Genomic DNA, 54,920 nt, shown 5'->3' with positions numbered 1-54,920 from the left:
GTCCTGGACGGTCGGGGCGAGCCGCGCGCTCTGATCCGGACCACGCAGGTCGAGATCGTGGCGTTCGCGGAGGTCACGGCCGAGCACACCTACCTCGAGGGCGAGGGCGACCGCACCCTGGAGGCGTGGCGCACGGAGCACAAGCGTGCCTGGTGCGGCCCGCTGGGGTCCCTCGAGCGCGAGCTCGACCCGTCGATGCTGGTGGTGTGCGAGCGGTTCACGGTGCTCTGCTCCGCATGACGACGACCGGCCGTCGGAGGCGCGGGGCTCGACCACGGCTCCCCCTGTGGCGGCATCTCGCTCAGTCGAGCAAGCCGGCCATGCGGCGGGCGACGTCCACCAGCTCGACCCGGTCGAGTGCGTCGACATCGGCCAGCGCGTGCCAGGCGACGTCGTCGGTACTCCCGTCGGCCTCGACCGCGAGCGAGCCGCCGACGACATGCGCGCGGTAGACGATCCGGATGCCGTGCATCGGCTCCGTGTGGGGCGTGCCGCCGACGACGAACCGCCGCTCGGTGGGCACGACGATGCTGTCGACGCCGAGGAGCCCGTCGAGCGCCACGTCGTAACCGGTCTCCTCGCGCAGCTCGCGGACGGCGGCGTCCTCCGGGTGCTCGCCCGGGTCGATGCCGCCGCCGGGGAGGGTCCACCCCGACCCCCCGCCCTGGTTCCAGTGGGGGAGGAGGATCCTGTCGTCGTCGAGGACGACGGCGTACGCGGCGACGCGGGTGAACATGCGGACATGGTGCCAGAAGGGCAGCAGGGCGACGTTGCGCCGGCGCGCTGCCTGCGGGCCCGTGGCCTGGCAGGATGGCGTGCATGACCGACGACGTGACCTCGGGCGACGCCCCCGAGAACCCGCAGCCGCCGCACCTCGACGACGCCGCCCAGGCGGAGCGCATCACGCGCTTCTGGGACACGGCACGGCCGAGCGCCGGGCGTACCAGCCACGGCGGCGCGATCGGGGAGCGGTCGGAGAACGTCGTCCCGCCGCCGGCCTGGGCGTTCGGCGACAACCCGCAGCTCGCCGACGACCTGCTCGCCCTCGTGCTGGACGGGACCAAGACGGCCACGGCGTCGCTCCTGGTCGAGTACGAGGACGCCGACGAGCCGGTGCCGACCAAGGGCGACCTGTCGATCCTGCTGGACGGCGCGGGGGAGCCGCGAGCCCTGATCCGGACCACGCAGGTCGAGACCGTCCCCTTCGCGGAGGTCACGGCCGAGCACGCCTTCCTCGAGGGCGAGGACGAGCGCACGCTGGAGTCGTGGCGCGCGGACCACGAGCGCTACTGGCGCCGGACCCTGGGCGCCGTCGAGCGGGATTTCGACCCCTCGATGCAGGTCGTGTGCGAGCGCTTCACGATCCTCCACCGCGCCTGAGGGCCGTCACGCGGGCGTGACGACCAGCCAGGCGAAGCCGACCACCCCGCGGTAGACGCTCAGGTACTCGTCGCGCCGCTGGTCGGCGAAGTCGCGGGCAGCGGGCGCGGCGAGCCGCTCGAGGCCGGAGCGCCACGTCGACTCGAAGTCGTCCCACTCGCCGAGGGTCGACGTCGCGGCGTGCCGGACGCGAAACCCCGCGCCCGTGGCCGCGCGCGCCATGCCGGCGAGGTCGGGCAGGTCGCCGAAGATCTCGCGACAGGCGGCGTCGGGCTCGCGCTCGTAGACCCCGTCGGCGAACAGGAGCGTGCCCTCGGGGCGGACGAGGCGGTGCAGCGCGGCGAGCGCGTCGTCGGCGGTGCCCCAGGCGTGGCTCGCGCCGACGTTCAGCACCACGTCCGCGGGGCGGTCCCACGTCGTGGCGTCTGCGGCGTGGAACGCGACGCGGCCGTCGAGGCCGAGCTCCGCGGCCCGGCGACGAGCCCGCGCGAGGTCGCCCGCATGGAGGTCGACGCCGTCGCCGGCGACGTCGTGCCGCGCGCAGGCGCGCAGCAGCAGCTCGCCGGCACCGCAGCCGAGGTCGAGGACGAGGCCCTCCGGGGTGGAAGGTGCGACCCGGTCGACCAGGTCCGCGGCCCGGGCCTCGCCGAGCGGGGCGTTGAAGGTGAGCGCCGCGGCGGCCGCGTCGAAGAGGGGGCTGAGATCGTCGTCGGACGTCATCCGCCGATCATGCTGGCGCGCGACGCACGGAGGCCACTGCATTCTCGTGTCGCGCGGCCGGGGCCGCTGGTCCGGGGCCGACGCTATTCTCGTGTCGCGCGGCCGAGGGCGCTGCTCCGGGGCCGACGCTTGGTCCAAGATGTGGGACCGCCGTCCCGCATCATGGCGGGGTCGGCGTAGGCTCGGCCCATGACGCGGAGCATCGACCTGGCAGTGGTGGCTGGCGATGGCATCGGCACGGAGGTCGTCGAGCAGGGGCTCGCCGTCCTGGAGGCGGCCGTCGCCGGGTCGGACGTGAAGGTCTCGACCACCGAGTTCGACCTGGGCGCGCGCCGCTGGCACGCCACGGGCGAGACGCTCACGGACGCCGACCTCGACGCCATCAGGCGGCACGACGCGATCCTGCTCGGCGCCATCGGCGACCCGAGCGTGCCGTCGGGCGTGCTGGAGCGCGGCCTGCTCCTCAAGCTCCGCTTCTCCCTCGACCACTACGTCAACCTGCGTCCCGGCAAGCTGTACCCGGGCGTGACCAGCCCGCTGGCGAACCCGGGCGACGTCGACTTCGTCGTCGTCCGCGAGGGCACCGAGGGCCCGTACGTGGGCAACGGCGGCGCGCTGCGCGTGGGCACCCCGCAGGAGATCGCCACCGAGGTGTCGGTCAACACCGCCTTCGGCGTGGAGCGCGTCGTGCGCGACGCCTTCGCCCGCGCCCAGGCCCGCCCGCGCAAGCACCTGACGCTGGTGCACAAGCACAACGTGCTGGTGCACGCCGGCCACCTGTGGCGCCGCACGGTCGAGGCCGTGAACGCCGAGTTCCCGGACGTCACGACCGACTACCTGCACGTCGACGCCGCCACCATCTTCCTGACGACGAACCCGTCGCGCTTCGACGTCATCGTCACGGACAACCTCTTCGGTGACATCCTCACCGACCAGGCCGCCGCGATCACCGGCGGCATCGGCCTCGCGGCCTCCGCGAACATCAACCCGGACCGCACCGCGCCGTCCATGTTCGAGCCGGTGCACGGCTCGGCGCCGGACATCGCCGGCCAGGGCAAGGCCGACCCGACCGCCACCGTCCTGTCGGTCTCCCTCCTGCTCGACCACCTCGGGCTCACCGAGGAGAGCAAGCGCGTGGAGGCGGCCGTCGCCGCCGACCTCGTCGAGCGCGGCGACCGAGTACGCACGACGGCCGAGGTCGGACGCGAGCTCGCCGCCCGCGTCCTCGGCTGAGCCCGAAGCGGAACCGCAGGCTCAGCCGACGAAGGTGCAGCTGACCCGCGTCAGCGCTGCGCCCGCCGCCCCGGCCGTCGTACCACACCAGCCACCCTGCATCAACGATCCAGGGTGACCGCTGCGGTCGGACCGGTGCGCTGCCCACGGGGCGGCCAGTCGTGGAAAACTACAGGGGTCACCCGGTGAAAGGCCCCCGATCATGACCACGACTCCGTCGTCCATCCTCTCGTCCGAGCTCGAGGACCTCGTCGCCCTGTTCGACGTCCGCAGCACGGACTCGCCCACGCCCGACGCCGAGCGCGAGGCCGCGCTCGCCCAGCCGAAGTTCGGCACCGTCTTCACCGACCACATGGCGCGCATCACCTGGCGCCAGGCCGACGGATGGCTCGACCGGCGCATCGAGAAGTACGGCCCGCTGCAGCTCGACCCCGCGACCGCCGTCCTGCACTACGCGCAGGAGATCTTCGAGGGCATGAAGGCGTACCGGCACGCGGACGGCTCGATCCGGACGTTCCGACCGGCCGCCAACGCGGCCCGCTTCGCGCGGTCGGCGCACCGCCTGGCCCTGCCGGCGCTGTCGGTCGACGACTTCGTCGGCTCCATCGCCGCCCTGGTGCGCACGGACGTCGACTGGGTCCCGTCCGGCGAGGACTCGAGCCTGTACCTGCGCCCCTTCATGTTCGCCTCGGAGTCGTTCCTCGGCGTGCGCCCGGCCACGGAGGTCGAGTACCTGGTCATCGCCTCGCCGGTCGGGCCGTACTTCGCAGGCGGCGTCAAGCCGGTGTCGATCTGGGTCTCCGAGGACTACCACCGCGCGGGGCCGGGCGGCACCGGCGACGCGAAGTGCGGCGGCAACTACGCCGCGAGCCTCCTGCCCCAGATGCTGGCCCAGGAGAAGGGGTGCGACCAGGTCTGCTTCCTGGACGCCACGACGAACACCTTCCTCGAGGAGCTCGGCGGCATGAACGTGTTCGTCGTCATGGCCGACGGGTCCGTGCACACGCCCGAGCTCACGGGATCGATCCTCGAGGGCGTCACGCGGTCGTCGATCCTGCAGCTCGTGGCGGACCGCGGGCGCGCGGTCGTCGAGCGGCGGATCCCGCTGACGGAGCTCGTCACCGGCCTCGCGGACGGCTCGGTGCGCGAGGTCTTCGCGTGCGGCACGGCGGCCGTCGTGACGCCGGTGGGCCGGCTCGCGGGCAGCACGTTCGACCACACCGTCGGCGACGGCGAGCCGGGCGAGCTCACGATGGCAGTCCGCGACGAGCTGACCGACATCCAGTACGGGCGCGCCGCCGACCGGCACGGGTGGATGCGCCGCCTCGCCTGAACCGGAGGCGCAGCGGAGCCGCAGGTTCGGGCGACAAACAGCACCGGTGGGCGGGACACTGTCTGGGTGCCGACCACTCTCACGGCTGACGAGCTCACCCGGACGACGCTGTCGCGCCAGGGCCTGCTCGCCCGGTCCGACGACGACGTGGCGACGGTCGTCGGACGGGTAGGCGGTCTGCAGGCCCAGCACGCCGACATGCCGTACGTCGCGCTGTGGTCGCGGCGGGCCGGGCAGACGATCGCGGACCTCGAGGACGCGCTCACGGGGAAGTCCGTGGTCAAGGCCACGGTGATGCGCTCGACGCTGCACGTCGTCGCGGCGGACGAATGGCCGGTGCTCGACGCGGTGTCCGCCGAGCAGCGGCTCGCCGCCTGGCGGGCGAGCGCGCGCCGGGCGGGCGTCGACCTCGTCGGACTCAACGCGGAGGTGCGGGCCTTCTGCGCCCGGCCGCGCAGCCTCGACGAGGTGGAGGAGTTTGCCGCCGCGCAGTATCCGGGCGTCGACGCGGCCGCGGCGATCCCCGGCGGGGTGAGCCGGGCGTGGTGGCGGCTCGCGAGCGCCGGCGGCGGGCTCGTGCACGTGCCGCCGAGCGGGCTGTGGGGGTCGCACGTCGCGCCCCAGTACCTCGACGGCGCGGTCTGGCTCGCCGACCGGCTCGCGCTGCCGCTCCAGGTGCCGGCGCCGGACGAGGCGCGCTCGCGCGCGGTCGCGCGCTACCTCGCCGCGTTCGGGCCGGCGTCCGTCGAGGACGTCGCGCGGGGCCTCGGGGTCCGCGGGGCCCGCGCCATGCAGACGGCCCTCGCCGGCCTGGACCTGCGGGCCTACGTGGGGCCCGACGGGCGTGACCTCGTCGACCTGGCGGGCGCCGAGACCGTGCCGGGCGACACCCCGGCGCCCGTGCGGTTCCTGTCCCGGTGGGACCACCTGCTGATCGCCTTCGCCGTCCGCGACCGCCTGGTCGCCGCCGAGCACGCGCCCGCGGTCTACCGGCGCAACGGCGACGTGCTGCCCACGTTCTGCGTCGACGGCCGCGTGGCGGGCACATGGGCCCTCGACCGCGACGCGCAGCGGGCCAGCATCCGGCTCGCGCCGTTCGACGACGAGCTGGCGCACCGGCACGGGGAGACGATCGAGCGGGAGGCGGAGGCGCTCCTGGACTACGTCGCGGCGGAGCTGGACGAGCGTGTGGTCATCTGGTCGCAGGACGTGCCGGACGCACGAGGGTCCGGCCGAGGACGCCGCTGAGCATCGACGAGGTGGCGACCCCCAGCAGGATCCACACCAGGGCCGTCATGAGGGCGGGGATCGGCTCGGGGTCGCCGGTGAAGGGCGCGACCGCGAGGATCAGGGTGACGACGCCGACGAGCCATCCGAAGAACATCCGGGGACGCGGCGCGACGAGGACGAGCAGCTGCAGCACGGCGGCACTGACCAGGCCGAACAGGGCGCCGGTCAGCGTCCAGGCCGCCGTCGAGCCGCCGAAGGGGCCGAGCAGACCCACGTCGAACGCCTGGTCGAAGATCACGGAGGCGGCGAGCCCGACGAGGCCGCACACGACCACGGTCACGACGGCGCCGGCCCAGTAGCGCCGCACGTCGAAGCGCAGCCGGTCGGCCGACGAGGGCGCGGGCGCGTCCCACGACTCGGCGGGTTCGCCGGTGGGCACGGTGCCCGGCGGCTGTGCCGGGCCGGACGGCGGGATGGAGACGGGCCGGACCGTGGGCTCGGGCGGGCCGTCGCTTCGCTGGGGATCGCTCATCGGACGGGTCTCCTGACGTCGGTGACAGCCATGAACGACCCTATCGCGGCAGGTCACGCGCGGGTACGGGGACGGGCGTCGCCGTCGGGCCGGCGGCACGGTCCGCCGGCGGTGGACGGCGGGTGACTCCGTCGCCGGCTCTGTGGCACGATGTGGCCCATGACACGCCTCGCCCACCCGCGTCCGCTGCTCATTGCGTAGCGCGTCCGGCCCACCGCCGGACGCGCAGACCTTCCGTACCCCGGGGGGTCTTTTTTCATGACCGCAGTCCCTCGACGTCCCGCCCCCGGACGTCCCCGAGATGGGGAGCCCCGCATGACCACCGCCGGTTTCCACGTGTACGACACCACCCTGCGCGACGGCGCGCAGCAGGAGGGGATGAACCTCTCCGTGGCGGACAAGCTCGCGATCGCGCCGCTGCTCGACGAGCTCGGCGTGGGCTTCATCGAGGGTGGCTGGCCTGGCGCGGTGCCCAAGGACACGGAGTTCTTCCGCCGGGCGGCCAAGGAGCTGGAGCTGAAGAACGCGGTGCTCGCGGCGTTCGGCTCCACGCGCAAGGCGGGCACCCGCGCCTGGGACGACCCGCAGGTGCGTGCCCTGCTCGACGCCGAGACGCCGGTCATCACGCTGGTCGCGAAGTCGGACGTGCGGCACGTCGAGCGGGCGCTGCGCACGACGCCGGACGAGGGGCTGGCGATGATCGCCGACACCGTGGCCTTCCTCGTGGGCGAGGGGCGCCGGGTCGTGGTCGACGCGGAGCACTTCTTCGACGGCTACCGGCACGACGCCGCGTTCTCCCGCGCGGCGGCGGAGGCGGCGTTCACCGCGGGCGCCGAGGTGGTGACGCTGTGCGACACGAACGGCGGGATGCTGCCGCCGTGGGTGGGCGACGTGGTCGCCGAGCTGCGCGACGCGCTCGGCGTGCCCCACGGCCGCGACGCCGTCGCCGGCGACCCGATCCTGGGCATGCACGCGCACAACGACTCCGGGTGCGCCGTGGCGAACACCCTGGCGGCGGTCGACGCCGGGTGCGCGCACGTGCAGGGCACGGTCAACGGGTACGGCGAGCGCACCGGCAACGTGGACCTCGTGACGGTCGTCGCGAACCTCGCGCTCAAGGACGGCCTGCACGTGCTCGCGGGCGGCGGGCTGGCCGAGTCCACCCGGATCGCGCACGCGGTCGCGGAGATCACCAACATCTCGCCGTACGCGCGCCAGCCGTACGTGGGCGCCAGCGCGTTCGCGCACAAGGCGGGGCTGCACGCGAGCGCGATCAAGGTCGACCCCGACCTGTACCAGCACGTCGACCCGACCGCCGTCGGCAACGACATGCGCATGCTCGTCTCGGACATGGCCGGCCGGGCGTCGATCGAGCTCAAGGGCCGCGAGCTCGGGTTCGACCTGTCGGGCCAGGGGGAGCTGCTCTCCCGCGTCACCGCGCGGGTCAAGGACGCGGAGGCGCACGGGTACACGTACGACGCGGCGGACGCGTCGTTCGAGCTCGTGCTGCGCGAGGAGCTCGCGGGCTCGCGACCGGGGTTCTTCCGGGTGGAGAGCTGGCGCACGATCGTGGAGACCGTCGCCGGGGGCGGGGCGGACGCCGACCGGCACGACGCCGACGCCGTCGCCGAGGCGACGGTCAAGCTGCACGCGGGCGGGGAGCGCATCGTGGCCACGGGCGAGGGGAACGGGCCCGTCAACGCCCTCGACCACGCGTTGCGGAACGCGCTCACGCGGGTCTACCCGCAGATGCAGAAGTTCGAGCTCATCGACTTCAAGGTCCGCATCCTCGACGCCGAGCACGGCACGGACGCGACGACGCGGGTGCTCGTCGAGTCCACCGACGGGCAGCGGTCGTGGTCCACCGTGGGCGTCGGGCCGAACATCATCGAGGCCGCGTGGGAGGCGCTCATCGACGCGTACGTCTTCGGGCTGCTGCACGCGGGCGTCGAGCCCCGCTGACCGGCGGTCGGGCCTGTCGAGACCAGGTCTCGACAGGCCCGACCGGCGAGCTTCAGCGCACCCGCGGCGCCAGCCGGTGCGCCTGGACGGCGGCGTACGTCGCCTTGAGCGCCGCGGTCGTGGCGTCGTAGCGCTGCTGCGCGACGCGCACGAAGAGGAAGTCGACGACCGCGAGCTGCGCGATGCGGCTCGACATGGCGCCCGAGCGGAACTGGGTCTCCCGTGCCGTGGTGGTGAGCACGACGTCCGCGACGTCCGCGAGGGGCGAGCCGGGGAAGTTGGTCACCGCGATCGTCGTCGCCCCGACGTCACGGGCGAGCGTCAGCGCCTGGTTCGCCTCGACCGTGCGTCCCGTGTGGGACACGGCGATCGCGACGCAGCCCGGCTCGAGCAGCGCGGCGGAGGTGAGCTGCCCGTGCGAGTCCACGGGAGCCGAGCAGACGAGGCCGATCCGGGACAGCTTCTGGGCGAGGTCCTGCGCCGTGAGCCCGCTGGAGCTGACGCCGTAGACGTCGATGCGCGTGGCGGCCGCGACCGCGGCGGCGGCCCGCTCGAGCGCGTCGAGGTCGAGCATGCGCGCGGTCTCCTCGATGGTGCGCGCCTCGTGGAACGCGATCTTGGACACGACGTCGGTGGCCGTGTCGGTCTCGTTGATCTCGCCCTCGGCGATGCCGGAGCGCTCGAGCTCGAGGGCGTGCCGGCTGGTCGCCTGGGCCAGGTCGATGCGGAACTCCGGGTAGCCGGCGTACCCGACCGCGCGGCAGAACCGCACGACGGTGGCCTGGGAGGTGCCGGCGCGCGCGGCGAGCTCGGTGATCGTGGCGCCGACGACACCGGAGGGGTCGTCGAGGACGACCTTGGCGATGCGTGCCTCCGCGGGGCGCAGCGTGGGCAGGGACTGACGGAGTCGGACGAGCACGTCGCCGTTCATCCGGGGCTCCTCTCGGGAGGGTCAGGGCCGGGACCTGCGCGGTTGCCGCCGCCGGGACCCTCGTGGGCTCACCGGACCAGTGTGGCACTTCCTTTCGCGCCGAAGGGTAGCCCACGAAGGAATTTCTCACGTGTCGGTCCCGGGCCGGTCCGCGACCTGCCGCGACCGCGCGCGTCCGCCCGCGGTTACGGTAGGTCCGTGCACGGTGAGTACAAGGTTCCCGGTGGCAAGCTCGTGGTCGTCGACCTCGAGGTCCGCGACGACCTGCTGGACCAGGTCCGGCTCAGCGGGGACTTCTTCCTCGAGCCCGACGACGCGCTCGAGGTCATCGACGACGCCCTCGTCGGCCAGCCGGTCGGCACGGCCACCGGGGAGCTCGCGCGCACCGTCGACGAGGCGCTCCGGGAGGCCGAGCGCGACGGGCGCGTGACGGGGCCGGTCGCGATGGTCGGCTTCGACGCCTGGGCGGTGGCGGTGGCCGTGCGCCGCGCCCTCGGCCTGGCCACGACGTGGGACGACCACACCTTCGAGGTGCTGCGGCCCGGCCCGCTGCCGCCGGCCACCCTGGGCGCGCTCGACCAGGTGCTCAGCGAGGAGCTCGCCGAGGGGCTGCGCGGCCCGACCCTGCGGTTCTGGGACTGGGACGAGCGCGCCGTGTTCATCGGGTCGTTCCAGTCGCTCTCCAACGAGGTCGACCCGGCCGGGGTCGCCAAGCACGACGTCACGGTCGTGCGCCGGATCTCCGGCGGGGGAGCGATGTTCATGGAGGCGGGCAACTGCGTCACGTTCTCGCTCGTGGTGCCGGCCTCCCTGGTGGACGGGCTGTCCTTCGAGCAGTCGTACGCCTTCCTCGACCAGTGGGTGCTCGGCGCGCTGGCCGACGTCGGCGTCGAGGCCTATTTCTCGGGCATGAACGACGTCGCCTCGCCCGCGGGCAAGCTCGCGGGCTCGGCCCAGAAGCGGCTCGCCGGCGGCGCCGTCCTGCACCACATGACCATGGCGTACGACATCGACAACGCTAAGATGCTCGAGGTCCTGCGCATCGGTCGGGAGAAGCTGTCCGACAAGGGCACCCGCAGCGCGAACAAGCGGGTCGACCCGTTGCGCTCGCAGACCGGGCTGTCGCGCGAGCAGATCGTGGACGCCTTCGAGGCGCACTTCAAGGGCCGGTACGCGACGGTGGACTCGACCCTGCGTCCCGACGAGCTGCGGCGGGCCGACGAGCTGGCGCGGACCAAGTTCTCGAGCCCCGCCTGGATCAACCGGGTCCCCTGAGCCGGCGCCCGCCCGCCGCGGGCACGGCGCGTTCCCCGCGCGGGCCTTCCGCTACCCTCGTCACGTCAGTAATCTTCGTCGTGACGCGGGTGCCCGGAACTTCCTTTCAACCGGCACCCAGCCGACGGAGACGCAGGACCGGCGGGACGACGACGCCCCGCCGCGAGGAGACGAGGTCGCCGCGGCCCGGCCGCGACGACGTCGGCGCACCGGCGCCGGCACGAGGACGGCGGCCCGCGGCCGCCCGGGGAGGACGGCGGTGCCCGGAGAGGTCTGGAGCCCCACGACGGCGGCGGCGCCGCTCGACGCGGTGACCCGCGCCGTGCACGGCGTGCTGCTCCCGGGGTTCACCGGCACCCGGCCGCCGGCCTGGCTCGAGGACGCGGCGCGCGGAGGGCTCGCCGGCGTCGTGCTCTTCGCCCACAACACGCCCGACCTGGCGACGACGTCCGCGCTCACCGCGAGGCTGCACGAGCAGTCGCCCGGGCTCCTCGTCGCGGTCGACGAGGAGGGCGGCGACGTCTCCCGCCTGGAGGCCGCCGACGGGTCGTCGCTGCCGGGTGCCGCGGCGCTGGGAGTGCTCGACGACGAGGGGGCCACCCGCGACGCGGGCGAGGTGCTCGGCCGGATGCTCGCGGCCGCCGGCGTCGACCTCGACCTGGCGCCCGTGCTCGACGTGAACGCCCCCGCCAACCCGGTGATCGGCGTGCGCGCCTTCGGGGACTCGCCGGCGGTCGTGGCCCGGCACGGCGCCGCGTTCGCCCGCGGGCTGCACCGCGGCGGCGTCGGTGCCTGCGGCAAGCACTTCCCGGGGCACGGCTCCACCACCACGGACTCCCACCTGGAGCTGCCCGTCGTGACGGCGGACCTGGGCGAGCTGCGGCGGCGCGACCTCGCCCCCTTCGCCGCCGCCCTGGCGCCGGACGCCGACGGGGGCCCTGGCCTCGACGCCCTCATGACCGCGCACGTCGTGGTGCGCGCGATCGGGCCGGGCCCGGCCTCGCTCGAGCCGGGGGTCGTCGCGCTGGCGCGCGAGCTCGGCCTCGCCGGCCCGGTGATCACCGACGCGCTCGACATGCGCGCCGTCTCCGACGGCGCGGACGTCGGCGAGGCCGCCGTGCGTGCCCTCGACGCCGGGGCCGACCTGCTCTGCATCGGCACCACCCGCGGCCGCGACGACGAGGCGCTCTTCCGCGGGGCGGTGGCAGCCCTCGTGGCGGCCGTGCACGCCGGGCGGCTGCCGCACGAGCGGCTCGCCGCCTCCGCGGCCCGCACGAGCGCGCTGGTCGCGCGGGTGCGACGCCTGCGGGCGCGCGCGGGGGTCGAGGTCGGGGCCGTGGCCGCGGAGCGGGAGCGCGACGCGCTCGCGTCGCTCGGCACGCGCATGGCCCGGTCAGCGGTCGCACCGGCCGGCGCCGCGTGGCCGGCGCTCGCCGACGGCCCCGGCCCGGACGTCGTCGACCTGCGGCTCCGGCTCGACCACGCGGCGGGGCGGACAGCGCCGCACGTGACGCGCGCCGTCGCGGCCCGATGGCCGGACGCGGTCGTGCACCCGGCGCTCGACGACCAGACCTTCGCGGCGCTGCTCGCGGGACTCGCCCCCGCCGGGCCCGGGGCCCGCCGGCGACCGCTGGTCGTCGTGACGCGCGAGCCCGCGCCGCGCACCGTGGAGCGGTCGCGGCTCGAGGCGCTGCGCGCCGTCCGGCCGGGCCTGGTCGTCGTGCACACCGGGGTCCCCGCCGGCCGGCAGTGGTTCGACGACCTGCCGGCGGGTCGCCGGGCGTCGTGCTCGCCTGCGGCACCGGCCGCGCCAACGCGGAGGCGGCCGTCCGGCTCCTCGCCGCGGGCCAGGACGCGCACGACGGCCGCGCCGCCCACCACACCGAGTCCGCCGCGCCACCGCCCAGCTCCCCCCAGGACCTGCTCCCGTCACCGAGAGGACACAGCCGATGACGAGCGTGCCCGACGCGCCGCCCGAGCCCGCCGAGTCCGGGGGGAGCGCACCGCCCCCGGGACCTCCCCCCGACGCGGGCGGCGACGACCTGCTCTCCGTGGCCCGGCTCGCCTCGCCGACCGAGGAGCGCAACCCGCGCACGACCGACCTCGACCTGCTCCCGGCCGCCGACGTCGTGCGGCTCATCCTGGACGAGGACGCGGGCGTGGCGAGCGTCGTGCGGGGGGAGCGCTACCGCGTCACGCAGGCGGTGGAGCTCGCCGTCGCCGCGATCCGCGCGGGGGGCCGCGTCCACTACGTCGGCGCGGGGACGTCGGGCCGCCTCGGCGTGCTGGACGCCGTCGAGCTGGCGCCGACGTACGGCGTGGGCGCCGAGTGGTTCGACGCGCACCTCGCGGGCGGACCGGACGCCATGACCGTCTCGGTCGAGGGCGCCGAGGACGACGTCGCGGGCGGACGTCGCGACCTCGACCACGTCGGCCCGCACGACCTCGTCGTGGGGCTGGCCGCCAGCGGCCGCACCCCCTACGTGGGCGGCGCGTTCGACCTGGCGCGCGAGCGGGGGGCGCACACGGTGCTGGTGAGCGCCAACCCGACGGCGTCGCTCGCCGACGGGGTGGACGTGGCGATCCTGCTCGACACCGGGCCGGAGGCGGTCACCGGCTCCACCCGGATGAAGGCGGCGACCGCGCAGAAGATCGTGCTCAACACCTTCTCGACGGCCACCATGGTGCGGCTCGGCAAGACGTACTCGAACCTCATGGTCGACGTGCGCGCCTCGAACGCGAAGCTGCGGGCGCGGCTCGTGCGGCTGCTCGGCCAGGCGACCGGGCTCGAGCCGGAGGTCTGCGCCCCGGTGCTCGCGGACGCCGGGGGAGAGGTGCAGGTCGCCCTCGTGATGCTCCTCGCCGGGGTCGACGCTCCCGCGGCGCGTGCTGCCCTGCACGGCGACGGCGGGGTGCGCGGCGCCCTAGGACGGCTCGGCGCCGCCCCGTCGAGGTAGCCGGCGCCTACGCGGGCGCGGGGCGCGCGCCGAAGACGGCGGTGCCGACGCGCACGATGGTCGCGCCCTCGGCGACGGCGAGCTCGAGGTCGCCCGTCATCCCCATCGACAGCTCGCGGGCGTCGCCGGTGCCGGGGGCGCCGCTCGCCACGACGCCGTCCCGGATCTCACGCAGCCGCGCGAACCCTTCGCGGACCACGGCGTCGTCCTCGGAGCGCGCCCCGATGGTCATGAAGCCGGTCAGCCGCAGCCCGTGCAGGGCGGCGACGGCGGCGGCGAGCGCGGCGGCGTCGCCGGGCTCCGCGCCGGACTTGCTCGCCTCGCCCGAGACGTTGACCTGCACCATCACGTCGAGGGTTCGCCCGTCGCGCTCGCAGCGGCTCGCCAGGGCCGACGCGAGCGCGAGGGTGTCGACCGACTCGACGCACGTCGCCGCGGCGAGCACCTGGTTCGCCTTGTTGCGCTGCAGGTGCCCGATCATGTGGACGCCGAGGCGGCCGCCGGCGACGAGGCCGGCCAGCGCGGGCGCCTTGGCGACCAGCTCCTGCACCCGGTTCTCGCCCACGAGCACCGGCCGCCCGTCGCCGGCCCGGTCCGCGAGGTCCAGGGCGGCCTCCACGCCGGCGAGCGCGGTCGCGGCGTCCTGCGTCTTGGTCGCCAGCAGCACGCGGACCTCGCCCGCGTCGCGCCCGGCGGCCTCGGCCGCCGCGGCGACCCGGTCGTGGACGGCGGCCAGGCGTGCGCGGATACCGGGACTGCTGGGCATGCGGCCAGTCTACGGAGGGCCGGGCACCGCCGGTCTCAGGGTCCGTCCCGGGGGATCCCCGATGCGGTGCGCGACGGCGCGGTGCGACGATGGGGACGTGAAGGCGCTGCTCAACATCATCTGGCTCATCTTCGGCGGGCTGTGGCTCGCGCTCGGATACGTCCTGGCCGGCATTGTGTGCTGCATCCTCATCGTCACGATCCCGTGGGGCATCGCGTCGTTCCGGATCGCGGGGTACGCGCTGTGGCCGTTCGGGCGCACCGTCGTCGACAAGCCGGGCTCGGGTGGCTGGTCCGTGCTGGGCAACGTCATCTGGATCGTCTTCGCCGGCTGGTGGCTCGCGATCGGGCACATCGTCACCGGGATCGCGCAGATGATCACGATCATCGGCATCCCGCTGGGGATCGCGAACTTCAAGATGATCCCCATCTCCCTGCTGCCGCTCGGCAAGGACATCGTGCCGAGCGACGCCCGCTACCCGTCGTACCAGCGCGGCCCGGCCGCCCCGCCGTACCCGCCCTACCCGCCGCGCTGACGGCGGCGAGGCGCCGACCTCAGCCGCGCGCGATCGGCGCCGTGCGCCCGCCGGTGAGCCGCAGCAGGTCCGCGGGCGCGAGCGCGACGTCGAGCCCGCGCCGCCCGCCCGAGACGTACACCACCTCGAGCGCGTCGGCGGTGACGTCCAGCACCGTCGGGTGCCGGTGCTTCTGCCCGAGCGGCGAGATCCCGCCCACCACGTAGCCGGTCGCGCGCTGCGCGGCGGCCGGGTCCGCCATCGCGGCGCGCTTGCCCCCGACGGCGCGGGCGAGCGCCTTGAGGTCGAGGCTGCGGTCCACGGGGACGATGCCCACCACGAGCGCGCCGTCGACGTCGGCCAGCAACGTCTTGAAGACGTGCGCCGGGTCGGCGCCGATCGCGGCGGCGGCCTCGAGGCCGTAGCTGAGGTCCGACGCCGGGTCGTGGTCGTACGCGTGCACCGTGTAGGGGACGCCCGCGGCGTCGAGCGCCGCGATCGCGGGGGTGCCGTGCGAGGCCTGCCTGCTCTTCTTCGCCACCCGGGCGATTCTGCCGTGTGCCGCGTTCCGGCGCGTCAGCTGCCCGTGACGACCCGCTCCAGGCGCGGGAACATCGTCCGCCACGACTCGCGCCCCAGCTCGACGCTGCCCGCGGGGTGCGGCCCCTCGCGGACGACGACCAGCGTCCCCTCGGGCTGCGGCTCCAGCTCGACCCGGAGGTTCGAGGGCCACGGGACGTCCTGCCCGGGGATGCCCTCCCACGCGCCGCTGCTGGCGAGCAGCCGGTCGGGGACGACCTCGGTGAACCGGCCGTCGTACGTGGTCCGCAGCGGCGGGTCGAGGTCGACCACCATCGTGAACCGGTGCGTGCCGCCCTCCCGGGCGTCGATCACGACGTCCTCGCGCGGCGTCCGCACGCCGTCCGGTCCGTACCACCGGGCGAAGGCGTCGGGGTCGGTGAACGCCGCGAAGACCTTGGCCGGCGGTGCGGCGAGGACCTGGGCGTGCTCGATGTCGTAGTCGGGGCGACCTGTGCTCTCGGACATGTTCGGCTCCTTCGGCCTGTCGGGCTCTGTCGGGCTGTCGGGCTCTGTCGGGCCCCGGCGGGGTCTGCGGGGTCTCGTCGGGTCGACCCGGTGGCCCGCGCCGACTCATCGGTGGGGCACCGAGCGCATAGGGTTGCCGGGTGCTCGTCCTCCTCGTCGTCGCCATCCTCGTCGGCGGGGCGTTGCAGCGGGTCACGGGCATGGGGTTCGGCCTCGTCGCCGGCCCGTTCATCGTGCTCATCGTCGGACCGCTCGAGGGCGTGCTGTTCGTCAACCTCGCGGGGGCGATCGCCTCCACCCTGATCCTGGGCCGCGTCGTGCGCGACGTGGACTGGCGCAGGTACGCCTGGCTGGCGTCGACGTCGGTGCTCACCACCGTCCCCGCGGCCCTGCTGCTGCGCGACGCGAGCGCGGCCGCGCTCGAGATCACGGTGGGCGCGGTCGTCGTGGCCGCGATGACGCTCGCCGTCGTCACGTCCCGGCTGCGCGCCGGGGGGAGGCACCCGCTGCGGCCGGACGCCAGGTGGCCGCTCGTGGTCACCGGGACGGCGAGCGGGTTCGGCAGCGTCGCGGCCGGGATCGGCGGCCCGCCGCTGGCGATCTACTCCGTGCTCAGCGGCTGGGACCCGCGCCGGTTCGCCGCGACGGCGCAGCCGTACTTCGCGACGAACGCCCTGGCGGCGCTCGCCGCCAAGCTCGTCCTCGCCGACGCCGCGTTCCCCGCGTTCGCGGGGTGGCAGTGGGCGGTCGTGCTCGGCGCGATCGTCGTGGGGCTCGTCATCGGCGACCTGGTCGCGCCGCGGGTGTCCGCGGTCGCGATGCGTCGCGGCCTCATCGTCCTCGCCTACGTCGGCGGGCTCGCGACCCTGGCCCGGGGGCTCACCGAACTGTCATGACGCGGCCGCCGACCCGCCACGGGCGCGACGTCACGGGCGCGACGTCACGGGCGGGGCGTCACGGTCGACGGTCGTCGGTGCCGAACCCGTCGCGGGGCTCGCCGGGGGGCGGATCCGCGCGGTGCTCGGGCGTACGGCCGGGGTCCTGATCGCCGGTCCGGTCGGGGTCCAGCTCGTCGGCACGCTGCAGCCGCTCGTCGATCTCGCTGCGGTGCTCGCCCACTCTCGCGTTCCGTTCCCGCGCCTCCTCCTGCAGGCGCGCGGCCTCAGCCTCCTTGCGGTCCGCCTCGGCCTGCGACATCCGCGCCTCCGCGTCGAGCTTCGCGGCCGATGCCTCGCGCTCCTGCACCGCGATGCGGTCGTGCTCGGCCTCCCGGCGCAGCTCGGTGGCCTCCTCGCGCCGGGCCTCGACCTGCCGCTCGCGGGCGGCGCGGGACCTGCGGGCGAGGAACCACACGAGCAGCACGATCAGCACCACGACGATCGCGACGATGATCCAGACGGTGGTCGTGTCCATGTCGGGCTCCTGGCGTCAGTGGCGTCGGGCTCGACGCCCTCCATCGATCACACGGCGGGCACGACATGCCCGCAACCGGTCGACGGAGCGTCCCTCGGAGCACCGGTGGCGAAAACGGGGCATATCGGTTTCAGAGGCGGCCGACGTCGAGGATCGTCAGCACGACCTGGCCGGCCTCGTCGCTCGCGGCGAGGTCGACCAGCGCGGTGACCGTCCGGTCGTGGTCGCCGTCGGCGTCGTCGAGCACCTGGCGCACCCACCACGTGCCGGGCTGCACGACGCCGTGCCGGTCGTCGTCACCCCCGTCGCCGGTCGGCGGGGCGCCCGCTCCCCGCGTCGTCGCCCCGGCGGGCAGCGCGGCCCCGGGCTCGAGGATCGTCAGCAGCGCCGCCGAGCGGGCCTGCGGGCCGATGCCGATCGCGTCGTCGCCCTGGGCCTCGAACAGCTCCTCCAGGGCGTCTGACCATGCGTCGCCGTCCCAGCCGGCGGAGCCGTCCAGCCGCTCGAGGGCGTCGTAGTCCTCGCGGGCTGCGAGCTCGACGCGGCGGAACATCGCGTTGCGCACCAGCCGGCGGAAGGCTCGCGGGTTGCCCGTCACCGGGCGGGCGGGGGCCTCGGCCCCGACCTCCGCGAGCTCGCCCTCGACGACGGTGTCGGCGTCGTCGTCGACCGGGTTCTGCAGGCGCTCCCACTCGTCCAGGAGCGACGAGTCCACGCCGCGCACCAGCTCGCCCAGCCACTCGACGACCTCGTGCACCTCTTCGGTGCGGTGCTCCTCCGGCACGACCTGGCGCAGGGCGCGGTAGGCGTCGGCGAGGTAGCGCAGCACCACGCCCTCGGTGCGCTCCAGCCCGTACACGGAGACGAGCTCGGCGAACGTCATCGCCTGCTCGAGCATGTCCCGCACCACCGACTTCGGCGCCGGCTGGGCGTCGGCGACCCAGGGGTTGGTCCGCTTGTACACGTCGAAGGCCGGCTCGAGGACGTCGGCCAGCGGGCGCGGCCAGGTGACGTCCTCCAGCGCCTCCATGCGCTCCTCGTACTCCATCCCCTCGGCCTTCATCGCCGCGACCGCCTCGCCGCGCGCCTTGTTCTGCTGGCCGTAGAGGATCTGGCGCGGGTCGTCGAGCGTGGCCTCGATGACGGAGACGACGTCGAGCGCGTGCGTCGGGCTCTCTGCGTCCAGCAGGTCCATGGCCGCGAGCGCGAACGGCGACAGGGGCGCGTTGAGCGCGAAGTCGCGCGGCAGGTCAACGACCAGGCGCACGCTCGGCCGGTACCCGGCCGGGCGGCTGTCGTCCGGCACGCGGACCTTCTCGACCACGCCCGCGACGCGCAGCGACCGGTAGATGCGGAACGTCTGGCGCAGGTGCGCCGACCGCTGGGCCTCCGTGTCGTGGTTCGCGGTGAGCAGGTGCCGCATCGCCTCGACCGGGTCGGCGGCGTCGCCGTGGACGGCCTGGGAGTCGCGGGTGCGCGCCAGCACGTTGAGCACCATGGCGTGGTTCACCCGGAACTGGCTGGTCAGCGGCTCGGGGTCGGCGTCGCGCAGCCGCTCGTACGTCGAGTCGGTCCAGTTGACCGAGCCCGACGGCGCCTTCTTGCGCACGATCTTCTTGAGCTTCTTCGGGTCGTCACCGGCCTTGGCGAGCATCTTGCGGTTCTCGACGACGTGCTCGGGCGCCATGACCAGCACCTCGCCGACCGTGTCGAAGCCGGCGCGGCCGGCGCGGCCGGAGATCTGGTGGAACTCGCGGGCCGTGAGGTGGCGCATCCGCTCGCCGTCGAACTTCACGAGCGAGGTCAGCAGCACGGTGCGGATCGGCACGTTGATGCCCACACCGAGCGTGTCCGTGCCGCACACCACCTTGAGCAGGCCCCTCTGGGTGAGCCGCTCCACCAGGCGCCGGTACTTGGGCAGCATCCCCGCGTGGTGCACGCCGACGCCCGCGCGCAGGAACTTGCTCAGCGTCTTGCCGAAGCCCGTGGCGAACCGGAAGGCGCCGATCTCCGCGGCGATGGCGGCCTTCTCGTCCTTGGACGCGAGCGGCGTCGACAACAGCGCCTGCGCGCGCTCGACGGCGTCCTTCTGCGTGAAGTGCACGACGTAGACCGGCGCCCGGTGCGTGGTGACGAGCTCGGAGATCACCTCGTTCAGCGGCTCGACGACGTAGGAGAACGTCAGCGGCACGGGCCGCTCGGCCCCCGCGACCTCGGCGACGGGCCGGCCCGTGCGCTCCTCGACGTCCTCGCGCAGCCGCGTCGTGTCGCCGAGCGTCGCGGACATCAGCAGGAACTGGGTGTTCGGCATCTCCAGGAGCGGGACCTGCCACGCCCAGCCCCGCTGCGGGTCGCCGTAGAAGTGGAACTCGTCCATGACGACCTGCGCGATCGCGTCGTCGTCGGCCCCGTCGGCCCCCTCGGCGCCGGACCCGCGCAGCGCGAGGTTGGCGAGGATCTCGGCTGTGCAGCAGATGATCGGCGCGTCTGAGTTGACGGCGGAATCTCCCGTCATCATCCCGACGTTGCGCGAGCCGAACGCGGCGACAAGGTCGAAGAACTTCTCGCTGACCAGCGCCTTGAGCGGTGCGGTGTAGAACGTGCGCCCGCCGAGTCCCGAGCGCCGCGCGGCGAGCGCCGCGAACTGTGCGCCCATCGCGACCATCGACTTGCCCGAGCCGGTCGGCGTCGCGAGGACGACGTGCGAGCCCGTCATGAGCTCGAGCAGGGCCTCCTCCTGGTGCGGGTAGAGCGGCCGCCCGCCCGCCGCCGCCCACGTGCCGAACCCCTCGAAGAGCGTGTCGGGGTCGGGTGCTCCTCCGGTCGGGGCGGGCAGGTACGGCAGGAGGGTGCCGGCCGGGCGGGGGGTGGCCGGGGTGGTCGCGAGGTCCGGGGAGGTCGTCATGGTCCGGCCATTCTTCCAGCCGGGATCGTCCCGGTGCCGACGACGGCGCGCTGACGCGCTCGCTAGGGTACGAACCGGGCGCGCGCGTACCGGACGGAGCGGACGGGATGGTCGAGACGATGGTCGTGGTCGAGCGGGGCGATGCGCTCGGCGAGCCGTACCGGCGCCGCATCACCGAGGTCTACGTGCGCAGCTTCGCCGAGGACTTCGTCGCGTTCTCGCGCGACACCGACAAGCTCGCCGACGCGTTCGAGCACATGCTGCTGCTCGACCGGTTCTACGTCGCGCTCGTGGACGGGGAGCCGGCCGGCCTCGCGTCGCTCACCGAGGGCGACCAGATGCTGTTCGCCCCGCGGTGGCCGGAGATCCGGCGTCACCTCGGGCCGGTGCGCGGCCTGCTCGGCTACGTGGTGATCCGGCGCTGGTTCATGAGCGCGTCCGCCGGCGCCCGGCCGGGGCTCGCCGAGATCGGGTTCGTCGCCACCGAGCCCGCTCACCAGGGGCGCGGCGTCGCGACCGCGCTGCTGCGGCACCTGCTGGCGCTGCCCGGGTACCGCGAGTACGTGCTCGAGGACATCAAGGACACCAACGCGCCCGCGCTGGGCCTCTACGCCAAGCTCGGCTTCACGGTGTACAAGCGCAGGAAGGTGCGGTTCGCCCGTCGTGCCGGGTTCACCGAGCTCGTGTCGATGCGGCTCGTGCAGGGTTCGCCGACCCGCTGACGGTCTCCCGCCGGGGCTGCCCTCGGAGCCGTATCCGCACCGTCAGCCGATTCAGTCGTCTCAGCCGGTTCTTGTCGTCGGCTGAGCCTGCGGTTCCGTTTCGGGCGAGTGCCTCGTTCCTCGGCCCTCACCCTGCACTGCACCTACGTCTCAGGCGGTTCTTGTCGTCGGCTGAGCCTGCGGTTCCGTTTCGGGCGAGTGCCTCGTTCCTCGGCCCTCACCCTGCACTGCACCTCCGTCTCAGCCGAGGTCCCAGAGGTGGCGGTAGAACGCGATGCGCTCGGCGTCGGGCTCGATGCCGTAGGCGTCGAAGAAGGCCGGCTCGTAGCCGTCGCCGTAGTTCCACTCGAGGCTGTAGCTCGCGACGGCGAGGTCGGCCCAGCGGTCCGCGACGCCCAGCGCGTCCAGGTCCACGTGCGCGACCCAGGTGCCGTCGTCGGCGACCAGGGTGTTCGGCGCGCACGGGTCGCCGTGGCAGACGACGAGCCGGTCGACGGGCGGGACGGCGCCGACCTTCCGTCGGGCGGCCGGGTCGAGGCGCGCCACACGGTCGCGGACGCCCCAGGTGAAGGGGCAGCCGTCCACCGGCAGCGCGTCGTGCAGCGCGCGCAACCCCGCCCCGATCGCGCGGGCTGCGGCCTCGGGGCGCGCGGTCCAGTGCGGGTCGACCGCCGAGCGGCCGGGGAGCGCGGCCGTGACCAACCAGGCGCCGGACTCGTCCCGCCCCGAGACGAGCACCCGCGGCACGGGTGTGTACCGGCCGGCCCAGGCGAGCCGCTCCGCCTCGGCGTCGAGGTCGAGCTCGGGGGTGCCCGCCGCGACCCACTTGACGAAGCGGTCGCCGTCGGCGCCGGAGAGCCGGAACGTCAGGCCTCCCAGCTCGTTGCGCCATACCGGCGTGACGGCGTCGCCGTCCGCGAGCTCGAGGAGGGCGTCCGGTACGGCGACGGGACCGGTGGGGATGTTGGCCAAGACGCGGGGCATGTGCGCATCGTCCCACCCGGCGCGCCGTCAGTCCGGCGCGCCCACCGGCTCGACCGTCCCAGGCCCTGCCGGCCCCGGGTGCGCGGACCGGCGCGTCGCTGCCTCCCCCTGCTGCACCACGACGACCCCGGCCAGCACGAGCAGGCCGCCCAGCAGCTGCACCGGACGTGGCAGCTCGCCCAGCAGCAGCCAGGCGAAGAAGACGGCGCTGACCACCTCGAGCAGCCCGACGAACGACGCCGGCCGCGCCCCGAGGCGCCGTCCGGCGGCGATGCCCGTGACGTACGCGACGCCGGCCGTCACCAGCCCGAGCGTTCCGAGCACGGGCCATACGGGCAGCACCGCGCCCGCGAGCGCCACCGGTTCCGTCGACGCCGTGACCGGCATGAGGCCGACCGCGGCGAGCAGCCCCAGCAGCGCGGCGCCGACGACGAGCCCGCCCGCGGCCAGGCTCAGGGGCGGGAGCCCGGTGTCCGCGCGGGCGTTGAGCAGGAAGTACGCCGAGACGCCGACCATGGCGCCGAGCGCCCACGCCACGCCGACGGGGTCGAGCCGCGCCCCGGTGAGGTCGAGCACGAGCACCAGGCCGGCGGCGGCGAGCGCGATGCCGGCGAGCGTGACACGCCCCGGGCGCTGGCCGTGCCGCAACCAGAGCCACGTGACGACGGCGGCGGGCGACGAGTACTCGATGAGCAGCGCCGGCCCCACCTGCATGTGCTGGACGGCCGCGAAGTAGCAGAACTGCGTGGCGGCGACGCCGAGCGCGCCGTAGGCGAGCAGCAGGCGGGCGTTGCGGCGCACGGGCCGCCAGTCGCCGCGCAGCGCGACGACGCCGAACGGCAGCACGACCAGTGCGCCGAGCGCCACCCGCACCAGCACGACGGCGCCCGGCGTCCACCCGGTGTCGAAGAGCCCGGCGGCGAGCGGGCCGGACAGGCTGAAGGTCACCGCTGACGCCATCGCCAGCGCGAGCCCGGCGCGGAGCCGGGCGCGCTCGGCCGCCCGTGCGTCATGCGTCATTGCCGTCATGGCTCATGACGCTACGGCCGGACGCGATAATGTGTCAACATGTCGTTCGCTCATGACACCGTCCTGGAGCTCCGGGCCGCGGTCGCCCTCGTCAATTCCGGCGAGCCGCCGGAGACGCTCGCGACCGTGGCGGACCTCGACGCGTTCTTCCGCGACCACGACTACACGGGCCGACATGACCGGACGGCCGCCGAGCTGGAGCAGGTGCGGGCGCTGCGGCCCCGCCTGCGCGAGCTGCTCCTCGCGGACCGGGACCGGGCCGCCGCACTGGTCAACGAGCTGCTGGACGACGAGACGCTGGCGGGCGTCCGCGTGCGCCCGCGGCTCGTGCGGCACTCGGGGGAGGACTGGCACGTGCACGCCACGCCCGACGACGCGCCGTTCGCCGCGCGCGTCGCGGTCGAGACCGCGATGGCGATGATCGACGTCATCCGCGACGACGAGCACTCGCGGCTCGCCGTGTGCGCGGACGACGACTGCCGCGGGATCGTGCTCGACCTGTCGCGCAACCGGTCGCGCCGGTACTGCTCGACGGCGTGCACGAACCGCAACGCGCAGGCCGCGTACCGCGCCCGCGTGGCCGGAGGGCGCCGGGGATAGCCCGGGACCGTCGACGGCGTGGTTCGTCGTCCGCCGGCCGCCGGACCGCGACGTATCTGATCCGGCACGCGCCGCTCCCTGACTGCGAGTGCTCCGGGCACCCAGGCGCGGGGGATCCCGCCGGCCCCGGCACGCGGAAGGAGTCACCGATGACGACCACGACCGACAGAGCCCTCGACCCCTGGCCGATCGTCAAGCGCGGGGCGCGGTTCCACCCCGTCGCGACGCTGCAGCACCTGCTGAACAGCCGCGGTCACGACCTCGAGGTCGACGCCTCCTTCGGCCCGCTCACCGAGGCGGCGGTGCGCGCGACCCAGCGCGACCTCGACCTCGACGCGGACGGCGTCGTCGGCCCGATCACCTGGCCGGCGATCGTCGTCACGGTGCGGCGCGGCGACAAGGGGCACGCGGTGCGCGGCGCGCAGGGCGAGCTGGACACCCGGGACGGGTTCGACCTCGTCGTGGACGGCGTCTTCGGCCCCCTCACCGAGCGCGCCGTGCGGGAGTTCCAGCGCGCGCTGTCCGCCTTCGACGTGGAGGTCGACGGGATCGTCGGGCCCGTGACGTGGCAGGCGATGGTCAGCGGCATGGTCTCGCACTGACGCGCGGGCTCGTCCCGCGCTCAGCCTGCCCCGGCGAGGAGCGTGTCGCAGACCACGAGCAGGCGGGCGCGCAGCGCCTGTCCCCGCTCGGCGAAGGCGCGCTGGCGGCGCACGTACTCGGCCTTGCCCTCCGGCGTCTCGATCCGCACGGCCTCGACGCCGTACGACGAGACGTCGTAGGGCGCGGCCGCCATGTCGGTGTAGCGGACGTCGCGTGCCAGCTCGAAGGCGTCGAGGAGCAGGTCCCCCGGCACCGCCGGGCCCAGCTTCGACGCCCACTTGTACAGGTCCATCGTCGCGTGCAAGCAGCCCGGTTGCTCCATCGCGGGCTGGCGCTCGCGGGTGGGGCGCAGCTGGTTGCGGTCCGTCGCCTCGGGCGTGAAGAAACGGTAGGCGTCGAAGTGCGAGCACGCGATCCGGTGCGACTCGACGACGGCGTCCGTGCCGTCGTGCCCGAGCCGCAGCGGCAGCGGGTGCCGGTGGTCGCGCCCCGCCGCACGGTCGCGGTAGACCATCGCCCACTCGTGCAGGCCGAAGCAGCCGAACGTGCCGGGGCGCCCCGCCGTCGCTCCGACGAGCGCGTGCACATACCGGACGGTGTCGCCGCGGTCGGCGAGGAACGCCTCGACGTCGAGCGCGGCGCCGGCGCCGCCGTCGGGCAGCACGACCTCGCGGTACCAGCGCCACCCGGCGTGCTCGGTCGCGCCGGTGAGCACGAGGCCCGGGCCCGGGTGCCAGCGCCGCAGGTGCGCGGCGCGCGTGGGGTAGTACGTGAACAGGAAGTCCTCGACCGCGTGCTTCTCGCCGCGCTCGTGCGCCCCGCGCCAGACGGCGGTCAGCGCGTCGGCGCGCTCCGCGTGCGTCGCGGCGGTCGCCCGCCACCGCCCGGCGGGCACGACGACGCCGCCCGGCACGGCGGGTGCGCGCGACGGCGTGGCGGCGGCGGGGGAGGACACCGTCCCAGGGTACGAGCCGCGAGCGGGGCGAGGCCCCGGGACGGCCGGGCGGCACCGGGCTAGCGTGTGCGACATGCCGCACACTCTCGGACTCCGCCAGGTCGACGTCTTCGCCTCCGGCCCGCTGACCGGCAACCCGGTCGCCGTCGTGCACGACGCCGACGCCCTCACCGACGGCCAGATGGCGGCGTTCGCCCGCTGGACGAACCTGTCGGAGACGACCTTCCTGCTCTCCCCGACCGACCCGGCCGCGGACTACCGGGTGCGGATCTGGACGCCCGGCGGCGAGCTGCCGTTCGCGGGGCACCCGACGCTCGGCACGGCGCACGCGTGGTTGGAGGCGGGCGGCGTGCCGCAGAGCGCCGCCGGAGAGGGCGACGTCGTGCAGGAGTGCGGCGTCGGCCTCGTGACCGTCCGCCGGGGCGCGGACGACGGCCGCCTCGCCTTCACGGCGCCGCCGCTGATCCGCTCGGGGTCCGTCGGCCCGGAGGATCTGGCGCGGATCGCGAGGGCGCTGAGCGTCCCGGTGACCGACGTCGTCGACGCCGCGTGGGTGGACAACGGACCCGGCTGGGTGGCCGCGCGCCTGCGCGACGCCGCCGCCGTGCTCGCCGTCGAGCCCGACCTGGCCGCGTTCGGCGACCTGAAGATCGGGGTCGTGGGCCCGTACGCCGAGGGAGCCTCTGACGCGGCCGTGGAGGTGCGCGCGTTCGTGCCCGGCATCGGCGTCCCCGAGGACCCGGTCACGGGCAGCCTCAACGCCGGGCTCGGGCAGTGGCTCGCGGGCAGCGTGCTGCCGGCCCGTTACGTCGCGTCGCAGGGCACAGCCCTCGGCCGCCGCGGCCGGGTGCACGTGCGGCTCGACGGCGACGGCACCGTCTGGGTCGGTGGGGACACCGTGACGACCATCTCCGGCAGCGTCACGATCTGAGCGACGGCTCAGCGCAGCCGGAAGGCCGTGCGGTAAGCCGTGGGAGAGACGCCGACGCTGCGGTGGAAGTGCCGGCGGAGCGTGGCCGCGGTGCCCAGGCCGGAGCTGACGGCGACCTGCTCGACGGAGGCGTCGGTGCGTTCGAGGAGCTCCTGCGCCCGCGCGACCCGCTGCTGGTGGAGCCAGTCGAGCGGCCCGGTGCCGAGCTCCGCGCGCATCCGCCGGGCGAGCTGCCGGGTGCTGAGTCCCGCGCGCCCGGCGAGGTCGCGCACCGTCAGCGGTCGGTCGAGGCGGGCGCGCGCCCAGTCGAGCGTCGGCGAGAGCCCGGCGTCGGTGCGCGGCTCGGCCGGCGTGGTGATGAACTGCGCCTGGCCGCCGCCACGGTGCGTCGGGACGACCAGCCGCCGAGCCAGGCCGTTGGCGGCCGTGGCGCCCAGGTCGCGGCGCACGAGATGCAGGCAGAGGTCGAGCGCCGCGGTCTTGCCGGCGGACGTGAGCACGTCGCCGTCGTCGGTGTAGAGGACGTCCGCGCGGACGTCGACCCGCGGGTGGTGCCGGGCGAGGTCGTCGGCGTGCATCCAGTGCGTGGTCGCACTGCGGCCGTCCAGCAGCCCGGCGGCGGCCAGGACGAAGGCGCCGGTGCAGAGCGAGGCGATCCGCGCGCCCCTCCGGTGCGCCTCGCGGAGCGCCTCGAGGAGCCCCGGGTCCGGGGTGGCGCCGGGGTCGTCCGTCGAGGGGACGACGACGCTGTCGGCGCGGGCGATCTCGGAGTAGGTCGCCGACGGGATGCCGGGCAGCCAGGGGTGCGGCGCGCCGTCCGGCGTGCAGACCACCACGTCGTACCAGGCCCCGGTCGGGGAGAGCTCGGCGCGGTCGACCCCGAAGACCTCGGCGGCGATCGCGGTCTCATACAGCATCGCGGTGCCGTGCATGACGAGGGCGATCCGTGGCATGTCCGAAACTGTACGCACGATGTCGTTCGGGACGCTCGCCGTCGACCGGCGCTGCCCCCGACGATGGCTGCATGAGCAACCCGAAGCAGGTCATGGTCTACGGCGCCGGCGGTCACACCGGGCGCTTCGTCGTCGACGAGCTGGTGCGGCGCGGCCTGACGCCGGTCCTGGCGGGGCGCGGCGCCGCGCGGCTCGCGGACCTCGGGCCGCGGCACGCCGGGCTCGAGCGGCGCGTCGTCGGCGTGGACGACCCCGCCCGGCTGCGCGACGCCCTCGACGGCGTGGGGGTGGTGGTGAACTGCGCCGGCCCCTTCCTCGACACCGCGCTGCCGCTGGCGAGCGCGGCCGTCGCGGCCGGCGCGCACTACCTCGACGTCACCGCCGAGCAGCCGGCGGTGCAGCTGCTCTACCGGGAGCTCGACGGACCCGCGCGCGCCGCCGGCGTGGCCGTCGTGCCCGCCATGGCCTTCTACGGCGGGCTCGCCGACCTGCTCGTCACGGCCGCGCTCGACGGCGACGCCGGCGCGGACGGGGTCGAGGTCGCCGTCGGGCTGGACCACTGGTGGCCCACGGCCGGCACCCGCGTCACCGGCGAGCGCAACACCGCGACCCGGCTGGTGATCCGCGACGGCGCCCTGGTGCCGGCGCCGACGCCCGCCGCGACCGGCACGTGGTCCTTCCCGGCGCCGCTGGGCGACCGGGCGGTCGCCGCGCTGCCGTTCTCGGAGGTCGTCACCATCGACCGGCACCTCGACGTCCGCGAGCTCACGTCGTTCCTGAGCTCGGCCTCGCTTGACGAGCTCCGCGACACCTCGACGCCCGGCCCGGTCGCGACGGACGCCGGCGGCCGGTCCGCGCAGCGGTTCGTCGTGGACGTCGCCGTACGACGCGGCTCGGTCACGCGCCGGCTCAGCGCCTCGGGCCAGGACATCTACGCCGCCTCCGCCCCGATCGTCGTCGAGGGGGCGGTCCGGCTCCTCGCGGGCCGCCATCGCGGGCCGGGCGCCGTCGCGCCGGGGGAGGCCTTCGACGCGGCCGACGTCCTCGCCGCCCTGGCGGAGCACCCCGCCGGGCTCACGGTCGACAGCCGTCCGGACCGGACGGGAGGTCTCGTCGCGTAGCGGCGCGGGGGACCCCTGGCCCACGTCGCTACGGGGACGCGCGGTCGTCCGCCGGCCGCACGACGTCGGCCGCGCGGTCTGCGACCGTGCCGATCAGCCGTTCCAGCGGTCCCCGGCCGAGGAGGAACCGCCACGCCGTCGCCGCCACGAGCGTGACGACGACCATCAGCGCCAGCGGGCCGTTCGTCTCCGACTCCAGCAGCTCCCACCGCCAGATCGCGACGATCTGCACCGAGTAGACCGTCAGCGCCATCGCCCCGGCGGCGGCGAGCGGGGCGAGCGCCCACCGGCCGACCCGGCCCACGTACAGGCACAGGCCCACGACCGCGACGGCGAACCCGCCGGAGCCGATCGCCTCGAAGGCGGTGTCGTGGTGCGGCCCGGCCAGGAGCAGGTGCTCGGCGGCCGGCCAGGGGGCGGACCACGGATGCGGCTCGGAGACGAAGGTGCTGGACGTCGTCATGACCTGGTCCTCGATCGGCTGCACCCCGCCGGCCGCGGTCACCAGCCGCTCCGACACCATCCCGGCGAGGGCCGCGGCGGTCAGTCCGCCGAGCAGCAGCCCGGTGCGCAGCCGGGGCGAGCGCAGGTCGCAGCGGCCGATCGCCATGCCCGCCAGCACGTACGCCATCCACACGACCGCCGGGTAGTGGCCCGTGAGCACGAAGTCCGTCACGGCGCCGGACCCGTCGTGCGGCAGCCGCAGGCCGGCACGGGCCAGCACCTCCGGCCCCCAGTGCGCGAGCACCGGACCGACGAGCGCGACGGTGACGGCGAGCGCCGCCAGCCGCGGCGGGCGCCAGCGCAGGAACGGCAGCGCCAGCACGAAATACGCGGCGTAGAAGCCGAGGATGAGCGCCACGCGGGTGCCGAGCAGGTCGAGCAGCGCGACGAGCGCGAGCAGGAGCACGGCCCGGACCAGGAGGCGGACGCGCGACCGCGTGAGCGCGTCGCCGGCGACGGGACGCGGCCCGCCCGTGACGATCGCGACCGAGATCCCCGCGACCAGCGCGAACAGGATGGAGGAGCGGCCGTGGGAGATGGACAGCCAGCCCTCGAGCGTCCCTAAGTCGTCGGAGGTGACGCCCACGTGCGCGGTGAACATGCCGAGGACGGCGATCCCGCGCGCGATGTCGATGCCCGGCACGCGGCCCGGTCCGCCCGCGAGGTTCGCCGCGTGCCGGCGCAGCCAGCCGGGCGCCGGCCCGGTCGGCGTCCCGTCCTCGGTGGCCGCACCCCGGGTCGCACCCATGGCGCCGATGATGCCACCCGTCGGGCGCCCGGCGGTGCGCCGGGCCGGCGCCGGACCGTGGTGCGGGCGCGTCCGCAGGATGAGAACCCGCCGGTGGGCGGGCGCGCGGGTCACTACCGTGGGCCCCATGAGCGACCAGCCGACGGCGTCCGACCCCGATCTCCCCGGCGACCTCGGTCGCGCCGACGGCGCGGCCCCCCAGGGCGCGGAGGGCGCGGAGCCCGCGGGTGCCGACCTCAACGACGCGATCGAGGCCCCGAGCACGCACCACACGGTGCCCAGCAAGGAGTCCGAGTCGTACACGCACGGCCACCACGAGTCGGTGCTGCGCTCGCACCGCAGCCGCACCGCCCAGAACTCGGCGGGGTTCCTGCTGCCCCACCTGCGCGACGACATGTCCCTGCTCGACGTGGGCTGCGGTCCCGGCACGGTCACCGCCGACCTGGCGCGGATCCTGGCCGGCGGCGAGGTCGTCGGCGTGGACGCGTCCGGCAAGGTGCTCGACGCCGCGCGCGAGCACGCGGCCGCCCTCGGGTACGCCAACGTGCGCTTCGAGGAGGCCACCGCCTACGAGCTCCCGTTCGCCGACGACACCTTCGATGTCGTCTACGCGCACCAGCTCCTGCAGCATCTGTCCGACCCCGTAGCCGCGCTGCGCGAGATGCGGCGTGTCGCGAAGCCGGGCGGGCTCGTCGCCGTCCGGGACGCCGACTATGCCGCGATGGCCTGGTACCCCCAGTCGCCGGGGCTGGAGGAGTGGAACGCCCTGTACCACGAGGTCACGCACGCCTACGGCTTCGAGCCCGACGCCGGCCGCCGCCTCATGTCGTGGGTGCAGGAGGCCGGGCTGGACGGCGTCGTGCCCTCGGCGTCGTCCTGGTGCTATGCCACGCCCACCGACCGGCAGTGGTGGGGCGAGCTGTGGGCCGAGCGCTGCGTGGAGTCCAACTTCGCCGTGCAGGCCAAGGAGTCCGGCCTGGCGGACGAGGTCGCCCTCGAGCAGATCGCCCAGGACTGGCAGGCGTGGGCGCAGGCCCCCGACGGCTGGTTCGCCATCCTGCACGGCGAGGTGCTCGCCCGCGCCTGACCGACGGCGCGACGTACGTCGACGCCGTCCGGGGCGCGCGCCCGGACCGGATCGCCGAGTGGTGACCGGCGCGTGACGGTCCTCGTCGACACCTCGGTCTTCATCGACCACCTGCGCGGCCGGGCGGAAGCACGCGACGCCCTCGCGACGGCGCGCCGGGACGGGCACCAGATCACCGCGTCGGCGCTGACGCGGGCGGAGCTGCTGGGTGGGATGCGATCGTCGGAGAAGGCGCGCACGCGCGCCCTCTTCCTGGCGGTGGGCTGGGTCGACGTCGACCGGGAGATCGCCGAGCGCGCCGGTGAGCTGGCGCGGCAGTACCGGCGGTCGCACGCCGGGATCGACCTGGTCGACTACGTCATCGCGGCGACCGCCGAGCTGTCCGGCGGGGAGCTGCTCACCCGCAACGTCAAGCACTTCCCCATGATCGTGGGGCTCGCGGCGCCGTACTGAGTCCGTCGGTACGCTGGGCGCGTGCGCATCGCGAGATTCACCACCGGAGACGACCCCCGCTTCGCCCTCGTCCAGCAGGAGGGCGACAGGACGTACCTCGCCGTGCTGGGCGGCGACCCGCTCTACATGCCGGCCATGCCGACCGGCGAGCGCATCGAGCTGGGCGACGGCGTCCGCCTGCTGGCGCCGGTGATCCCGCGGTCCAAGGTGGTCGCGGTCGGCAAGAACTACGCCGACCACGCCAAGGAGATGGGCGGCGAGGTCCCGGCCGCGCCGCTGCTGTTCTTCAAGCCCAACACCGCGGTCGTCGGGCCGGACGACCCGGTCGTGCTACCCGAGTTCACGCGCGAGGTCAGCTACGAGGCCGAGCTCGCCGTCGTCATCTCCAAGGTGTGCAAGGACGTCGAGCCGGAGGACGTGCGCCGCTACGTGCTCGGCTACACCGTCGCCAACGACGTCACCGCGCGCGACGCGCAGCGCACCGACGGTCAGTGGGCACGCGCCAAGGGGTTCGACACCTCGTGCCCGCTGGGCCCGTGGATCGACACCGACCTGAACCCCGAGGACGTCGCCGTCCGGTCGCGGGTCAACGGCGAGCTCAAGCAGGACGGCCGCACGTCCGACATGGTCTTCGACGTGTCGTTCCTCGTGTCGTACATCAGCAGGGCGATGACCCTGCTGCCCGGCGACGTCATCCTCACCGGCACGCCCGCCGGCGTCGGCCGCATCGACCACGGCGACCGCGTCGAGTGCGAGGTCGAGGGCATCGGCGTCCTGGCCAACCCGGTCTTCCGCCGCGCCTGAGATGCCCGACCTCGCCGCGGACGCGCTCGCCGTCCTGCGTGCGACGGATCCCCCGACGGCGGGCCAGCGCGTCCTGCGGGACCGCTTCGCCGCACACCTGGACGCCCGTCCCGACGGGGTGTTCCGGACGTGCCGGCCCGACCACCTCACCGCGTCCACCGTCGTGCTGTCCGCGGACGCGTCGCACGTCCTTCTGACCCTGCACGCCAAGGCGCGCCGGTGGTTCCAGCTCGGCGGGCACCTCGAGGCAGCGGACGGCTCGCTGCTCGGAGCCGCGCGTCGCGAGGCCGCGGAGGAGTCCGGCCTCGACGTCGTCCTCGACCCGGTGCCGGTGCACCTCGACGAGCACGCCGTGCCGTTCTGCGGTCCGGACGGCGAGGCGCGCCACCTGGACGTGCGGTTCGTCGCCGTCGCCCGCGCCGGCGCGCGGCACGCCGTGAGCGACGAGTCGCTCGACGTCCGGTGGTGGCCGGTGGACGACCTGCCGCACCCGGACCTCGGCGAGCCGGTGCGCCTCGCCCGCGCCCGGGTGCTGCGCACCGACGCCCGGGAGGCGGGCGACCCGTCGAGCCCGTGAGCGTCGGTCAGGCGCGCACCGGCGCGCGCGGTACGCGGTAGTGGTCCTCGTCGATCGTGGCAAGCCGGGACGGGTGCACCTCGGGGCCGAGACCGTAGAACCGCTGGAAGCTCAGGATGAGCGGCCGCCAGCGGTCCGGGTCGATCCGGTCGGCGTGACCGGCGAGCCGGACGGCCGGGTCGACCCAGACGCGGGTCACCTCCGCCTCGACCGCGAGCTGCCGGGCGGCGTCCGGGTCGTCCCCGGGCTGCGCGCCGAGGGGATGGATCTCGCGGACGACCGCCTCGAGGTGCACCTGGCACTCGGCGACACGCTGGGGGCTGACGGTCGCCGAGCCGAGCGGGGTGAGGCCGGCGACCGCGAACTTGTCCGGCGCGTACACGTAGCCCGCGCAGGCCTTCCACGGCGACACGTCGGCGCGCCCGGTGGTCAGGGCGAGACGGTCGACGTGGTGTACGACGGCGGGCGACGCGAGGTTCATCACGAGCTCCTGGTGCCGCCGCAGGTTCCGGGCGGTCTGGCTGCGCGCGCCGATGCCGAGGACGGCGCTGCGGCCCAGCCAGAACACGGACGACATGGGCATGAGGTTCGTCGAGCCGTCCTCGTTGAGGGAGCTCAGCAGCACGACGGGCGTGCCGAAGTACAGGATCGCGGGATCGACGGTGACGTGCTCGCCAACGGGCTCGGTGACCTGCTCGGTGACAGGGGATGCGCTGGTCATGGGCACGACGCTAGGCCGGGCGGGGAGCACGTTCCGGCGGGAATCGGACACGGCATCCGAGGCCGGGCGCCCGCGCCCGCACCCATCGGGCGGCGTCCGGCAACTACGCTGTTCCCCGTGATCCCTGCTGCTGGCTCCTCCGACGTCCGTGTCCGCTTCGCCCCGTCCCCGACGGGCATGTTCCACGTCGGCGGCGCCCGCTCGGCGCTGTTCAACTGGGCGGTGGCCAAGCAGACCGGCGGCACGTTCGTGCTGCGCATCGAGGACACCGACGCGGCGCGCAACAAGCCGGAATGGGTCGACGGCATCCTCAGCGCCCTCGCGGCGCTCGGCATGCACGCCGAGGACCCCACGTTCGAGGGGCCGTACTTCCAGTCGCAGAACGTTGAGAAGCACCGCGCGGCCACCGGGCGCCTGCTCGAGGCCGGCCGCGCCTACTACTGCGACTGCACCCGCGACGACGTCGCCGCCCGCACGGGCAACCCGCAGTCCGGCTACGACGGCTTCTGCCGCGACCGCGGGCTGACGTACGAGCCCGGGCGGGCGCTGCGGTTCCGCACCCCGGACGACGGCGAGACGCAGGTCGTCGACCTGATCCGCGGCAACCCGTCGTTCCCCAACGCGGCGCTCGAGGACTTCATCGTCGCGCGCGGCGACGGCTCGCCGGTGTTCCTGCTCGCCAACGTGGTGGACGACGTGGACGAGGGCATCACGCACGTCATCCGGGGCGAGGAGCACCTGTCCAACACCCCCAAGCAGCAGCTGCTGTGGGAGGCGCTCGGCGCTACGCCGCCGGTGTGGGCGCACCTGCCCGTCATCGTCAACGAGAAGCGGCAGAAGCTGTCCAAGCGGCGCGACAAGGTGGCGCTCGAGGACTACCTCGCCGAGGGCTACCTGCCCGACGCGATGGTCAACTACCTCATGCTGCTCGGCTGGGCGCCCGGCAACGACGAGGAGATCCTCCCGTTCGACGAGCTGGTCGAGCGGTTCCGCGTCGAGGACGTCAACAGCGCTTCCGCGTTCTTCGACGTCAAGAAGCTGGCGTCGTTCAACGGCGAGTACATCCGGGCGATGTCGATCGAGGCGTTCGTGGCCGCCGTCGACCCGTGGCTGCGCGCCCCGCACGCGCCGTGGACGCCGGCGCAGTACGACGCCGCCGCGTTCGCGCGCGTCGCGCCGCTGGCGCAGTCGCGCGTCGCCCTGCTGGCCGACATCACCGACAACGTCGACTTCCTGTTCCTCGACGCCCCGGCGGACGACGAGCGGTCGTGGGCCAAGGCCATGAAGCCCGGCGCGGCCGAGCTCCTCGCCGACGTCCGGGCGGCGCTCGCCGACCTCGAGCCGTGGGAGGCCGAGCCGCTCAAGGAGCTCGTCACCGAGGTGGGGGAGAAGCACGGCCTGAAGCTGGGCAAGGCGCAGGCGCCGGTGCGCGTCGCCGTCACGGGCCGCACCGTGGGGCTGCCGCTCTTCGAGTCCCTCGAGGTGCTCGGGCGCGAGCGGACCCTGGCCCGCGTCGACGCCGCGATCGCGCGCCTCGCCGCCGAGGCCCAGGCCGCACCCGCCGCCGACGCCGCGCAGTGAGCGCCGCGCCCGTCGCCTCGATGGTCGAGCCTGGCGTCCCGGTGGTCGAGCCTGTCGAGACCCGTGTCGACGGCGTCCTGCTCGACGTGGACGACACGCTCGTCGACACGAAGGGCGCGTTCGCGACGGCGCTGACCGCGGTCGCCGTCGAGCACCTGCCGCACGTGCCGGTCGAGGACTACCCGCGGCTGCTCGCGCACTGGCGCTCCGACCCGGGCGGGCACTACCGCCGGTACACGCGCGGGGAGACGGACCATGCCACGCAGCGGCGGCTGCGGGCCGACCTGTTGCACCGCACGTTCGGCGGCCGGCCCGTCACCGAGCATTCGTTCGCCGACTGGGACGCGCTGTTCTGGGGCACGTTCGAGCGGTCGTGGCGGCCGTTCGACGACTCCCGCCCGGTGCTCGACGCGCTCCGGGCCGCCGGCGTCGCGGTGGGCGTCGTGACCAACGCGGCGACCGAGCTGCAGGAGCGCAAGCTGCGCGCCGCCGGTCTCGCGGACCTGCCCGTGCTGGTGGGCGTGGACACGCTCGGCTACGGCAAGCCGCACCCCGACGTGTTCGTCGAGGGCGCGCGGCTGCTCGGGACCGACGCCGCCCGCACCGCCTACGTGGGCGACGAGCCCGACGTCGACGCGCGGGCCGCGCACGAGGCCGGCCTGGTCGGCGTGTGGCTCGACCGCCCGGGCGCGCGGCGCGACGGCGAGCACGACGTGGACGTCGCGGCGATGCGCGACGCCGGCATCGTCGTCGTGCCCGGTCTCGCCGATCTCCCGGGAGCGCTCGGCCTCTGACGAGAGCCGCGCGACTGTCAGGCCCAGCAGGGGATGCCGGGCGCTGATCCCGACAGGTCAGGGGACGAGGACGAGCACCGCCGCCAGCGACGTCCCCGTCACGACGACGGCGGACGCCGCGCCCAGCAGCAGCGGCCGGCGGCCGGTCCGGGCGAGGCGCGGCACGTCCACTCCGAGTCCCAGTGCGAACATCGCGCCGACGAACAGCACCGTGCTGACCTGGGCGGCGGCGTCGAGCACACCGGTGGGCAGCAGGCCCAGGCTGCGGACCGCCACGGCGGCCAGGAAGCCCAGCACGAACCCCGGGACGGGCAGCGCGCGCCGCGGGGTGCCGTCGGGCTCGGGGGCGCCCGTGAGGGCGGCCCGGCGGGCGAGCAGCACGCTCGCGCCGGCCACGAGCGGCGCGAGGAGCACGACGCGTGCCAGCTTCGCCACGGTCGCCGTCGCGAGCGCCGCCGACGACACGGTGCCGGCCGCCGCCACGACCTGCGCGACCTCCTGGACGCTCGCGCCCAGCCACAGCCCGGCCTGGCGGTCGCTCAGGCCCAGCGCGCCCGCGAGCCACGGCAGCGCGAGGACCGCGACCGTCCCGTAGACGGTGACGAGCGCGAGCGCGGCGGCGACGTCGTCGCGGAGCCCGGCGGGTCCGCCGGCGCGGCCGTCCCGCGCCCCGGCCGGCCGACGCTCCAGCACGCCCGTCATAGCGGACACGGCCGCCGCGCCGCAGATGGAGAAGCCCGTGGCCACGAGCAGCCCCGTCGCGGGCGGGACGTGCAGCCATCGGCCGAGGGAGAGCGTGGTGGCGAACGTGACCGCCACCGTGACCAGGACGACGGTCACGCCCCGCCAGCCCAGGCCGAGGACGTCCGGGACCGAGAGCTGCAGGCCGAGCAGGACCACGCCCGCGCGCAAGACGGTGCGCGACACCCAGGCGACCCCGGGCGCGGTGCGGGCGGTGAACCGGGCGGCGCCGGCCTCGGGAGCGGAGGCGGGACCCAGCAGCGAACCCACGACGGCCCCGAGCACCAGGGCGAGGACCAGCGGGGACACCGTCGTCAGCCCCGCCGCGGAGAGCGCACCGGCGCCCACGAGGAGGACGACGGTCGCGGCGGCGGCGAGCCCCACGCCGGGCAGGAGGATGGTCACGGCTCCACCCTCGCCGGGGCGCGGCACCGCCAGAAGGCCCAGGTCCCGATCCATCCATAGACTCCTGCTATGGCAGAACGCACCTCGCTCGCGGCGCTCGAGCTGCTCGTCGCCGTGGACGCGCACGGGTCGATCAGCGCCGCCGCCCGCGCCCTCGGCGTGTCGCAGCCCACCGCCTCGGCGGGCCTGCGGCGCCTGGAGCGACGGCTCGGCGTCGAGCTTCTCGCCCGCGGGCCCCGCGGCACGACGCTCACCTCGACCGGCCGCGCCGCCGCCGGTCAGGCGCGCGACGTCGTCGCCGCCGCCGACCGTTTCGAGGAGTCCGTCGCGGCCCTGCGCACGGGCCCCTCGGGCAGCCTCCGCGTGGCGGCGAGCCTCACGGTCGCCGAGTACCTCGCGCCGCGCTGGCTCGCGGCGCTCGCCGGGACGCCCGGGGAGCGGGTGCCCGACGTCGAGCTGGTGGTGCGCAACTCCCGCGAGGTGATGGGCCTCGTGCTCGACGGCGCCGCGGAGCTCGGGTTCGTCGAGAGCCCCGGCGTGCGCCGAGGGCTGCGCAGCCGGACCGTCGCCCGGGACACGCTCGTCGCGGTGGTCGCCCCGGGGCACGTGTGGTCGCGGCGGGGCTCCGTGCGCCCCGAGGAGCTCGTCACCGGGCGGCTCGCGCTGCGCGAGGCCGGCTCGGGCACCCGGGAGATCCTGGAGGACGCGCTCGCGGGGGCGGGCGTCCGGCTGCCGGCGCACGTGCCGTCCTTCGGCTCGACGGCGGCGCTCAAGGCCGCCGTGCGGCACGGGGACGGCGTGGCGGTGCTCTCGGACCTCACCGTGGCCGACGACGTCGAGGCGGGACGCCTCGCGAGCGTGCCGGTCGAGGGCGTGGACCTGTCGCGCCGGCTGCGGGTGGTGTGGAAGGACGGCGCGACGTTGTCCACGGCCGCGAGGCGGCTCGCCGCGGCAGCCGGAGCGCGCTGACCGGCGCCGGGGCTCGGAAAAGGGCTGTCCGGACGGGGCCGCGCAAGCGGCCCGGGGAGCGGAACCTCAGACGTGCGGAGAGTGACCGACGGCACTCGCGTTCCGTTTTGGTCGCGGGCGCTGCTTCCGGTAATGTTTTCCGACGTTGGGCCTGACGCGGGCGAGCCGACCAGAGTCGGATTTACCCGGAAGGCCCGATCCATTGGGGTATGGTGTAATTGGCAGCACGAGAGATTCTGATTCTCTTAGTCTAGGTTCGAGTCCTGGTACCCCAGCGCAGCGCTCGTCGCGTCGCCTCTGAGGTCGGCGCGCTAGAGTTCTCACCGGCACGGCAGTCCCGAGATTCTTGTGGTGCTGTCGAGTCATAGGCCCCCATCGTCTAGCGGCCTAGGACGCCGCCCTCTCACGGCGGTAACGCGGGTTCAAATCCCGCTGGGGGTACGCAGGTCACCGGGTCGTCCGGTGCGTGCTCGGTCTCGCTCAGGCGAGGTCGGTCCTGGCCCCCATCGTCTAGCGGCCTAGGACGCCGCCCTCTCACGGCGGTAACGCGGGTTCAAATCCCGCTGGGGGTACCAGCAAGGCCCGGTCCGGACGGATCGGGCCTTCGTCATTTCCTGATCAGGACCCGCGATCCCGGGTTAGCGGCCCGCGATCCCCGCAACCCCGGCTCGCCCTTCCGGAGGGACGCCGGGGGCGGACGACGGGCGACGAGCCTCCCGCGGACCTTCGCCCTCGTCGTGTCGCAGCAGGGTCAGAGGAACGGCTCGGGGACGTAGGGGCCCGCACCGTCGCTGGCCGGGGGCTCGTAGCGCGGCCCCGGCCCCTTCGTCCGTATCGCGGCGTGGTCGTCGGGCCGCGGCGAGGGAACCGCAGGGCGCAGCTTGATGGGCTGGGTCGTCGGACGCGGTTCGCCCCCGTCGCCGGTGCCGGCGTCGTCCGAGCCGCGCCGGCCTGGCACGACGACCGTCGACGGTGGCCCGGGGAGGTCGTCGTCGTCGTCGCGGTGCCCGGGCGTGAAGATCGTGTCGCACAGCGTGCGGTACGTGGCGTCAGGGTGCGGCACGTACCTGATCGTGCGCAGGGCCTGGTCCTGGCCGGCGGACTCCATGTCGAAGCGGCCGTAGCCGAGCACCTGGCCGACCGGGCTCCGGGAGTACCCCATGTCCGTGACCTTCTTGAGCGGCATCATCGCGACCCGGTGCACGACGAGCCCGTAGAGCAGCAGCAGCCGCTTGTCGGTCGCGACGAACCACTCGTAGCGCCACTCCAGCCAGAGCCACGCCAGCCGCCCGGCCGCGACGAACCACAGCACCCACAGCCACTGCACGGTGTCGCGGACGTCGACCGGCGTCGACATCACGATCGCGCCGATGAGCAGGAACGCCGCGACGGTGGTGGCGATCGGTTCGAGCAGCCTGGCCCAGTGCCGCCGGGTCGCGACCACCACGTGCTCGTGCGGCAGCACGTAGCGACGCAGGTGGCGGTGGGCCACGACGGCGTCGCGGACGCGGGACTCGGCGGCGGGCACGGGACCCTCAGGAGGCGATGGTCGAGAAGAACTCGCCGAAGCTCGAGATCGTGTTGACGATGAAGTCCCAGATCGACGTGACGATGTTCCCCGCACGGTCGGGGTCGTTCACGATCGCGAAGATCAGGAAGATCACGGCGATCCAGATGAGCAGGGTCTTGGCCTTGGCCGGCATCGGATCCTCACGCCTCTCGGGTCACGGTGACAGGGGTGTCCCGCCTGTCCGAGCGTACTGACCAGGGCGGGAGCGCGACAGCACCGGGCCCGGCGCGCCGTCGTCGCCTGGACGAGGCGGGCCGGGCCCGGTGCGGGACGCTTCACTCCCCGGCGCGGCGCAGCACCTCGGTCAGACGGTTGGCGGCAGCGACCACCGCGGCGGAGTGCAGGCGCCCCGGCTGCCGGGTGAGGCGCTCGACGGGGCCGGACACCGACACGGACGCGACGACACGGCCGGACGGCCCGCGGACCGGTGCGGAGACCGACGCGACGCCGAGCTCCCGCTCGGAGACCGACTGGGCCCAGCCGCGGCGGCGCACGCCGGAGAGGATCGTGGCCGTGAAGACGGCCTCGCGCAGCCCACGGTGCAGGCGGTCGGGCTCCTCCCAGGCGAGCAGGATCTGCGCGGCGGACCCGGCGTGCATGGTGAGCGTGGCGCCCACCGGGATCGAGTCGCGCAGCCCCACCGGCCGCTCGGCGGCGGCCACGCACACGCGATGGTCGCCCTGCCGGCGGTAGAGCTGGGCGCTCTCGCCCGTGTGGTCGCGCAGGGCCGTGAGCACGGGGTTCGCCGCCGCGAGCAGCCGGTCCTCGCCTGCGGCGGTGGCGAGCTCGTTGAGCCGCGGCCCGAGCACGAACCGCCCTTGCATGTCGCGCGCCACGAGGCGGTGGTGCTCGAGGGCCACGGCGAGCCGGTGGGCGGTCGGTCGGGCCAGGCCGGTCGAGGAGACCAGCTGCGCCAGGGTGGCGGGTCCGGCCTCGAGCGCGCCCAGCACGGACGCGGCCTTGTCCAGTACGCCGACTCCGCTAGTATCGTCCATAGGACGATATTGACGTCTCGCCCACTGAGATCGCAAGTCGGGAACGACATCTCACTCGGCGAAACCTCGACATCGAGCGCACGACGAAGTCACGACAGCCGCCACACCGGCGGCGGACGAGGAGCACATGATGGCCGGCACGCTGGCGGAGAAGGTCTGGGAGGCGCACCTGGTGCGCCGCGGCGCCGACGGGTCGCCGGACCTCCTCTACATCGACCTGCACCTCGTGCACGAGGTGACGAGCCCGCAGGCCTTCGAAGGGTTGCGACTCGCCGGGCGCCCGGTTCGCCGTCCGGACCTGACGATCGCGACCGAGGACCACAACACCCCCACCCTGGACATCGACCTGCCCATCGCGGACCTCACCAGCCGCACGCAGATCGACACGCTGCGGAACAACGCCAAGGAGTTCGGCGTCCGCATCCACTCCCTGGGCGACGCCGACCAGGGCATCGTGCACCAGGTGGGCCCGCAGCTCGGCCTGACGATGCCCGGCCTGACGGTCGTGTGCGGCGACTCGCACACCTCCACGCACGGCGCGTTCGGCGCCCTGGCGTTCGGCATCGGCACGTCGGAGGTCGAGCACGTGCTCGCCACGCAGACGCTGCCGCTGGCGCCGTTCAAGACGATGGCGATCACCGTCAACGGCGACCTGCCCCCGGGCACGACGAGCAAGGACATCATCCTCGCGATCATCGCCAAGATCGGCACCGGCGGCGGGCAGGGCTACGTGCTCGAGTACCGCGGCGAGGCCATCCGCAAGCTCTCGATGGAGGCGCGGATGACGATCTGCAACATGTCCATCGAGGCGGGCGCGCGTGCAGGCATGATCGCGCCCGACGAGACGACGTTCGAGTACCTCGAGGGCCGGCCGCACGCGCCGGAGGGCGCCGACTGGGACGCCGCCGTCGAGTACTGGCGGACGCTGCGCAGCGACGACGACGCCGAGTTCGACGCCGAGGTCGTCCTCGAGGCGTCCGACCTGGAGCCGTTCGTCACCTGGGGCACCAACCCTGGCCAGGGCCTGCCGCTGTCGGCGTCCGTGCCGGTGCCCGCCGAGATCGCGGACGAGAACGAGCGCGTCACCGCCGAGCGGGCGCTGGAGTACATGGGCCTGGAGCCCGGCATGCCGCTGCGGGACGTCCCCGTGGACACCGTGTTCATCGGCTCGTGCACCAACGGCCGCATCGAGGACCTGCGGTCGGTGGCCAAGGTGCTGCAGGGCCGTCACAAGGCGGAGGACGTGCGCGTGCTCGTCGTGCCGGCGTCCGCCCGCGTGCGGCTGCAGGCGGAGGCCGAGGGCCTCGACGTCATCTTCAAGGAGTTCGGCGCCGAGTGGCGCAACGCGGGCTGCTCGATGTGCCTCGGCATGAACCCCGACCAGCTCATGCCGGGGGAGCGGGCGGCGTCGACCTCCAACCGCAACTTCGAGGGCCGGCAGGGCAAGGGCGGGCGCACCCACCTGGTGTCGCCGCTCGTCGCGGCGGCCACCGCCATCCGCGGCACTCTCTCGTCCGTCGCGGACCTCGACCTGGGCGCCGACGTCGACCTCACGACGTTCGACGGCACGCCCCTCGCGCCGCTCGAGGCCCCGTCCTTCGTCTGACCCCCGACACGTAGCAGGAGTTCGTCATGGAGAAGTTCACCACCCACACGGGTGTCGGGGTGCCGCTGCGCCGCAGCAACGTCGACACCGACCAGATCATCCCCGCCGTCTACCTCAAGCGCGTGACCCGCACGGGCTTCGAGGACGCGCTGTTCGCGGCCTGGCGCGGCGACCCGTCGTTCGTGCTCAACCAGGACGCGTACAAGGCCGGGTCGGTGCTCGTCGCGGGCCCGGACTTCGGCACCGGGTCCTCGCGTGAGCACGCCGTCTGGGCGCTCAAGGACTACGGCTTCCGGGTCGTGCTCGCGTCCCGGTTCGCGGACATCTTCCGCGGCAACTCGGGCAAGCAGGGCCTCGTCGCCGGCATCGTCGCACCCGAGGACATCGAGCTGCTGTGGAAGGTGCTCGAGACCAAGCCGGGCACCGAGGTGACCGTCGACCTCGGCGCGCGCACCGCGACCGCCGACGACGTCACCGTGCCGTTCCAGATCGACGACTACACCCGCTGGCGCCTCATGGAGGGACTGGACGACATCGGCCTGACCCTGCAGAACGAGGCCGACATCACCGCCTTCGAGGCCGAGCGTGCGTCGTGGCGCCCCAAGACCCTGCCGGCCAAGCACCTGCCGAGCGTGGAGATCGAGCCCGCCCGCCCCGTCGGCTGACGGCCCGCTGTCGCCGGTCGCGCCCGTCGAGACGCGCTGGTCGAGCCTGTCGAGACCGGGTCTCGACAGGCTCAACCCACGGCAGGTGGGCCCTGCCGCACACGCTCCAGCAGCCACTCGGGCGTGACGGTGGTCGGGTCCCACCAGGACTCCAGCCACCAGGTGGCACCGGCGTCGGCCGCGTCGCGGGCCTGCCGCGTGGCCACGGCCGGGTCGGCGTCGAGCCGGCCCTGGAAGACGACGTCGAACGGGCCGGCGTCCGGCCCGCGCTGCGCGGCGATCCAGTCCACGAGCCGCCGGACGTCCGCGGGGCCGGCCTCGGCGTCCTCGGGCGACTCGCCCCGCACCTGCGGCACGATGCCGTCCCACCGCAGGGCCCGGTCGAGGCTGCGGCGCGGGGGCCGGACGGCGTCCCAGACCGCGACCGGCCACACCGGGATGCGTCCGTGCACGGGTGCCTGCGGGAAGCGGAACGGGCCGGTGCTCAACAGCTCGCCGTCGCGGGTGAACGTCTCGCCGGTCCAGGAGCGCTCGAGCCACGCGAGGACGTCGTCGAGCAGCGTCGCACGGTCGCGCAGCGCCGTCGGCTGGCCGGGCACGGACGTGAACGCGCGGTCCGTGGGCACCCCGACGCCGACCGGAAGGACGAGCCGCCCGCCGGAGAGGTGGTCCACCGTGAGCGCGCGCTGAGCGAACTCCCACGGGCGGTGCCGGGGGACGGCGAACACCATCGCGCCGAGCGTGATCCGCTCCGTCACGGTGGCCGCCGCCGCGAGCAGCGCGAACGGGTCCCAGGTGGGATGGGCGTCGAACCCGCCCTCGTCGAGGCTCACCCCGTCCCACGTGAAGAAGCCGTCCCACCCGTGCTCCTCGCACGCCCTCGCGAGCCGGACCTGCTGCTGGGGCGTGCCGTAGCTCCCGATGAAGCCGAACCGCATCGTGCCACCTCCGTCGTCGTCGACCGTCGTCGGACCTGTCCGACGCTAGGCGCCGCCTCCGACATCCGCCCCGCGCGCGCTTAAGGTGTCCGGGTGCCTGCCGAGACTCCCGCCGCGACCGAGACGCCCACCGAGACGCCGCTCGTCGAGATGTGGACCGACGGCGCGTGCAAGGGCAACCCCGGGATCGGCGGGTGGGGGGCGCTGCTGCGCTCCGGCGGGCACGAGAAGGAGCTGTTCGGCGGCGAGACCCTGACGACGAACAACCGGATGGAGCTCACCGCCGTCGTCGAGGCGCTGCGCGCGCTCAAGCGGCCGTCGACGGTGACGATCCACGTCGACTCGTCGTACGTCATGAACGGGATGAAGACCTGGGTCGCCGGCTGGAAGCGCAACGGCTGGACGACGTCGGCCAGGAAGCCCGTGAAGAACGTCGACCTCTGGCAGGCCCTCGACGCGGAGGTCACCAAGCACGACGTGCGCTGGGTCTGGGTCAAGGGCCACGCGGGGGACCCGGGCAACGAGCGGGCGGACGCGCTGGCCAACCTGGGCGTGGACTCCGTCCGCTGAGCCGTCCCGTTCGCGGCCGCGAGCCGGTGCGACGGACGTCACGCCGCGGCCGGTGCTCACCCCTCATAGGATGACCGCATGGCTTCCCACTACGACGTCGTCCTCCTCGGGGCTGGCCCCGGCGGCTATGTCGCCGCGATCCGTGCGGCCCAGCTCGGCAAGTCCGTCGCGATCATCGAGGAGAAGTACTGGGGTGGTGTCTGCCTCAACGTGGGCTGCATCCCCTCGAAGGCCCTCCTGCGCAACGCGGAGCTCGCCCACATCTTCAACCACCAGGCCGACTTCTTCGGCATGTCGGGTGACGTGACGTTCGACTTCGGCAAGGCGTTCGACCGGTCCCGCGTGGTGGCGGACGGCCGTACCAAGGGCGTCCACTTCCTCATGAAGAAGAACAAGATCACCGAGCTCGACGGCCGCGGCACGTTCCGCGACGCGAACACGATCGAGGTGGCGCTCAACAAGGGCGGCACCGAGACGGTGACGTTCGACAACGCGATCATCGCGACCGGCTCCCAGGTCAAGCTGCTCCCGGGCGTCGAGCTCTCCGAGAACGTCGTGACCTACGAGAAGCAGATCATGACGCGCGAGCTGCCGAAGTCGATCGCCATCGTCGGCGCCGGCGCCATCGGCATGGAGTTCGCCTACGTCCTGAAGAACTACGGCGTGGACGTCACGATCATCGAGTTCCTCGACCGTGCGCTGCCGAACGAGGACGCGGACGTCTCCAAGGAGATCGCCAAGCAGTACAAGAAGCTGGGCGTCAAGCTCCTGGTGTCCACCGCGGTCCAGACGATCAAGGACAACGGCTCGTCGGTCACCGTCTCGTACAAGGGCGTCAAGGACGACAAGCCCGGCGAGATCGTCGTCGACAAGGTCCTGTCGGCCGTCGGCTTCGCGCCGAACGTCGAGAACTTCGGCCTCGAGAACACCGGCGTGCAGCTCACCGAGCGCGGCGCCATCGCCATCGACGACCACATGCGCACCAACGTGCCGCACATCTTCGCGATCGGCGACGTCACCGCCAAGCTCATGCTCGCGCACGTCGCGGAGGCGCAGGGCGTCGTCGCGGCCGAGACGATCGGCGGCGCCGAGACCATGACGCTCGGCGACTACCGCATGATGCCGCGCGCCACGTTCTGCTCCCCGCAGGTCGCGTCGTTCGGGCTCACCGAGCAGCAGGCCAAGGACGAGGGCTACGACGTCAAGGTCTCGTCGTTCCCGTTCATGGCCAACGGCAAGGCGCACGGCCTGGGCGACCCGACCGGCTTCGTCAAGATCGTCGCCGACGCCAAGTACAACGAGCTGCTCGGCGCGCACATGATCGGCCCGGACGTCTCCGAGATGCTGCCCGAGCTCACCCTCGCGCAGAAGTGGGATCTCACCGCCGACGAGGTCGCGCGCAACGTGCACACGCACCCGACGCTGTCCGAGGCCGTGCAGGAGTCCATCCACGGCGTCGTGGGGCACATGATCAACCTGTAGCAATCGGGGCAAATCGGTCACTGACCGATCGCCTGGTCAGAGGCCCGGATCTGCGAGTTTCCGCAGGTCCGGGCCTCTTTTCTGTCTTGGGGAGGCCTGGACACCTAGAGACAGAAATGCCCCCTGTTTGCCACCCGATGTGGCACGTAGGTGGCACGAAATCGGGAGGATCCGGATGGCCGAGAAGGGTGCGGCGCGGCAGCGTCGCGAGTCATGGGGCATGCTGCGGCAGCTGCCGTCGAAGCGGTGGCAGGCGCGGTACACGGGTCCCGACGGGAAGGTGTACTCGGCGCGCATGGAAGACGACCGGGCGCTGACGTTCCTCACGAAGACCGACGCGCGGGCGTTTCTCAACCAGACGCACGCCGCCATCGCGCGCGGGGAGTGGGAGTCCCCGGAGGATGCGGTGCGACGGCGTGAGGCGGAGGCGGCGGCCGCCAGGCTGCGCGACGTCACGTTCCGCGAGTACGCGCTGGCGTGGCTCGAGCGGGGTCGATGCTGTGCTGGACGCCAGGGGCGTCACGCACCCTTATGCTGCGTCGTACTTTGTACTACGCTAGCCGTGTGTTCGAGACGGCGGATTGGTCGCAACGTGCCGACCATATGTGGGACGGGCACGGCGTCCGCCCCGCCGAAGCCAACGAGGCACTGCGTGACCCGAACCGTGTGGTGATCGACCCTGACTACAACAGCCGCAGTGGCGATGGAGTTCGGATCGTCGGCTTCTGTGCCAGTCGCGGCGAGGTGCTGACCGTCCTCGTGCACAAGCCGACGGGCTACGGCATCAACGGATGGCCGTCCAACTCGAAGGACTGCCGGATCTACCGAGAGGGAGGCACGCCATGACCAAGGACATCGCGCAGGTCCTCGCTGCCGAGTCGCAGGCGGCTGAAGAGGCCGAAGAGCGGGGCGAGCAGCTGCGGGACCTGTCAGAGGTCACGGTGACCCGTGGACATTCACGCTCCCGGGTGCTGCAGATCCGGCTCAACAGCGACGAGCTCGAGCGGCTCGAGAGCCTCGCCGAGGAGCGTGGCCTGCCGACGTCGACGGTGGCGCGAGCCCTGCTGCTGCAGTCGTTGGCGAGCGGCCGCGCAGACCTGCCCGACGTCGAGGCGGCCGTGCGGCATGCGCTTCGAGCGACGCTCCGTCCGGACCTGCTCGCGCCCGCATCCTGATCGGCCCACCCGGTAGGGCTCAGCCCTCACCCCCAGAGGAAGGGGTCCTCGTGGCTGCCGACGTGGTAGTGCAGGCCCGGGCACACCCAGCGCGGCCGCGTACTTCAGCAGCTGCGCTGGGCGCGCACCCGGCGCGGCGGGTGGGCGGCATAGGCGGTCGGCTCCCGAACGGGTGTCGCAGGCGCATGAGGTCCGACGACAGATGCGACCGGCGCGCCCTGCGGGCCGAACCGTTGTTCCTGCACCCGCAGCAGGCGGTGCCCGTGGGCGTGAACGCGGCTGATCGACACCGGACGGGCAGGTCACCCCCGAGTACGCTCACGGTATGTCCCTGCTAGAACGCATCGTCGTCGACTCGGACGTGGTTCACGGGCGACCGCGAGTGCGTGGTACCCGTGTCCGGGTCAGTGATGTGCTCTCCCTGCTCGGCACAGGCGCGACGGCGGAGGAAATCCTGGAGGACTATCCCTACCTGACGGTCGACGACATCAGGGCTTGCCTCCAGTACGCGGCAGCCCAAGCCGACCACGCTGTGCTGATTGCCTCGTAGCGTTGAGCGCTTCCTCGTCGATGCCGCAGTTGCCGCCCGCTCTGGCGCGGATGCTGGGGGCCGGGTGAACAGCCGGTTGGCGCTGACGGGGTCGCCGACAGCGAGCGACGGTCGGTCACCCAGTTCGGTAGTGGTGGGCGCACCCCGCGGGCGTCACTCCTCACCAGCTCGGCGAAGAGCCGCATCAGGATGAGGATCGAGAGTGGTGCGATCAGCGGGGCCGGAAGGAGCCATCGATGGAGGACTGGCGCAAGGTCAAGCGGGTGGTGTTCGCGCGGCACAGCAACCCGTGGAGCATGTGGACGAGGTGGGCGAGCACACCGCTGATGCTCGTCCCGGTGTGGCGACGCAGCGGGCGCGACGCCGCACTGGTCGGCCTATGGATGGCAGTCAACCCGGTGGTGTTCAGCAAACCCGCACACGACCGAGCATGGGCGACCCGGGCGGCTCTTGGTGAGGAGCAATGGATCGCCGAGCGGCCGATGGACACCGCGATGGCGGTGAACGTCGCCGCGACCGCCGCCCTGCTGGTCGCGATGGTCGCCGCCCATCAGCGCCGTGCAGTACCGGCCGCAGCAGCGACAGCACTGGAGATGGGGCTGCTGATGGCGTACTGGGAACTGATGGCCCGCTACTACGACCGCAACGGTGGCGCGAGTCGAGCATCCTGATCATGACGCTCAGCACCGCAGCCCGGGTGACACGCGGATCCACAGGTCGTGACTAATCCTCATCGTCACCCCGCGGGCGTCACTCCCACCGGATCGGCGGAGAGCCGTGAATCCCTGTAAGGGCGGCTGCGGCTGACCGTCCTCGCTGGACCTGTGCGACGGCGTGGCATCCTGCGGCCATGACAGAACCGGGGCGGCCGAGAAGAGGCTTCTGGTACCAGGTATGGCGCCCGTTTCGCGCGATCGGTCGCGGCATCGCTCGCGTCCTGGAGGCGTTCGATCTGATCAGCCTCGTCGTATACCTCGGACGAGGGGTTGTCTGGCTCGTTCGCGGCGCAGGGAAGATGGTCGCGAGCGTCTTCGACTGATGACGCACTGGCCGTCGCCATCGCTCGTCGACGTCGCAAGCGGATTATGCCGACGATCGCGTCAGCGCGGCGTACGCCAACGCCGCCGCGGCCGGCGAGATCCTGTGCTCGGTACGTCGGTCGAACGGCGGCGTCGCGACGTTGAGAAGCACATCGAGGGCGTTGCCCTCGAAGCTGCGGAGCGCGTAGGCGTCGACCGGGCGCCCGTCGGAGCGCTGGTATCCGAGCGAGTCCAGGGTCTCGGCGATCTGCCGCCGGGGAATCTCGTTGCCGGTGCTCACGGCGGCGTACGCGAGGACGAGCAGGTTCGCGTCGCGGGCAAAGCCAGTGTCGTCGGGCACGAGCCGCGCGGCGAGATGCGCGAACAGTGCCTGCGGGCTTCTACGCGCCGCCGCGCCAGCTCGCGTGAGCAGCAGCGCGCCCTTGTACTTGCGCAGCAGCCCGAGCGGTCTGGTCAGCGACTCCCGGAAGCCGGCGACGGGAACGGTGAGGTCCTCGCGGTTCGCCTTGCCGATCCAACCTTCCATCGCCGGGATGAGCGGGGCGACCTCCTCGACGTCGGCGGGCCGCAGATACCCGGCCGCGGTCAGAGGGATTCCGCCGTCGCCGGCCCCGTCGAGGAACCATTGGTACGGCCGCAGCGCCGCCCCGAGCTCGGCCTCCGTGAGCCTCTGGGTGGGGTCGATCGCGGCGAGGCGCTCGCCCAGTTCGTCGCCGTCGTACTCGAGCATGGCGATGTACTGCAGCAGGTGTGCGGGCAGGTCCAGCCGGCTCAGCGGGTAGTACGAGCGCTGCAGCTGGGCGTTGACGTCGGCGGGATCGAAGTACGCGGGGTCGTCGAGCACCTCGGCCAGGCCGTCGGCGTCGCGCAGCGAGCCGCAGTCCTCCGGCGGCGCGCCGCGCCGTCCGCCGACGCACACACCCACCGGGGTGTCGGGCGTCGCGGTGCGAACGTCCTCGAGCTTGAGGGTGAGCTCCCAGTCGTCGCCGTAGTCGTACACGTAATGCAGGACGTCGCCCGGCTCGCCGAGCGTCTCGTCAAGGCGGACCTGCTCCTCCGGGACGCCGGACTCGTCATCCTCCTGGTTCTCGACGTCGTACGGGCACAGGAATTGCTCGCCGTCGTTGTCCCAGGCGTCGGTGCCGAGGGTGAACCGGTGCAGGTGGGAGTCCGTCCACGCGAACGCGTCCTGCAGCACCTGGTGCACGACGTCGAGCGTGAGGTCCGAGCGCAGGTCCAGGCGGCGCCAGATCGGGGGAGTGGCGCGCACGAGATCGACACGCAGCCGGAACACCACCGGCTCCGCCAGGCGCGGACGTCGGGCGCGCCGCGACGTAGGGTCCGGCCGGCGCGCCCGGTACGTCACGCGGTCGGTCGACGAGCCCGAGGAGAGCAGCGCACCGGTGAGCGCACGCAGATCCTCGACGCCCATGCCCTTGATGGCGGCCTCGAACTGGCGCAGCAGCGCCTCCTGGTCGTCATTCACGACGCTCACGGTAGCGCTCGCAGGAACCGACAGTCCCGCCCGCTTCGATGGCCTCCGTGGTGTCCCGGCCCGCCGCCGACGTGCTTGCGACACCTGTAGCTCGGCGTTACTCCGACGCGACCACCCGAGGCCGCCTCCAGATCTGGCATCCGAGGGCCGCGGCTCAAGCTCGACATCCGCGCCTGCGGTCCCAGCGGAGGCCACGGCGCACGTGGCTCGGGACTCAGACGGGTTACGTGGCATGTCCGCTTGATCATGGAGGTGCCCCTGCGGGTGGTGTGGAGTGTCGAGTTCCCGTCCACCAACAGGGGCACTGCCATGCTGCCAACCGAGGACCGTTCGTCTACGTGCTCGCCCGCCGCGGTGCCCACAACTTCTGGGCGTGCCGACTCGAACCTCCGCGAACGTTGCTGCGCACAACCTGTGACGAGCCGCTCTCGCCCAACCCGCCTCAATGGTGTCGGTTCACCCGCGGAGGCGGTCCATGAGCCGTTCGAGGTCGCCGGTCAAGGTCGCTCGTGCGTCGCTGTCGGGCACGAACTTCGTTGATCGCGCGATGCTCGCGAACTTCTGCAGGGCGGCGATCGCCAGGGGCGGCGAACCGTCCTGGGTGTGTGTTTCGGCCTGGCGCAGTCGGACCAGGAGCTGTACCTGTCCCGGAAGGGTGACCTTGTGCTCCTCGGCCAGTGCATCCACCCGCGCCCGCAGCGACGCGAAGGTGACCGGCGCCTCGTAGGCGCGGATCAGCCAGGTGGTCGGCTTGCCGCTGGTGTAGGCGAAGGTCGCCTGCCCGGTGGCGTAGACGGTGCCGTCGTGCGGGCTGACCAGGATCTCTCCGGCATTCTCGATGGAGCCCCCCTGGAAGTTCTCGCGTGCCAGAGCTGTCCGTTCACCCGTTGCGGCGTCATAGGCGAACGTGACCTGCTCCCTCGGCAAGGTGGACTTGCGGGTCGCGCAGCACACCCCGGAGACGTACACGCCGGTGCCGTCGGGGCTGACGGCGACGGAGGTGTCGAGGGTACGAGGGATCGGCGGGTGGGAGATCGCGTGGATGGCCGACCAGACCTCCTCACCGGTGCTCTGTCTGTAGGCGACGGTCACCAGTCCGAAGTCCCCTGCGCAGCTGCTGCCTTCGCAGTGGGAGCCCGTGACGAACATCAGATCGTTGTTCGGGCTGACGGCGATCGCCTCGGTCTCGGCCTGGTCCGTGCCGCGAGCAGGACCGGTGTGCCCGGGCTCCCAGTCGTGATCGGCGGCCCCGAACGTCGAGGTCCAGACGAGCTCGCCGGTCGCCGCGTCCAGGGCCTGGGTCTGCATCCTCTCGTCGAACTCCTCGGAGTCCTCCAGGACGGTGCCGGTGACGAAGATCCGGTCCCCGTCACTGCTCACCGAGTTGTGCCACGCCTGGAAGTTGACGGCGACCGAGTCGCGTCGGGAGACCCAGCGCTCCTCGCCACGGCGCACTCCAGTCAGCTCGTAGGCCACCGTCACGGGGTTGACCGCGACCTCACGGTGCCGCAGCTGGGTGAATCCCGAGACGTAGGCGTACTTTCCCTCCGGGTCGATCGACAGGTCGATCCCCGTGGTCATCAAACCGGGATCGCCGCGACGTGCGATCCAGTCCTGCTTCCCGGTCCCTGCGTCGTAGGCGATGGTGGTCATCGTGGTGTCGTGGTCGTCGCCCAGCTCGGTTGCCGCGAGAACGACCGTGGACCCGTCAGGGGTGACCGCGATCGAGCCGCCGCCGCCCGGGTTCAGGCCGACGACGGAGATGTCGGGCTGGACCGCTCGCCATAGCTCCTCGCCGAGCTCAGGATCCGTGGGCGACGCGGGTGGGACGTTGTTGTACGCCAGGGTGACGATGCTGGTCCGGTTCGTGGCCGGGTCTGTCTGCTCACCGGACACGAAGACGGTGCTGCCGTCCGGACTCGCCGCGATACCGGCTCCCCGGGTCCCGGACGATGCGGCGACCGGGTGATGTGCCACCCACAGCTGCTCCCCGGTCACTGTGTCGACCGCGGCGGTGATGAACTCGTCGGACAAGAACGCCGGCCCGAACTGGAAGAGCTGGCGCCCGTCCGCGCTCAGTGCGGTGTCACCGAGGCGGGCCCCCACCGTGTTTCCCGAGTGCTCGTCGGAGACCGCCCACTCCGCATCCCAGTTCTCGGTCATGGGGTCGATGGTGCGGGTGCGGTTGAACCCGGCGGCCGTCCGCAGCGACACCTGGTCGCTCGCGCCGGTGACGACGCCTCCGCCGGGGCCGAGGTCGAGGTCGGCAGGACTCACGGACACGGCCACCGAGGCCGATCCGTGCGCCGGAACCTGGACGCGCGTCGCCGAGAGCTGCAGGCCGCTCGCAGGGTCGACGCTCAGGTCCAGGTCGACGACGGCATCGGTGTCGTTGGTGTAGACCAGGTCTCGAGCTGTGGTGGCGTCGGTGCCGGTCAGGCTACCGAAGTTCAGGCTGGTGGTGGCGTACACGCCCTGCCGGAATGCCCGGGCGACGTCGATCCGTCCCGTCCCCTGCTCGCTCGGAGCGTAGCCGCCGTCTACCGCCGTCGACGTGAGCGCGTTCTTCAGCGCAGTTCCACGGAGCTCGGGGCGGGCCTGCTGTAGCAGCGCAGCCGCTCCGGCGACGTGGGGCGTCGCCATGGACGTTCCGTTGGCACCCATGTAGTGCTCGTCCAGGGGCTCGACGTGCCCGAGCAGGTCGGTGCCGGCCGCCCGAGGAGCGACGATGTCGACGCCCGGCGCGGTGACGTCGGGCTTCACGGCGAAGTCTCCGAGGCGGGGCCCTCGCGACGAGAACGTCGCCAGCCCGTCGGACTTGTCGACGGCGCCCACCGTCAGGGCCGCGTCCGCGGCACCAGGGGAACCGATGGTCTGAGGTGCGTCACCGCTGTTGCCGGCGGAGATGACGAACAGGACGTCCTGTTCGGCGCTGATCCGGTTGACCGCCTGGGACAGTGGATCGGTCCCGTCGCTGGGCGCCCCGCCGAGCGACATGTTGATGATGTCGGCGCCGTTGGCGGCTGCCCACTCCATCCCGGCGAGAACCCACGACTCGAGTGCGCTGCCCTTGTCGTTGAGGACCTTGGCGTTCATCAGGTCTGCGCCGGGTGCTACTCCCTTGTAACGTCCGCCCGACGCGGCGCCACTGCCGACGATCGTGCCGGCGACATGGGTGCCGTGCCCCACCAGGTCGCCGGCAAAGGCGTTGGCGGTGAAGTCGAGGACGACTTCCTGGTCGGCGTCGAGGAGGCCGATCAGGTCAGCGCCGCTGCGGTCGCTGACCCCGGCCGCCCAGATGGCGTTGCGATGCTGGGCGTCGAGGACTTGGCCGACGAAGTGGCCCGGCTCGTCGTTGTGTACGACCACGCCGGTCGCGCCCGCCTCCGCGACAGCGTCGTACTGCTCGGCGAGCGGGCAACCGCCCTGGTCGCGGACCACCAGCGCGGTCTTGCCGGCGGGATCGGCGAGAAGCTCGTCGCCCAGCGTCGTCGTGCAGGCGCGGCCCACGTTCACCAGCGGCGCCGCCGAACCAGACTTCGGCACGACCTTCCCACCGACCATGCCGAAGAAGCCGACCGGCTGCGGGAGCTGATCGACGGTGAACTGGCCCGAGGTCGGCTCCTGGCTGAAGACCTTCTCCTGGACGACCTTGTTCGCGAGGTCGGGATGGGTGCTGTCGATACCGGTGTCGAGCACCGCGATCGTGACGCCCTCCCCGTCGTACCCGGCGTCCCACGCCTCGGGTGCACCGATCTGGGGCACCGACTGGTCCAAGGTGGCCTCGACCGTGCCGTCCAGCCATACCTTCGTGATGCCCTCAGGCAGAGCGGTGGCTACCTTCGGCCCAGCGCCGGCCTCCGCGGTCAGGGCCGACCACAGATCCGCACGCCGCGGGCCGCGGCGATCCTGAGAGAGGGCGGAGACACGGCCGGCGGGCAGGGTCGTCCGCAGGTCGGTGCCGGGGGAGGCCGCGAGTCCGCGCACGTCGGCGCGGCTACCCTCGACCAGCAGCGGGAGCTCGTCCCTGTGGTCGTCGTCATAGCCTTCGTCGATGAGATAGGCAATGTCGAAGAGCCGGTGATCCAGCCGTCCGGCTGCCAGCAGGTCAGCCGCGTCGGCGGGCACCACAGTCAGGCCGTCGCCGGTGTCCTGGATGTCAAAGGACACCCGTTCACGTCCGGGGCCGGGTTCGACCCGTGGTGCATCGTCCGGACCCACGATCACCGTGTCCCCGCTGACCAGCGTGACCTGGGCGGTGTGGTCGACATGGAAACCGTTCCCGAGCCCCGGGGCGGCGCTCGCGGTTACGGCGTTGGCAGCGGCAGGCGCCGACTCCAGCGAGACTCCGACCAGTGTGCCCGCGGCGAGACTGACGGCAAGCGTTGCCGCGCGGATGCGATCGAGGCGGACCGCAGAGCGCCGACGTCCGTGCGAGATCATGAGAACCTCCGAGCTGGAGCAGGATGGGCAGGCCGTCGACGACACGGGCTCATAGCGGTTCGTACGCCTCGTCCTCGGCGACTTCGTCGTCAGCCGACGTGGAGGGGTCTAGTGGGCACGACGCGCGAGGTCCAGCAGCGTCGAGCGCGCTGGACTCGGCTATCGGGTCGTCGTCAGGTGCCGCGGAGCGAGCCATGGAGGCACCCTGCCGCGTGATCTGGGCACGGGGCCATAGGGCAAATGCCTACTCATCGGGTGCCTCGCGTTGCTACGAACGATCAGCCCTGCGGAATCAGACCTGCCTCCGACGCGGCGATGGCGGCCGCAGTGCGGGTGGACACCCCGAGCTTGTGCATGACCCGGCTCAGATGGAGTCCCACCGTCTTGGGCGACAAGAAGAGCACCTGGGCCACCTCCTTGTTGGTCATCCCTGTGGCGACCAGAGCGATGACCTCCTGTTCCCGCGGTGAGAGCTGGTCGCCGTACCCGCGGGACCCACCTCGCCATCGTCGATCGGGACCGGCTCCGTGGTGACGGACAAGTGCGGCGACACGCTGGGCGTCACCGGAAGCGCCCAGGTCATCCATGCCGACCAGGACGGCACGCAGGACGTCAATGCCTGCCGCTCTCTCCCCGCCCCCGATCAGACACAGCCCATGGCGCTCTGAGGCAAGCAACTGCTCGTACGGGCGTGGCAGGCTGGCGAACACCGAGGCGGACTCCTCGAACGCGATCGCAGCTTCCAGGGTCGCGCCGCTCGCCTCGTGCCGGAGCCCCTTGCACCATGCCCAGGTTGCTGACCAAACCGGGGCCGAGCACCCGCTACGCCAGATGGCGACCTGTTCCATCAAGTCGTCTGTCCTCGTCCGCTGACCCGTCGAGAGAAGCGCGTCAAGGTGGATGGGCACGAT

The 54,920-nt window shown here is 73.4% G+C and carries 55 protein-coding genes, 3 tRNA genes and 1 pseudogene (1 of these 59 running past the window's edge); 35 read left to right on the top strand and 24 right to left on the bottom strand.

The genetic code is table 11. The features are described from left to right. A protein-coding gene (locus ABD254_RS20600; RefSeq protein WP_344250760.1) for an ASCH domain-containing protein crosses the window boundary here: on the top strand, positions 1–240 show its end. The gene continues 324 nt to the left of window position 1, outside the view; 240 of the gene's 564 nt are visible here — the last part of the coding sequence; its start codon lies beyond the left edge, outside the window; its stop codon occupies positions 238–240. Positions 241–301: 61 nt separating this feature from the next. On the opposite strand, the gene ABD254_RS20595 is transcribed toward ABD254_RS20600, so the two are convergent. Beyond that, positions 302–736, bottom strand: coding sequence for an NUDIX hydrolase (locus ABD254_RS20595; RefSeq protein ID WP_344250758.1), 435 nt, complete (start codon positions 734–736; stop codon positions 302–304). A gap of 83 nt (positions 737–819) precedes the next feature. Here ABD254_RS20595 and ABD254_RS20590 point away from each other — a divergent pair, with 83 nt between their 5' ends. After that, entirely contained in the window at positions 820–1,380 is a 561-nt protein-coding gene (locus ABD254_RS20590) for an ASCH domain-containing protein (protein ID WP_344250756.1), read from the top strand. A 6-nt stretch (positions 1,381–1,386) separates the two neighbouring features. On the opposite strand, the gene ABD254_RS20585 is transcribed toward ABD254_RS20590, so the two are convergent. Continuing rightward, positions 1,387–2,100 (bottom strand): SAM-dependent methyltransferase, encoded by a 714-nt coding sequence (locus ABD254_RS20585; RefSeq protein WP_344250754.1) that lies wholly within the window; start codon positions 2,098–2,100, stop codon positions 1,387–1,389. Between the two features lie 189 nt (positions 2,101–2,289). Between ABD254_RS20585 and ABD254_RS20580 the strand changes: the two genes are divergently transcribed. The 3 genes from ABD254_RS20580 to ABD254_RS20570 all read left to right on the top strand — a co-directional run bounded on the left by ABD254_RS20580 (position 2,290) and on the right by ABD254_RS20570 (position 5,914). Then, positions 2,290–3,333, top strand: a complete 1,044-nt coding sequence (locus ABD254_RS20580; RefSeq protein ID WP_344250752.1) for a 3-isopropylmalate dehydrogenase — start codon at positions 2,290–2,292, stop codon at positions 3,331–3,333. 202 nt (positions 3,334–3,535) lie between these two features. Continuing rightward, positions 3,536–4,666 (top strand): branched-chain amino acid aminotransferase, encoded by a 1,131-nt coding sequence (locus ABD254_RS20575; protein ID WP_344250751.1) that lies wholly within the window; start codon positions 3,536–3,538, stop codon positions 4,664–4,666. Positions 4,667–4,732: 66 nt separating this feature from the next. Further along, complete coding sequence (locus tag ABD254_RS20570) at positions 4,733–5,914, top strand: winged helix DNA-binding domain-containing protein (protein ID WP_344250749.1); 1,182 nt, start codon at positions 4,733–4,735, stop codon at positions 5,912–5,914. Here the strand turns inward: ABD254_RS20570 and ABD254_RS20565 are convergent. Continuing rightward, positions 5,859–6,428: a hypothetical protein gene (locus tag ABD254_RS20565; protein WP_344250748.1), complete on the bottom strand. Its 570-nt coding sequence runs from the start codon at positions 6,426–6,428 to the stop codon at positions 5,859–5,861. The genes ABD254_RS20570 and ABD254_RS20565 overlap by 56 nt on opposite strands. Before the next feature lie 315 nt (positions 6,429–6,743). Between ABD254_RS20565 and cimA the strand changes: the two genes are divergently transcribed. Next, positions 6,744–8,390 (top strand): citramalate synthase, encoded by a 1,647-nt coding sequence (gene cimA / locus ABD254_RS20560; RefSeq protein WP_344250747.1) that lies wholly within the window; start codon positions 6,744–6,746, stop codon positions 8,388–8,390. A 52-nt stretch (positions 8,391–8,442) separates the two neighbouring features. On the opposite strand, the gene ABD254_RS20555 is transcribed toward cimA, so the two are convergent. Beyond that, the gene (locus ABD254_RS20555; protein WP_344250746.1) at positions 8,443–9,321 is read right to left on the bottom strand and encodes a MurR/RpiR family transcriptional regulator; all 879 of its coding nucleotides are present in this window, start codon (positions 9,319–9,321) and stop codon (positions 8,443–8,445) included. A gap of 198 nt (positions 9,322–9,519) precedes the next feature. Here ABD254_RS20555 and lplB point away from each other — a divergent pair, with 198 nt between their 5' ends. Continuing rightward, positions 9,520–10,596, top strand: coding sequence for a lipoate-protein ligase small subunit (lplB, locus tag ABD254_RS20550; RefSeq protein WP_344250745.1), 1,077 nt, complete (start codon positions 9,520–9,522; stop codon positions 10,594–10,596). Positions 10,597–10,855: 259 nt separating this feature from the next. After that, positions 10,856–11,812 (top strand): annotated as a pseudogene (locus ABD254_RS21470) (glycoside hydrolase family 3 N-terminal domain-containing protein); the annotation flags it as partial. A 177-nt stretch (positions 11,813–11,989) separates the two neighbouring features. Here ABD254_RS21470 and ABD254_RS20540 read toward each other — a convergent pair. Continuing rightward, complete coding sequence (locus ABD254_RS20540; RefSeq protein ID WP_344250742.1) at positions 11,990–12,322, bottom strand: hypothetical protein; 333 nt, start codon at positions 12,320–12,322, stop codon at positions 11,990–11,992. A gap of 223 nt (positions 12,323–12,545) precedes the next feature. Between ABD254_RS20540 and ABD254_RS20535 the strand changes: the two genes are divergently transcribed. Next, a complete protein-coding gene (locus ABD254_RS20535) occupies positions 12,546–13,553 on the top strand; it encodes an N-acetylmuramic acid 6-phosphate etherase (RefSeq protein WP_344250741.1) in 1,008 nt (335 codons plus the stop codon). A gap of 7 nt (positions 13,554–13,560) precedes the next feature. Here the strand turns inward: ABD254_RS20535 and ABD254_RS20530 are convergent, their stop codons facing one another. After that, entirely contained in the window at positions 13,561–14,319 is a 759-nt protein-coding gene (locus ABD254_RS20530) for a YggS family pyridoxal phosphate-dependent enzyme (protein ID WP_344250740.1), read from the bottom strand. Between the two features lie 97 nt (positions 14,320–14,416). Here ABD254_RS20530 and ABD254_RS20525 point away from each other — a divergent pair, with 97 nt between their 5' ends. Beyond that, positions 14,417–14,854, top strand: a complete 438-nt coding sequence (locus ABD254_RS20525) for a YccF domain-containing protein (RefSeq protein WP_344250739.1) — start codon at positions 14,417–14,419, stop codon at positions 14,852–14,854. Between the two features lie 19 nt (positions 14,855–14,873). On the opposite strand, the gene ybaK is transcribed toward ABD254_RS20525, so the two are convergent. Together ybaK and ABD254_RS20515 are read right to left on the bottom strand one after the other, a co-directional pair. Beyond that, positions 14,874–15,374: a Cys-tRNA(Pro) deacylase gene (gene ybaK / locus ABD254_RS20520; RefSeq protein ID WP_344250738.1), complete on the bottom strand. Its 501-nt coding sequence runs from the start codon at positions 15,372–15,374 to the stop codon at positions 14,874–14,876. Positions 15,375–15,409: 35 nt separating this feature from the next. Further along, the gene (locus ABD254_RS20515) at positions 15,410–15,880 is read right to left on the bottom strand and encodes an SRPBCC family protein (protein WP_344250737.1); all 471 of its coding nucleotides are present in this window, start codon (positions 15,878–15,880) and stop codon (positions 15,410–15,412) included. A 140-nt stretch (positions 15,881–16,020) separates the two neighbouring features. Between ABD254_RS20515 and ABD254_RS20510 the strand changes: the two genes are divergently transcribed. Then, positions 16,021–16,776, top strand: coding sequence for a TSUP family transporter (locus ABD254_RS20510; protein ID WP_344250736.1), 756 nt, complete (start codon positions 16,021–16,023; stop codon positions 16,774–16,776). A gap of 58 nt (positions 16,777–16,834) precedes the next feature. Here the strand turns inward: ABD254_RS20510 and ABD254_RS20505 are convergent, their stop codons facing one another. Continuing rightward, a complete protein-coding gene (locus ABD254_RS20505; protein ID WP_344250735.1) occupies positions 16,835–17,293 on the bottom strand; it encodes a hypothetical protein in 459 nt (152 codons plus the stop codon). Between the two features lie 130 nt (positions 17,294–17,423). Further along, positions 17,424–20,198: a DEAD/DEAH box helicase gene (locus ABD254_RS20500; protein ID WP_344250733.1), complete on the bottom strand. Its 2,775-nt coding sequence runs from the start codon at positions 20,196–20,198 to the stop codon at positions 17,424–17,426. Between the two features lie 107 nt (positions 20,199–20,305). On the opposite strand from ABD254_RS20500, the gene ABD254_RS20495 reads away from it, so the two are divergent. Next, positions 20,306–20,920 (top strand): GNAT family N-acetyltransferase, encoded by a 615-nt coding sequence (locus ABD254_RS20495; protein ID WP_344250731.1) that lies wholly within the window; start codon positions 20,306–20,308, stop codon positions 20,918–20,920. Positions 20,921–21,160: 240 nt separating this feature from the next. Here the strand turns inward: ABD254_RS20495 and ABD254_RS20490 are convergent, their stop codons facing one another. Both ABD254_RS20490 and ABD254_RS20485 read right to left on the bottom strand, forming a co-directional pair. Continuing rightward, positions 21,161–21,904 carry a phosphotransferase gene (locus tag ABD254_RS20490; RefSeq protein ID WP_344250729.1) on the bottom strand — a complete coding sequence of 248 codons (744 nt, stop codon included), beginning with the start codon at positions 21,902–21,904 and terminating at the stop codon, positions 21,161–21,163. A gap of 27 nt (positions 21,905–21,931) precedes the next feature. After that, positions 21,932–22,933 carry an EamA family transporter gene (locus ABD254_RS20485; RefSeq protein WP_344250727.1) on the bottom strand — a complete coding sequence of 334 codons (1,002 nt, stop codon included), beginning with the start codon at positions 22,931–22,933 and terminating at the stop codon, positions 21,932–21,934. A 39-nt stretch (positions 22,934–22,972) separates the two neighbouring features. Here ABD254_RS20485 and ABD254_RS20480 point away from each other — a divergent pair, with 39 nt between their 5' ends. Further along, entirely contained in the window at positions 22,973–23,533 is a 561-nt protein-coding gene (locus ABD254_RS20480; RefSeq protein WP_344250725.1) for a CGNR zinc finger domain-containing protein, read from the top strand. A 149-nt stretch (positions 23,534–23,682) separates the two neighbouring features. Continuing rightward, positions 23,683–24,135, top strand: coding sequence for a peptidoglycan-binding domain-containing protein (locus ABD254_RS20475; protein WP_344250723.1), 453 nt, complete (start codon positions 23,683–23,685; stop codon positions 24,133–24,135). A 20-nt stretch (positions 24,136–24,155) separates the two neighbouring features. Here the strand turns inward: ABD254_RS20475 and ABD254_RS20470 are convergent, their stop codons facing one another. Further along, positions 24,156–25,091, bottom strand: coding sequence for a 3-methyladenine DNA glycosylase (locus ABD254_RS20470; RefSeq protein WP_344250721.1), 936 nt, complete (start codon positions 25,089–25,091; stop codon positions 24,156–24,158). Positions 25,092–25,164: 73 nt separating this feature from the next. On the opposite strand from ABD254_RS20470, the gene ABD254_RS20465 reads away from it, so the two are divergent. Continuing rightward, positions 25,165–26,022, top strand: a complete 858-nt coding sequence (locus ABD254_RS20465; protein WP_344250719.1) for a PhzF family phenazine biosynthesis protein — start codon at positions 25,165–25,167, stop codon at positions 26,020–26,022. Between the two features lie 8 nt (positions 26,023–26,030). Here ABD254_RS20465 and ABD254_RS20460 read toward each other — a convergent pair whose 3' ends face one another. Further along, positions 26,031–26,975, bottom strand: a complete 945-nt coding sequence (locus tag ABD254_RS20460; protein ID WP_344250717.1) for a GlxA family transcriptional regulator — start codon at positions 26,973–26,975, stop codon at positions 26,031–26,033. A gap of 71 nt (positions 26,976–27,046) precedes the next feature. On the opposite strand from ABD254_RS20460, the gene ABD254_RS20455 reads away from it, so the two are divergent. Then, entirely contained in the window at positions 27,047–28,096 is a 1,050-nt protein-coding gene (locus ABD254_RS20455) for a saccharopine dehydrogenase family protein (RefSeq protein ID WP_344250715.1), read from the top strand. 28 nt (positions 28,097–28,124) lie between these two features. On the opposite strand, the gene ABD254_RS20450 is transcribed toward ABD254_RS20455, so the two are convergent. Next, on the bottom strand, positions 28,125–29,348 hold the full coding sequence (locus tag ABD254_RS20450) for a heparan-alpha-glucosaminide N-acetyltransferase domain-containing protein (RefSeq protein WP_344250713.1): 1,224 nt from the start codon (positions 29,346–29,348) through the stop codon (positions 28,125–28,127). A gap of 274 nt (positions 29,349–29,622) precedes the next feature. On the opposite strand from ABD254_RS20450, the gene ABD254_RS20445 reads away from it, so the two are divergent. From ABD254_RS20445 to ABD254_RS20430, 4 genes are all read left to right on the top strand, one after another. Then, positions 29,623–30,435 (top strand): class I SAM-dependent methyltransferase, encoded by an 813-nt coding sequence (locus ABD254_RS20445; protein ID WP_344250807.1) that lies wholly within the window; start codon positions 29,623–29,625, stop codon positions 30,433–30,435. Between the two features lie 72 nt (positions 30,436–30,507). Then, positions 30,508–30,888 (top strand): type II toxin-antitoxin system VapC family toxin, encoded by a 381-nt coding sequence (locus ABD254_RS20440; RefSeq protein ID WP_344250711.1) that lies wholly within the window; start codon positions 30,508–30,510, stop codon positions 30,886–30,888. Between the two features lie 21 nt (positions 30,889–30,909). Next, positions 30,910–31,692 (top strand): fumarylacetoacetate hydrolase family protein, encoded by a 783-nt coding sequence (locus ABD254_RS20435; RefSeq protein ID WP_344250709.1) that lies wholly within the window; start codon positions 30,910–30,912, stop codon positions 31,690–31,692. Position 31,693: 1 nt separating this feature from the next. After that, positions 31,694–32,269, top strand: coding sequence for an NUDIX hydrolase (locus ABD254_RS20430; RefSeq protein WP_344250708.1), 576 nt, complete (start codon positions 31,694–31,696; stop codon positions 32,267–32,269). 7 nt (positions 32,270–32,276) lie between these two features. On the opposite strand, the gene ABD254_RS20425 is transcribed toward ABD254_RS20430, so the two are convergent. Then, positions 32,277–32,990: a flavin reductase family protein gene (locus ABD254_RS20425; protein ID WP_344250706.1), complete on the bottom strand. Its 714-nt coding sequence runs from the start codon at positions 32,988–32,990 to the stop codon at positions 32,277–32,279. 117 nt (positions 32,991–33,107) lie between these two features. On the opposite strand from ABD254_RS20425, the gene gltX reads away from it, so the two are divergent. Both gltX and ABD254_RS20415 read left to right on the top strand, forming a co-directional pair. Beyond that, positions 33,108–34,571 carry a glutamate--tRNA ligase gene (gltX, locus tag ABD254_RS20420; RefSeq protein WP_344250704.1) on the top strand — a complete coding sequence of 488 codons (1,464 nt, stop codon included), beginning with the start codon at positions 33,108–33,110 and terminating at the stop codon, positions 34,569–34,571. After that, positions 34,568–35,365, top strand: coding sequence for an HAD family hydrolase (locus ABD254_RS20415; protein WP_344250702.1), 798 nt, complete (start codon positions 34,568–34,570; stop codon positions 35,363–35,365). Before gltX ends, ABD254_RS20415 begins: the two co-directional genes overlap by 4 nt. Before the next feature lie 57 nt (positions 35,366–35,422). Here ABD254_RS20415 and ABD254_RS20410 read toward each other — a convergent pair whose 3' ends face one another. Beyond that, positions 35,423–36,511, bottom strand: coding sequence for a YeiH family protein (locus tag ABD254_RS20410; protein ID WP_344250700.1), 1,089 nt, complete (start codon positions 36,509–36,511; stop codon positions 35,423–35,425). A gap of 69 nt (positions 36,512–36,580) precedes the next feature. Here ABD254_RS20410 and ABD254_RS20405 point away from each other — a divergent pair, with 69 nt between their 5' ends. The 4 genes from ABD254_RS20405 (at position 36,581) to ABD254_RS20390 (ending at position 38,055) form a co-directional block, all read left to right on the top strand. Next, entirely contained in the window at positions 36,581–37,480 is a 900-nt protein-coding gene (locus ABD254_RS20405; RefSeq protein ID WP_344250698.1) for a LysR family transcriptional regulator, read from the top strand. A gap of 203 nt (positions 37,481–37,683) precedes the next feature. Then, positions 37,684–37,755: transfer RNA gene (locus tag ABD254_RS20400), tRNA-Gln, on the top strand. A gap of 93 nt (positions 37,756–37,848) precedes the next feature. Then, a tRNA-Glu gene (locus tag ABD254_RS20395) sits at positions 37,849–37,921 on the top strand. 58 nt (positions 37,922–37,979) lie between these two features. Then, a tRNA-Glu gene (locus ABD254_RS20390) sits at positions 37,980–38,055 on the top strand. 176 nt (positions 38,056–38,231) lie between these two features. On the opposite strand, the gene ABD254_RS20385 is transcribed toward ABD254_RS20390, so the two are convergent. The 3 genes from ABD254_RS20385 to ABD254_RS20375 all read right to left on the bottom strand — a co-directional run bounded on the left by ABD254_RS20385 (position 38,232) and on the right by ABD254_RS20375 (position 40,045). Further along, positions 38,232–39,008 (bottom strand): PH domain-containing protein, encoded by a 777-nt coding sequence (locus tag ABD254_RS20385; RefSeq protein WP_344250696.1) that lies wholly within the window; start codon positions 39,006–39,008, stop codon positions 38,232–38,234. Between the two features lie 7 nt (positions 39,009–39,015). Then, on the bottom strand, positions 39,016–39,183 hold the full coding sequence (locus ABD254_RS20380; RefSeq protein ID WP_344250694.1) for a hypothetical protein: 168 nt from the start codon (positions 39,181–39,183) through the stop codon (positions 39,016–39,018). Between the two features lie 142 nt (positions 39,184–39,325). Beyond that, a complete protein-coding gene (locus tag ABD254_RS20375) occupies positions 39,326–40,045 on the bottom strand; it encodes an IclR family transcriptional regulator (RefSeq protein ID WP_344250692.1) in 720 nt (239 codons plus the stop codon). Positions 40,046–40,175: 130 nt separating this feature from the next. Between ABD254_RS20375 and leuC the strand changes: the two genes are divergently transcribed. Then, positions 40,176–41,651, top strand: coding sequence for a 3-isopropylmalate dehydratase large subunit (gene leuC / locus ABD254_RS20370; protein WP_344250690.1), 1,476 nt, complete (start codon positions 40,176–40,178; stop codon positions 41,649–41,651). A 26-nt stretch (positions 41,652–41,677) separates the two neighbouring features. Beyond that, positions 41,678–42,316 (top strand): 3-isopropylmalate dehydratase small subunit, encoded by a 639-nt coding sequence (gene leuD / locus ABD254_RS20365; RefSeq protein ID WP_344250688.1) that lies wholly within the window; start codon positions 41,678–41,680, stop codon positions 42,314–42,316. A 71-nt stretch (positions 42,317–42,387) separates the two neighbouring features. Here leuD and ABD254_RS20360 read toward each other — a convergent pair whose 3' ends face one another. Continuing rightward, complete coding sequence (locus tag ABD254_RS20360; protein WP_344250687.1) at positions 42,388–43,254, bottom strand: LLM class flavin-dependent oxidoreductase; 867 nt, start codon at positions 43,252–43,254, stop codon at positions 42,388–42,390. A 150-nt stretch (positions 43,255–43,404) separates the two neighbouring features. Here ABD254_RS20360 and rnhA point away from each other — a divergent pair, with 150 nt between their 5' ends. The 7 genes from rnhA to ABD254_RS20330 all read left to right on the top strand — a co-directional run bounded on the left by rnhA (position 43,405) and on the right by ABD254_RS20330 (position 47,702). After that, positions 43,405–43,824, top strand: a complete 420-nt coding sequence (rnhA, locus tag ABD254_RS20355; protein WP_344250806.1) for a ribonuclease HI — start codon at positions 43,405–43,407, stop codon at positions 43,822–43,824. Between the two features lie 78 nt (positions 43,825–43,902). After that, positions 43,903–45,306 carry a dihydrolipoyl dehydrogenase gene (gene lpdA, locus ABD254_RS20350; protein WP_344250686.1) on the top strand — a complete coding sequence of 468 codons (1,404 nt, stop codon included), beginning with the start codon at positions 43,903–43,905 and terminating at the stop codon, positions 45,304–45,306. Between the two features lie 175 nt (positions 45,307–45,481). Next, entirely contained in the window at positions 45,482–45,979 is a 498-nt protein-coding gene (locus ABD254_RS21475; RefSeq protein ID WP_486327000.1) for a hypothetical protein, read from the top strand. Next, complete coding sequence (locus ABD254_RS20345) at positions 45,871–46,152, top strand: BrnT family toxin (protein ID WP_344250685.1); 282 nt, start codon at positions 45,871–45,873, stop codon at positions 46,150–46,152. The genes ABD254_RS21475 and ABD254_RS20345 overlap by 109 nt, the downstream gene beginning before the upstream one ends. Further along, positions 46,149–46,481 carry a hypothetical protein gene (locus ABD254_RS20340; protein WP_344250684.1) on the top strand — a complete coding sequence of 111 codons (333 nt, stop codon included), beginning with the start codon at positions 46,149–46,151 and terminating at the stop codon, positions 46,479–46,481. The genes ABD254_RS20345 and ABD254_RS20340 overlap by 4 nt, the downstream gene beginning before the upstream one ends. A gap of 325 nt (positions 46,482–46,806) precedes the next feature. Beyond that, positions 46,807–47,031, top strand: a complete 225-nt coding sequence (locus tag ABD254_RS20335; RefSeq protein ID WP_344250683.1) for a DUF433 domain-containing protein — start codon at positions 46,807–46,809, stop codon at positions 47,029–47,031. Positions 47,032–47,267: 236 nt separating this feature from the next. Then, positions 47,268–47,702, top strand: coding sequence for a DUF6653 family protein (locus ABD254_RS20330; RefSeq protein WP_344250682.1), 435 nt, complete (start codon positions 47,268–47,270; stop codon positions 47,700–47,702). Between the two features lie 412 nt (positions 47,703–48,114). Here ABD254_RS20330 and ABD254_RS20325 read toward each other — a convergent pair whose 3' ends face one another. The 3 genes from ABD254_RS20325 to ABD254_RS20315 all read right to left on the bottom strand — a co-directional run. Next, positions 48,115–49,557, bottom strand: a complete 1,443-nt coding sequence (locus ABD254_RS20325) for an IS1096 element passenger TnpR family protein (protein ID WP_344250681.1) — start codon at positions 49,555–49,557, stop codon at positions 48,115–48,117. Between the two features lie 465 nt (positions 49,558–50,022). Beyond that, positions 50,023–54,009, bottom strand: a complete 3,987-nt coding sequence (locus ABD254_RS20320) for a S8 family serine peptidase (protein ID WP_344250680.1) — start codon at positions 54,007–54,009, stop codon at positions 50,023–50,025. Between the two features lie 278 nt (positions 54,010–54,287). Next, a partial coding sequence (locus ABD254_RS20315; RefSeq protein ID WP_344250679.1) for a helix-turn-helix transcriptional regulator occupies positions 54,288–54,920 on the bottom strand: 633 nt, incomplete at its 5' end.

Source organism: Isoptericola hypogeus, assembly GCF_039531145.1.
Taxonomy (GTDB): domain Bacteria; phylum Actinomycetota; class Actinomycetes; order Actinomycetales; family Cellulomonadaceae; genus Isoptericola; species Isoptericola hypogeus.
Note: the sequence above shows the minus strand (reverse complement) of the source record. Positions and strands in the feature narration are given on the sequence as shown.

Excerpts from the sequence above, each read along its gene's own strand:
- ABD254_RS20595 (WP_344250758.1), bottom strand. The coding sequence starts at position 736 with ATGTTCACCCGCGTCGCCGCGTACGCCGTCGTCCTCGACGACGACAGG.
- ABD254_RS20590 (WP_344250756.1), top strand. The coding sequence starts at position 820 with ATGACCGACGACGTGACCTCGGGCGACGCCCCCGAGAACCCGCAGCCG.
- ABD254_RS20585 (WP_344250754.1), bottom strand. The coding sequence starts at position 2,100 with ATGACGTCCGACGACGATCTCAGCCCCCTCTTCGACGCGGCCGCCGCG.
- ABD254_RS20580 (WP_344250752.1), top strand. The coding sequence starts at position 2,290 with ATGACGCGGAGCATCGACCTGGCAGTGGTGGCTGGCGATGGCATCGGC.
- ABD254_RS20575 (WP_344250751.1), top strand. The coding sequence starts at position 3,536 with ATGACCACGACTCCGTCGTCCATCCTCTCGTCCGAGCTCGAGGACCTC.
- ABD254_RS20565 (WP_344250748.1), bottom strand. The coding sequence starts at position 6,428 with ATGAGCGATCCCCAGCGAAGCGACGGCCCGCCCGAGCCCACGGTCCGG.
- cimA (WP_344250747.1), top strand. The coding sequence starts at position 6,744 with ATGACCACCGCCGGTTTCCACGTGTACGACACCACCCTGCGCGACGGC.
- ABD254_RS20555 (WP_344250746.1), bottom strand. The coding sequence starts at position 9,321 with ATGAACGGCGACGTGCTCGTCCGACTCCGTCAGTCCCTGCCCACGCTG.
- ABD254_RS20535 (WP_344250741.1), top strand. The coding sequence starts at position 12,546 with ATGACGAGCGTGCCCGACGCGCCGCCCGAGCCCGCCGAGTCCGGGGGG.
- ABD254_RS20530 (WP_344250740.1), bottom strand. The coding sequence starts at position 14,319 with ATGCCCAGCAGTCCCGGTATCCGCGCACGCCTGGCCGCCGTCCACGAC.
- ABD254_RS20515 (WP_344250737.1), bottom strand. The coding sequence starts at position 15,880 with ATGTCCGAGAGCACAGGTCGCCCCGACTACGACATCGAGCACGCCCAG.
- ABD254_RS20505 (WP_344250735.1), bottom strand. The coding sequence starts at position 17,293 with ATGGACACGACCACCGTCTGGATCATCGTCGCGATCGTCGTGGTGCTG.
- ABD254_RS20500 (WP_344250733.1), bottom strand. The coding sequence starts at position 20,198 with ATGACGACCTCCCCGGACCTCGCGACCACCCCGGCCACCCCCCGCCCG.
- ABD254_RS20495 (WP_344250731.1), top strand. The coding sequence starts at position 20,306 with ATGGTCGAGACGATGGTCGTGGTCGAGCGGGGCGATGCGCTCGGCGAG.
- ABD254_RS20490 (WP_344250729.1), bottom strand. The coding sequence starts at position 21,904 with ATGCCCCGCGTCTTGGCCAACATCCCCACCGGTCCCGTCGCCGTACCG.
- ABD254_RS20485 (WP_344250727.1), bottom strand. The coding sequence starts at position 22,933 with ATGACGGCAATGACGCATGACGCACGGGCGGCCGAGCGCGCCCGGCTC.
- ABD254_RS20480 (WP_344250725.1), top strand. The coding sequence starts at position 22,973 with ATGTCGTTCGCTCATGACACCGTCCTGGAGCTCCGGGCCGCGGTCGCC.
- ABD254_RS20475 (WP_344250723.1), top strand. The coding sequence starts at position 23,683 with ATGACGACCACGACCGACAGAGCCCTCGACCCCTGGCCGATCGTCAAG.
- ABD254_RS20465 (WP_344250719.1), top strand. The coding sequence starts at position 25,165 with ATGCCGCACACTCTCGGACTCCGCCAGGTCGACGTCTTCGCCTCCGGC.
- ABD254_RS20460 (WP_344250717.1), bottom strand. The coding sequence starts at position 26,975 with ATGCCACGGATCGCCCTCGTCATGCACGGCACCGCGATGCTGTATGAG.
- ABD254_RS20455 (WP_344250715.1), top strand. The coding sequence starts at position 27,047 with ATGAGCAACCCGAAGCAGGTCATGGTCTACGGCGCCGGCGGTCACACC.
- ABD254_RS20450 (WP_344250713.1), bottom strand. The coding sequence starts at position 29,348 with ATGGGTGCGACCCGGGGTGCGGCCACCGAGGACGGGACGCCGACCGGG.
- ABD254_RS20430 (WP_344250708.1), top strand. The coding sequence starts at position 31,694 with ATGCCCGACCTCGCCGCGGACGCGCTCGCCGTCCTGCGTGCGACGGAT.
- ABD254_RS20425 (WP_344250706.1), bottom strand. The coding sequence starts at position 32,990 with ATGACCAGCGCATCCCCTGTCACCGAGCAGGTCACCGAGCCCGTTGGC.
- ABD254_RS20405 (WP_344250698.1), top strand. The coding sequence starts at position 36,581 with ATGGCAGAACGCACCTCGCTCGCGGCGCTCGAGCTGCTCGTCGCCGTG.
- ABD254_RS20380 (WP_344250694.1), bottom strand. The coding sequence starts at position 39,183 with ATGCCGGCCAAGGCCAAGACCCTGCTCATCTGGATCGCCGTGATCTTC.
- ABD254_RS20375 (WP_344250692.1), bottom strand. The coding sequence starts at position 40,045 with ATGGACGATACTAGCGGAGTCGGCGTACTGGACAAGGCCGCGTCCGTG.
- leuC (WP_344250690.1), top strand. The coding sequence starts at position 40,176 with ATGGCCGGCACGCTGGCGGAGAAGGTCTGGGAGGCGCACCTGGTGCGC.
- leuD (WP_344250688.1), top strand. The coding sequence starts at position 41,678 with ATGGAGAAGTTCACCACCCACACGGGTGTCGGGGTGCCGCTGCGCCGC.
- ABD254_RS20360 (WP_344250687.1), bottom strand. The coding sequence starts at position 43,254 with ATGCGGTTCGGCTTCATCGGGAGCTACGGCACGCCCCAGCAGCAGGTC.
- rnhA (WP_344250806.1), top strand. The coding sequence starts at position 43,405 with ATGTGGACCGACGGCGCGTGCAAGGGCAACCCCGGGATCGGCGGGTGG.
- lpdA (WP_344250686.1), top strand. The coding sequence starts at position 43,903 with ATGGCTTCCCACTACGACGTCGTCCTCCTCGGGGCTGGCCCCGGCGGC.
- ABD254_RS21475 (WP_486327000.1), top strand. The coding sequence starts at position 45,482 with ATGGCCGAGAAGGGTGCGGCGCGGCAGCGTCGCGAGTCATGGGGCATG.
- ABD254_RS20340 (WP_344250684.1), top strand. The coding sequence starts at position 46,149 with ATGACCAAGGACATCGCGCAGGTCCTCGCTGCCGAGTCGCAGGCGGCT.
- ABD254_RS20335 (WP_344250683.1), top strand. The coding sequence starts at position 46,807 with ATGTCCCTGCTAGAACGCATCGTCGTCGACTCGGACGTGGTTCACGGG.
- ABD254_RS20330 (WP_344250682.1), top strand. The coding sequence starts at position 47,268 with ATGGAGGACTGGCGCAAGGTCAAGCGGGTGGTGTTCGCGCGGCACAGC.
- ABD254_RS20320 (WP_344250680.1), bottom strand. The coding sequence starts at position 54,009 with ATGATCTCGCACGGACGTCGGCGCTCTGCGGTCCGCCTCGATCGCATC.